The organism is Geomonas limicola, assembly GCF_014193675.1.
GTDB lineage: Bacteria > Desulfobacterota > Desulfuromonadia > Geobacterales > Geobacteraceae > Geomonas > Geomonas limicola.
Genome location: NZ_BLXZ01000013.1, coordinates 1 through 46,553 on the forward strand (window position 1 = coordinate 1; position 46,553 = coordinate 46,553).

General features: G+C 62.2%; 42 protein-coding genes, 1 tRNA gene and 1 pseudogene. 18 read left to right on the forward strand and 26 right to left on the reverse strand.

The window, feature by feature from the left end:
• Positions 1-171 precede the first annotated feature (171 nt).
• Complete coding sequence (locus H7688_RS22045) at positions 172-3,315, reverse strand: ATP-binding protein (RefSeq protein ID WP_183363421.1); 3,144 nt, start codon at positions 3,313-3,315, stop codon at positions 172-174.
• Positions 3,316-3,789: 474 nt separating this feature from the next.
• Here H7688_RS22045 and H7688_RS22050 point away from each other — a divergent pair, with 474 nt between their 5' ends.
• Positions 3,790-4,806 carry a metalloregulator ArsR/SmtB family transcription factor gene (locus H7688_RS22050; protein ID WP_183363422.1) on the forward strand — a complete coding sequence of 339 codons (1,017 nt, stop codon included), beginning with the start codon at positions 3,790-3,792 and terminating at the stop codon, positions 4,804-4,806.
• A gap of 71 nt (positions 4,807-4,877) precedes the next feature.
• On the opposite strand, the gene H7688_RS22055 is transcribed toward H7688_RS22050, so the two are convergent.
• Together H7688_RS22055 and H7688_RS22060 are read right to left on the reverse strand one after the other, a co-directional pair.
• Positions 4,878-5,306 carry a cytochrome c gene (locus tag H7688_RS22055; RefSeq protein ID WP_246329924.1) on the reverse strand — a complete coding sequence of 143 codons (429 nt, stop codon included), beginning with the start codon at positions 5,304-5,306 and terminating at the stop codon, positions 4,878-4,880.
• Positions 5,307-5,458: 152 nt separating this feature from the next.
• Positions 5,459-6,838 (reverse strand): sigma-54-dependent transcriptional regulator, encoded by a 1,380-nt coding sequence (locus H7688_RS22060; RefSeq protein ID WP_183363423.1) that lies wholly within the window; start codon positions 6,836-6,838, stop codon positions 5,459-5,461.
• Positions 6,839-7,393: 555 nt separating this feature from the next.
• Here H7688_RS22060 and H7688_RS22065 point away from each other — a divergent pair.
• Positions 7,394-7,705, forward strand: coding sequence for a hypothetical protein (locus tag H7688_RS22065; RefSeq protein ID WP_183363424.1), 312 nt, complete (start codon positions 7,394-7,396; stop codon positions 7,703-7,705).
• Between the two features lie 123 nt (positions 7,706-7,828).
• Here H7688_RS22065 and H7688_RS22070 read toward each other — a convergent pair whose 3' ends face one another.
• The 3 genes from H7688_RS22070 to H7688_RS22080 all read right to left on the reverse strand — a co-directional run bounded on the left by H7688_RS22070 (position 7,829) and on the right by H7688_RS22080 (position 10,853).
• Positions 7,829-8,092, reverse strand: a complete 264-nt coding sequence (locus tag H7688_RS22070; RefSeq protein WP_183363425.1) for a hypothetical protein — start codon at positions 8,090-8,092, stop codon at positions 7,829-7,831.
• 362 nt (positions 8,093-8,454) lie between these two features.
• The gene (locus H7688_RS22075; RefSeq protein ID WP_183363426.1) at positions 8,455-9,117 is read right to left on the reverse strand and encodes a response regulator; all 663 of its coding nucleotides are present in this window, start codon (positions 9,115-9,117) and stop codon (positions 8,455-8,457) included.
• Positions 9,114-10,853: an ATP-binding protein gene (locus tag H7688_RS22080; RefSeq protein ID WP_183363427.1), complete on the reverse strand. Its 1,740-nt coding sequence runs from the start codon at positions 10,851-10,853 to the stop codon at positions 9,114-9,116. The genes H7688_RS22075 and H7688_RS22080 overlap by 4 nt, the downstream gene beginning before the upstream one ends.
• A 584-nt stretch (positions 10,854-11,437) precedes the next feature.
• Between H7688_RS22080 and H7688_RS22085 the strand changes: the two genes are divergently transcribed.
• The 8 genes from H7688_RS22085 (at position 11,438) to H7688_RS22120 (ending at position 18,028) form a co-directional block, all read left to right on the forward strand.
• Complete coding sequence (locus tag H7688_RS22085; RefSeq protein WP_183363428.1) at positions 11,438-12,100, forward strand: thiol:disulfide interchange protein DsbA/DsbL; 663 nt, start codon at positions 11,438-11,440, stop codon at positions 12,098-12,100.
• A gap of 11 nt (positions 12,101-12,111) precedes the next feature.
• Positions 12,112-12,819 carry a protein-disulfide oxidoreductase DsbI gene (gene dsbI, locus H7688_RS22090; protein ID WP_198424519.1) on the forward strand — a complete coding sequence of 236 codons (708 nt, stop codon included), beginning with the start codon at positions 12,112-12,114 and terminating at the stop codon, positions 12,817-12,819.
• 65 nt (positions 12,820-12,884) lie between these two features.
• A complete protein-coding gene (locus H7688_RS22095; protein ID WP_198424520.1) occupies positions 12,885-14,762 on the forward strand; it encodes an aryl-sulfate sulfotransferase in 1,878 nt (625 codons plus the stop codon).
• Between the two features lie 96 nt (positions 14,763-14,858).
• A complete protein-coding gene (locus tag H7688_RS22100) occupies positions 14,859-15,365 on the forward strand; it encodes a peroxiredoxin family protein (RefSeq protein ID WP_183363429.1) in 507 nt (168 codons plus the stop codon).
• An 11-nt stretch (positions 15,366-15,376) separates the two neighbouring features.
• Positions 15,377-16,126: a cytochrome c biogenesis CcdA family protein gene (locus H7688_RS22105; protein WP_183363430.1), complete on the forward strand. Its 750-nt coding sequence runs from the start codon at positions 15,377-15,379 to the stop codon at positions 16,124-16,126.
• A 24-nt stretch (positions 16,127-16,150) separates the two neighbouring features.
• Complete coding sequence (locus H7688_RS22110; RefSeq protein WP_183363431.1) at positions 16,151-16,588, forward strand: rhodanese-like domain-containing protein; 438 nt, start codon at positions 16,151-16,153, stop codon at positions 16,586-16,588.
• Between the two features lie 29 nt (positions 16,589-16,617).
• Positions 16,618-17,532 (forward strand): transporter, encoded by a 915-nt coding sequence (locus tag H7688_RS22115; RefSeq protein WP_183363432.1) that lies wholly within the window; start codon positions 16,618-16,620, stop codon positions 17,530-17,532.
• Positions 17,533-17,596: 64 nt separating this feature from the next.
• Positions 17,597-18,028, forward strand: a complete 432-nt coding sequence (locus H7688_RS22120) for a hemerythrin domain-containing protein (RefSeq protein WP_183363433.1) — start codon at positions 17,597-17,599, stop codon at positions 18,026-18,028.
• A 172-nt stretch (positions 18,029-18,200) separates the two neighbouring features.
• On the opposite strand, the gene H7688_RS22125 is transcribed toward H7688_RS22120, so the two are convergent.
• From H7688_RS22125 to ppk1, 15 genes are all read right to left on the reverse strand, one after another.
• A tRNA-Gly gene (locus tag H7688_RS22125) sits at positions 18,201-18,275 on the reverse strand.
• A 90-nt stretch (positions 18,276-18,365) separates the two neighbouring features.
• Positions 18,366-18,743: a response regulator gene (locus H7688_RS22130; RefSeq protein ID WP_183363434.1), complete on the reverse strand. Its 378-nt coding sequence runs from the start codon at positions 18,741-18,743 to the stop codon at positions 18,366-18,368.
• A gap of 256 nt (positions 18,744-18,999) precedes the next feature.
• Positions 19,000-20,715 carry a DUF4382 domain-containing protein gene (locus H7688_RS22135; protein ID WP_183363435.1) on the reverse strand — a complete coding sequence of 572 codons (1,716 nt, stop codon included), beginning with the start codon at positions 20,713-20,715 and terminating at the stop codon, positions 19,000-19,002.
• A gap of 467 nt (positions 20,716-21,182) precedes the next feature.
• A complete protein-coding gene (locus H7688_RS22140; protein WP_183363436.1) occupies positions 21,183-21,563 on the reverse strand; it encodes a hypothetical protein in 381 nt (126 codons plus the stop codon).
• Entirely contained in the window at positions 21,560-22,117 is a 558-nt protein-coding gene (locus tag H7688_RS22145) for an RNA polymerase sigma factor (protein ID WP_308470318.1), read from the reverse strand. Before H7688_RS22145 ends, H7688_RS22140 begins: the two co-directional genes overlap by 4 nt.
• A gap of 35 nt (positions 22,118-22,152) precedes the next feature.
• Positions 22,153-22,977 carry a transporter gene (locus H7688_RS22150; RefSeq protein ID WP_183363437.1) on the reverse strand — a complete coding sequence of 275 codons (825 nt, stop codon included), beginning with the start codon at positions 22,975-22,977 and terminating at the stop codon, positions 22,153-22,155.
• Positions 22,978-23,053: 76 nt separating this feature from the next.
• Positions 23,054-23,545, reverse strand: a complete 492-nt coding sequence (locus H7688_RS22155) for a DUF3106 domain-containing protein (protein WP_183363438.1) — start codon at positions 23,543-23,545, stop codon at positions 23,054-23,056.
• A complete protein-coding gene (locus H7688_RS22160; protein WP_183363439.1) occupies positions 23,529-23,840 on the reverse strand; it encodes a hypothetical protein in 312 nt (103 codons plus the stop codon). The genes H7688_RS22155 and H7688_RS22160 overlap by 17 nt, the downstream gene beginning before the upstream one ends.
• Positions 23,841-24,064: 224 nt before the next feature.
• Complete coding sequence (locus H7688_RS22165; protein WP_183363440.1) at positions 24,065-24,625, reverse strand: hydrogenase maturation protease; 561 nt, start codon at positions 24,623-24,625, stop codon at positions 24,065-24,067.
• A gap of 83 nt (positions 24,626-24,708) precedes the next feature.
• On the reverse strand, positions 24,709-26,409 hold the full coding sequence (locus H7688_RS22170; protein WP_183363441.1) for a nickel-dependent hydrogenase large subunit: 1,701 nt from the start codon (positions 26,407-26,409) through the stop codon (positions 24,709-24,711).
• Between the two features lie 158 nt (positions 26,410-26,567).
• Positions 26,568-27,767, reverse strand: coding sequence for an NrfD/PsrC family molybdoenzyme membrane anchor subunit (gene nrfD / locus H7688_RS22175; RefSeq protein WP_183363442.1), 1,200 nt, complete (start codon positions 27,765-27,767; stop codon positions 26,568-26,570).
• Positions 27,764-28,786 carry a hydrogenase 2 operon protein HybA gene (hybA, locus tag H7688_RS22180; RefSeq protein WP_183363443.1) on the reverse strand — a complete coding sequence of 341 codons (1,023 nt, stop codon included), beginning with the start codon at positions 28,784-28,786 and terminating at the stop codon, positions 27,764-27,766. The genes nrfD and hybA overlap by 4 nt, the downstream gene beginning before the upstream one ends.
• Positions 28,787-28,788: 2 nt before the next feature.
• The gene (locus H7688_RS22185) at positions 28,789-29,937 is read right to left on the reverse strand and encodes a hydrogenase small subunit (protein WP_183363444.1); all 1,149 of its coding nucleotides are present in this window, start codon (positions 29,935-29,937) and stop codon (positions 28,789-28,791) included.
• 642 nt (positions 29,938-30,579) lie between these two features.
• Positions 30,580-31,656 (reverse strand): uroporphyrinogen decarboxylase family protein, encoded by a 1,077-nt coding sequence (locus H7688_RS22190; protein WP_183363445.1) that lies wholly within the window; start codon positions 31,654-31,656, stop codon positions 30,580-30,582.
• 3 nt (positions 31,657-31,659) lie between these two features.
• Positions 31,660-33,954, reverse strand: a complete 2,295-nt coding sequence (gene ppk1 / locus H7688_RS22195) for a polyphosphate kinase 1 (protein WP_183363446.1) — start codon at positions 33,952-33,954, stop codon at positions 31,660-31,662.
• Between the two features lie 204 nt (positions 33,955-34,158).
• Here ppk1 and H7688_RS22200 point away from each other — a divergent pair, with 204 nt between their 5' ends.
• Complete coding sequence (locus H7688_RS22200) at positions 34,159-35,841, forward strand: methyl-accepting chemotaxis protein (RefSeq protein ID WP_183363447.1); 1,683 nt, start codon at positions 34,159-34,161, stop codon at positions 35,839-35,841.
• A gap of 423 nt (positions 35,842-36,264) precedes the next feature.
• On the opposite strand, the gene H7688_RS22205 is transcribed toward H7688_RS22200, so the two are convergent.
• Both H7688_RS22205 and H7688_RS22210 read right to left on the reverse strand, forming a co-directional pair.
• Positions 36,265-37,929, reverse strand: a complete 1,665-nt coding sequence (locus H7688_RS22205) for a methyl-accepting chemotaxis protein (RefSeq protein ID WP_183363448.1) — start codon at positions 37,927-37,929, stop codon at positions 36,265-36,267.
• A gap of 441 nt (positions 37,930-38,370) precedes the next feature.
• The gene (locus H7688_RS22210) at positions 38,371-39,351 is read right to left on the reverse strand and encodes a carboxypeptidase-like regulatory domain-containing protein (protein WP_183363449.1); all 981 of its coding nucleotides are present in this window, start codon (positions 39,349-39,351) and stop codon (positions 38,371-38,373) included.
• 323 nt (positions 39,352-39,674) lie between these two features.
• Between H7688_RS22210 and H7688_RS22215 the strand changes: the two genes are divergently transcribed.
• The 3 genes from H7688_RS22215 (at position 39,675) to modA (ending at position 41,516) form a co-directional block, all read left to right on the forward strand.
• Complete coding sequence (locus H7688_RS22215) at positions 39,675-39,863, forward strand: twin-arginine translocase TatA/TatE family subunit (protein WP_183363450.1); 189 nt, start codon at positions 39,675-39,677, stop codon at positions 39,861-39,863.
• Positions 39,864-39,873: 10 nt separating this feature from the next.
• On the forward strand, positions 39,874-40,464 hold the full coding sequence (mobA, locus tag H7688_RS22220) for a molybdenum cofactor guanylyltransferase (protein ID WP_183363451.1): 591 nt from the start codon (positions 39,874-39,876) through the stop codon (positions 40,462-40,464).
• 308 nt (positions 40,465-40,772) lie between these two features.
• Entirely contained in the window at positions 40,773-41,516 is a 744-nt protein-coding gene (modA, locus tag H7688_RS22225) for a molybdate ABC transporter substrate-binding protein (protein WP_183363452.1), read from the forward strand.
• Between the two features lie 173 nt (positions 41,517-41,689).
• Here the strand turns inward: modA and H7688_RS22960 are convergent, their stop codons facing one another.
• Positions 41,690-41,860, reverse strand: coding sequence for an FmdB family zinc ribbon protein (locus tag H7688_RS22960; protein ID WP_183363453.1), 171 nt, complete (start codon positions 41,858-41,860; stop codon positions 41,690-41,692).
• 260 nt (positions 41,861-42,120) lie between these two features.
• Here H7688_RS22960 and H7688_RS22235 point away from each other — a divergent pair, with 260 nt between their 5' ends.
• The 4 genes from H7688_RS22235 to H7688_RS22250 all read left to right on the forward strand — a co-directional run bounded on the left by H7688_RS22235 (position 42,121) and on the right by H7688_RS22250 (position 45,145).
• A complete protein-coding gene (locus H7688_RS22235; RefSeq protein WP_246329926.1) occupies positions 42,121-42,384 on the forward strand; it encodes a GSU3529 family protein in 264 nt (87 codons plus the stop codon).
• Positions 42,385-42,453: 69 nt separating this feature from the next.
• A complete protein-coding gene (locus tag H7688_RS22240; RefSeq protein ID WP_183363454.1) occupies positions 42,454-42,696 on the forward strand; it encodes a hypothetical protein in 243 nt (80 codons plus the stop codon).
• The gene (locus H7688_RS22245) at positions 42,693-43,385 is read left to right on the forward strand and encodes a class I SAM-dependent methyltransferase (RefSeq protein WP_183363455.1); all 693 of its coding nucleotides are present in this window, start codon (positions 42,693-42,695) and stop codon (positions 43,383-43,385) included. The genes H7688_RS22240 and H7688_RS22245 overlap by 4 nt, the downstream gene beginning before the upstream one ends.
• Before the next feature lie 74 nt (positions 43,386-43,459).
• On the forward strand, positions 43,460-45,145 hold the full coding sequence (locus H7688_RS22250) for an FAD-dependent oxidoreductase (protein ID WP_183363456.1): 1,686 nt from the start codon (positions 43,460-43,462) through the stop codon (positions 45,143-45,145).
• A 421-nt stretch (positions 45,146-45,566) separates the two neighbouring features.
• Here the strand turns inward: H7688_RS22250 and H7688_RS22255 are convergent, their stop codons facing one another.
• Positions 45,567-45,848 carry a hypothetical protein gene (locus H7688_RS22255; protein WP_183363457.1) on the reverse strand — a complete coding sequence of 94 codons (282 nt, stop codon included), beginning with the start codon at positions 45,846-45,848 and terminating at the stop codon, positions 45,567-45,569.
• Positions 45,849-45,930: 82 nt separating this feature from the next.
• Positions 45,931-46,553, reverse strand: a pseudogene (locus tag H7688_RS22260) (cytochrome C); the annotation flags it as partial.

Below are 46,553 nucleotides of genomic sequence, written 5' to 3' on the forward strand. Positions count from 1 at the left end.
TCAAAATCCTTGGGAAGATATTTTCCGAAGAAAAACAAAAACTCCCACCTTCCTTAACATCAGGAATAGTGGGAGTTTTTGTTTCTTTACAGGGTCACCGTTTCAACACTTTAAGCAAGGGCGTTGCCCCAAACCGGCGCCCCTTTTTACGTTGCACTCTTCTCTGACATCCTACGAGCTGCGCGGGTTCTCGCCGATCACCCTGCGGATCAGCCCGAGGGTCTCTTTGAAGTCAATCGGCTTGGAGACGTAGTTGTCCATCCCGGCAGTCCGGCACTTCTCCTGGTCTTCCTTGGAGGCGTGTGCGGTCATGGCAACCACCGGCGTATGACCACCCGCCCGGCGCTCCTGCTCCCGGATCTGTTCCACGGCCTGGAAGCCGTTCAGGCGCGGCATCTGGACGTCCATGAGCACCAGGTCGTAGCGCTCCGCCCCCCACATGTCCACCGCCTGCTGCCCGTCCTCGGCAAAGTCCACCTCGAAGTTGGCGCGCTCCAGCATCACCTTGAGGCACTGCCGGATCACCTTGTCGTCCTCGGCGACCAAAAGCCGCCCCCCCGGCTGCCCCGTGGGAAATGCCTTCGGGGCCGCTGCCGCTGCAACGTCGATCTGGCAGGCCGCGCGCTGTTCCACACTCACCTCCTTGAGCGGCAGCATCACGGTGAACCGGCTCCCCTGCCCCGGCTCGCTCTCCACCTCGATGCTTCCCCCCAGCCGTTCCACGATGTCCTTACTTATGGCCAGCCCCAGGCCGGTCCCGCCGAATCTGCGCGAGTGCGAGACGTCGAGCTGGGTGAAGGGCTGGAAGAGCTGCCACCGGCTCTCGGCGGGGATACCGATCCCGGTGTCGCTCACCAGGAAACGCAGCTCCCGCCCGGCCGCGCCGCACCCCGCCGTTACCTCGAGCGCCACCTGCCCCTTTTCGGTGAACTTCACCGCGTTGCTGGTCAGGTTGGTGAGCACCTGCACCAGGCGCACCTGGTCGCCCAGCACCAGGTCGGGAAGTTCCGGGTGGAACGAGCAGGTAAGGGCGATGCGTTTGGCGTGCGCGGTCGGCCGCAGGGTGTTCACCATATTCTCCAGGCAGCCGCGCAGCTCGAAGGGCTCCTCGAGGACGCTGAACTTGCCGGCCTGGATCTTGGTGAGGTCGAGGATGTCGTTCAGAATGCGCAACAGCGAGCGGGCCGAGGTGCAGGCGGTCTGCAGGTAGCCGCGCTGCTCCGGTTCGAGCGGCCCGTCCAGGATCAGGTCGAACATGCCGAGAAGCCCGGTCATCGGGGTGCGCAGCTCGTGGCTCATGTTGGCGAGGAACTGGCTCTTCGCTTCGTTGGCCGCCTCCGCGGCCTCCTTGGCCTGGAGCACCCGGTCCTCGGAGGCCTTGCGCTCCAGCGCGATGGCCACCTGGTCCGCCACCGCCTTCATGAGCAGCAGCTCGTCCTCGGTAAAGCTGGTGCGGCTGCGGGTGCCGAAGGAGAGCGTCCCCAGGGTGCGCCCCTGGGAGATCAGCGGGTGGCAGGCGTAGGCCTGGATCCCGTAGGAGCGCACCAGCTCCACCCGCGCGTCCGACGACACGGCGATCTCCTCCACCACGACGCGCCGGGCGTCGCGCGCCACGCAGCCGCAGACGGCGATGCCGTAGTCGAGCCACTCGATCCGGTGCGCCTCCGCGGGGTCGATTCCGGCGCAGGCGTTGAGGTGCAGGCGCCCGGCCTGCTCGTCGACCAGGTAGTTGAAGAAGGCGTCGCACTCCAAAAAGTACATCACCCGGCGGCAGAGCTCCTCAATGATCGCCTGCGGAGAGTCGCTGGCCAAAAGCCGGCTCGCGGTGTCGGCAAGCAGGTCGAGACGCTGGGAGAGCTTGCGCAGGTTCTGCCCGGCGTCAACCGCCAGGCGCCGGGCGACCTCGGCGTCCTCCATCATGTCGAGGGCGGCACGTTGCGACTCCACGAGCGAGTCGTTGGCGTTTTGCAGCTCCAGGGTCCGCTCGGCCACCCGCCGCTCCAGGCTCTCGTTCAAAACCTGAAGCACCTGCTGCGCCTCGGTCAGCTCCCGGGTGCGCTCTTCGACCCGCTGTTCCAGCTCGTGGCGGTGCGCCCTGAGCTCCTCCTGGTTGTGCCGGCGCTCGGTCACGTCGGTCTGCACCCCGTCCCATACGGTCCGGCCGTCGGCCAGCCGGCGCGGCCGCGAGTGGAACTGCATCCAGCGCAGCTCCCCGTCCGGCCTCTGCATCGGGACCTCCATGTCGAAGTCGCTCAACTCCTCTTCCGAGATCCGCTCCGCCTCCAGAAGCTGGGCGTAGTACTCGGGGAGGATCTGGCCGTGCAGGACCTGCGGGTCGGCCAGCAGCGCCGCGGCCGTCACGCCGTTCAAGCGTTCGATCCCGGCACTGATGTAGAGAAAGCGGATCGTGCCGTCCGGGTTGTGGGTGTACTGGTAGACGGCGGAGTCGGGGAGGTTGTCCCCCAAAAGGCGCAGGCGCTCCTCGCTTTCCCTCAGGGCGTCTTCCTTGCGCTTCATCTCGGTTATGTCGTTGAAGAGGATCCCCACCCGGCGGCTCTCGGGGTCACCGACCCGGTAGGCGCTCACGTCGAAGTAGCGGTCCAGGGCGCGGGCATAGTTCACGATGTGCACCGCCGCACCGGTTAACGCGATGCCGCCGTACAGTTCGTACCAGTACTCCTCGTTGTCCGGCGCCAACTCCCGCATCAGTCGGCCGCGGACCCCGGAAAGCCCGGTGAGCCGCTCGAAGGCCGGGTTGGTCTCCAGGAACCGGTAATCGACGGGACACTGGTTCTCGTCGAAGACCACCTCGATGATGCAGAACCCTTCGGTGAGCGATTCGAAGAGCATCCGGTAGCGCTCCTCGCTGTGGCGCAGCGACTCCCGGGCCGCCAGGTGGTCCGCCACCTCCTTTTTGAGCTGCACCACCGCCTGGTTCAACTGTTCGGTACGCTCGTCGACCAGTTCGCGCAGGTGCTCACGGCTGTGGCGGTATCGCCCGGCAACCAGGCTCATGAAGACACCCATGCCGAGGAACAGCGCAATGCTCAAAATGTCACGCAGGAAGCCGACACCCAAAGAAAGGTTCGTGGGGAGATAGAAAAGGCTGACGATGACGGACGAGACCAGGGTGGCAAAGACGCCGGGACCCGGCCCGCCGACCAGGGCCGCGATCATGACGGCAGGATAGAAGGTGAAAAAGGGGGGGAGTTCGCTGCCCACCAGGGGCATCAGGGCATGGCGCAGCAGGACTGCCAGGGTCACCAGTGCCACGGCTCCGGCATACCGGAAGAGTTTGTACTGGCTAGGGCTCATGGTTCTCCTCAGGCCACAGCATCGAGACGAGTCGAGGATCTGAGAGAAGGGGAACTGTGCGGCCGCACGGCTGGAGGGCTTAACAAATACGCCTGCCGTCAAGCCGTCACCCCTTCGGGAAAGCCGTGATATCTATAGCACAATGGGGGGACAACTGATACAGGAAAGTGAGAGTCAGACAAGGTGGCGAGCTTAAAGAAACCGCTCACACATTTGGTGAATTTCTTTACACCGCGTCCCTATTGCTTCCACATTTGGGGCGTACAAACGTTCTCACGTTCCACCTCTTGACCTTTGGGCACCGTAATAACGGTGCCCCTTTTTTTGTTTTCCCCCAAGATTCCGCAGAGGCAGCAGCACCCCCGCAGGCCCCTCCCCTCTCGAAAAAACCATTTCGACAAACACAAAAACAGATTGACACTACGGCGGCTTCGGTGCTATCAATTCGATACACATCGAATTGGAGGTTGTACCGTGAAAAGCGAAGAGAGCATCGCCATCATGAAGGCACTGGCGGACCGTTCCCGCCTGGCCATCGTCAACTCGTTGCTGGAGCGCCCCCAGTACGTCGAGGAGATCGCCAAGCGCCACGACCTGGCACCTTCCACCGTCTCGTTCCACCTGCGCAAGTTGGAACAGGCAGGGCTGGTCAGCACGCGCCGCGAGCAGTACTACCTGGTCATCGAGCCGAACCTGGCGATCTTCGACACCACCCTGCGCGAAATCGTCTCGGCAACACCGGCGGGAAAGGAGCTGCAGGACGAGCGCATGGACCAGTACCGGTGCAAGGTACTCGACGCCTTCTTCGTGAACGGCGTGCTGGAGAAACTCCCGGCACAGCATAAAAAGAGGCTCATCGTCCTGGAGCAGTTCGCCCTGCGCTTCGAACTACAACGGCGCTACTCCGAGACGGAGGTATCCGCCCTCATCGCACCGCTGCACGACGACTACTGCACCATCCGGCGGCTTTTGGTGGACGAGGGGCTCATCAAACGCGAGGCTACGGAGTATTGGCGGGAACAGGAACTGAGCGCACCGGCACGGCTCTCCGGAGGCGCACCAACGAGGTCCCAAACGATGATAAACGATACCAGACGGGCGGATGCGAAGCGGGTCTACAAGCAGACGAGCGGCCAGCCCGGCGTCTACCAGATCCGCAACAAGGCGAACGGCAAGGTCTTCGTCGACAGCAGCACGAACCTGGAGGGGGCGCGCAACAGCCGCCTTTTCCAGCTCAAGATGGGGAGCATCGTGTTCAACGAGGAGCTCAAACGGGAGCTCACGCAGTACGGAGCGGAGAATTTCGAATTCGAGGTCCTGGAGCAATTGCCGCCGGTAGAGCCGGGGCAGCAGGAGAAGCGACTTTTGGCAGATCTGGAGCTTGGCTGGCTGGAGAAGCTGAAACCATTCGGGGAGCGCGGCTACAACAGCGCGAAGGCCTTCGAGCGGGAAAAGGAAAAACGGGGGCGCCGCACCGCGTCAAGGGACTGATCGAGCACCTCCAGGGGTGAACAAGAAAAACCCGGCGACCTCATCTGGTGCCGGGTTTTTCTGTTCAGGCGCTACCGGTACTTCTCGTGACACTCCCCGCAGGTGGCCTCGAGCTTCTGGAAAGCGGCGCGGGCCGCGGGGAACTCCCCTTTTCGCGCCAGGTCCCGCACCTGCGTCGTCTGTTCCCCAAGCTGCCCGGCCAGCTTCACGAACCCCTTTTTCAGCTTCACATTGCGGTGCGGCCGCGATTTCTTCAGATCCGGAATGGCGGCGAGTATCCGGCCGGCCTCATGGTCGGCTGCGGCTTGATCCCCCTTCGCCAGGGCCGTCTCCAACTGCGCCGAACTCTCCGAGAACATCGGCATCATGGCGTGCAGCTTCTGCATCTGGGGATCGTGGCTCATCCCGCCGTGCTCCCCGGTTCCGTGCGCCGCCGCTATACCGCCAAGTGCAACGACACCCAGCGCCGCACACGTCATGATCCGACCGATTTTCTTCATGGTTCCCCCTCGCGTGAATGAACTGAACCTACCACTGTCATTATCTACCGTGCTCACACTCTAAAGGCAAGCAGCCATCTGTAATAATCATGCCCCGCCGACCATACCCGGTGGAGTTCTTCCCGCCCGTCAAGTTCCGCTCTGCGCTCTTCCTAAGAAGCGGCTGTGCCGCGCCTGGCTCCAGCCGGAAGCTCGATCTGGTACTTCTCCATGCGGTACATGAGGGTGTGCCGCGGGATGCGCAGAAACCGGGCGGCAGCCGCCTGGTTCCAGGAATTGCGCTCCAGGGATTCGACCACGGCCTCACGCTCCAGCTGTTCAAGTGAGTAGCCACCCTCGGGGAGCCTCAGCACCGAGGCCGCCGACACGCGCTGTTCCCGGAATTTCCCCGGAAGCTCGTCGAGCCGGATCTGGTCGGTTTCCCGCATGATGAGCAGGCGCTCCACGGTGTTTTCCAGCTCCCGCACGTTGCCCGGCCAGGGGTAGTTGACCAAGGCTTGCAGGGCTCCCTTTTCGATGGTCACCTTGTCGCCGCCGTGCTTGCTGCAGAAGTAGCGGATCAGCAGCGGGATGTCGCCCGGGCGCTCACGCAGCGCCGGCAACCGGATGGGGATCACCGACAACCGGTAGTAGATGTCCTCCCGGAAGGTTCCCTGCTCGATGGCCTTTTCGATATCTATGTTGGTGGCCGAAACGATGCGTACGTCGATCTTCTGGGTGCGGGTCCCCCCCACCGGCTCGATCTCCCTCTCCTGCAGGGCCCGCAGCAGCTTGGGCTGCAACTCCACCGGGAGCTCGCCCACCTCGTCCAGAAAGAGCGTCCCGCCGTCGGCGAGCTGGAACTTCCCGATCTTGTCGCGAATTGCACCGGTAAAGGCCCCCTTCAGGTGCCCGAAAAGCTCGCTCTCCAACAGGTCGCGGGGAATCGCGGCACAGTTGATGGCCACGAAGGGACCTTCGCGACGGGCGGAATTGGCGTGCAGCGAGCGTGCGACGAGCTCCTTGCCGGTACCCGATTCCCCGGTTATCAGTACCGCGGCCTCGGTATCGGCGACCTTGCGTACCACCTCGAAAACCCGCTCCATCTGCTGCGAGGAACCGACGATGGTGCGCAGTTCCGAGCGGTCCGAGAGCTCTCCCTTGAGCCGGCGGTTCTCCTCGGCAAGCCCCTTGAACTCCAGCGCCTTTTTCACCGTCAGGCGCAGTTCGTCCCGGTTGAAGGGTTTGGTGAGGTAGTCGTGCGCCCCCGCCTTCATCGCCTCGACGGCGAGATCGACCGTGCCGAAGGCGGTCAGGATGATGACCAGCGTCTCGGGAGAGCGCTCCTTAACCGCGGTGAGCACCGCAAGCCCGGTCATCCCGGTCATCTTCATGTCCGTTATCACCAGGCTCGGCTTGTTCTGCTGAAATAGCTGCAGCCCCTCCTCGCCGCTCGACGCGGTCTGCACCAGGTAACCGTCGCTCTCCAGGTTGTACTCGAGGACCCGGCGCAAGGAAACGTCGTCGTCGATGACCAGAATGTGGTGTTTCATGGGGACTCCCAGTTAGTGCTGTCGGCTCCTCCCTGCTGGCACGCGCTACGCGGTGCAGAAATAGGGGCGCACCCTGAACGAGGGCTGTAAGGGTGCGCCCGATAGCAAAGAGGTTAACCGGTTTAACGGTCGAAACGTCTTCCCGGGGAGTATCAAGGTCCATGCCAAGGAGGGAGCGGAAGCTACCCCTTTGATATCCATGAGGAATTCGCTCCCCCGGGTAACGGGAAGCTCTCCTCGATGCAGAATATTCCCAGGGGTTTGGGGAATATTCTACGGGTAGCGGGCCCGGGCGGGGGTGACGGGGGCGGATGGTGATGCGGCAGGCTCCCACCGAAACGACACCGGCTCGGAACCGAATGCGGAAAATTCTCAGCTGCCCGGGAAAACCTGCAGCATATTCCCACATCCCCGTAGCGCCGCCCCCATCCAGCCAGGACATCTTCCCCTGTAGTTACGGCGTGTTGCGCTTAATTCCACGATTCTGGCACGCTGCTGGCTATGAAGATCGGCGAAGGCCACGGCGCCTTACATCCCAGCTAAAGGAGCACACCCATGAAAAAATCGTTGATCGTTGCACTTGCCCTCACCCTCGGCGTAGCCAGCTTCGGAGTTGCTCAGGCCTCCGGCGGTTCCTGCTGCCAGAACGGCCCCTGCCCGCAGCAGGCGGCACAGCATACCGGCGCGGCAGTCGACCAACTGGCCCAGGCGGTCAAGGCGAAAGATCTGGAGCTGCGTCGCCTCTACAGTGACGACACCATCGACCCGCACCAGGTCGACAAGGTGGAGGGAGAGCTTAAGGAGTTGCAGGGGCAATTGCGGGCGGCTGCCCATAAGCAGGGGGCACCTTCCTGCTGCCTGAGCTGACGTGGGGTTAACGTGGTGGGGGCTGACACCCCTGCGGGCAGACTTACGGCAGCCGGTGCGCCAAAGGAGAAGGAGAAGGGGCGCTGCGGCTGCCGTCAGTCCGTCAGCTAGCGGAGGGTAGCACTACTTGCCCGGCTTCATCATTTCGTCGAGCATCGCGTTGGCCTCTTTGAGCTTGTCGTTGAGTTTTCTAAGCTCGTCGGCGCTGTACACCTTGGTACCCTTTTTAATCTCGCCATTCAGCTTTTTCATCTTCTGCTGAAGGCTGTCCACTTCTGCCTTGCAGTTTTTGGATGCGAGCAGGCACTCATCTTTGTCACTTGCAAATACGGGTACGCTGCTCGACACAACCAAGGCTGCAATCACAAACAATGCTGAGCTCTTCATTGTTCTACCTCCTGAGAGTGTGACTACCTATTAAGGATTAGCACTGAAACATCCGAAGTCAAGAGTGCACAGTCAGTAAAGAAACCCGACATTGCAGCAACTTAACACCTTTAGTATACCTCTAAGTCACAGGGAAGGTCACCGAAGAATTCTCCTGTCAGAGGAACACCGAAGTGAGCATCTTGGGCCTCACCGAAGACCATGAAAGCGACGCACAACAGAAACGGCCATGTCGGGTGACATGGCCGTTTCTGTAATTGTAGCGCTGGAAGAGAGGTACGTACAAACGGGCAGCACAAAGAGACAGGACAGCGTGTTTCTATCCACCGTTAACCGCACGTCCTGACCCGGCCGGGGTCGGCTCAGTCGGTGGGCTCCTCCAGGTTCAGGCGGTAGGTCCCATACTTGAGCCGGGTCAGCACCTTCTTTTCCAGCATGATCTGGAAGGTCGCCACCACCGTGGGCTTGCTGGCACTCAGCGCCTCCGCAACCTCATCGTAGGTGCCGCGGAACAGGTTATCCTCATCCAGATGGTTGATGACGTACTCCATGATCTCGGCGCGTCTTCCTCCGAGGGTCCCCAGAATTTTGAGGACGAACTCCTTCTTCTCCGGACCGCTGCCGAGGTCCCGGTCTGCGGCCACCTTCTTGGTGGCAAGGTCGGAGAGCAGTTCGAGCAAGTCATGGAAGTTGAACGGTTTCAAAAGATAGCCATCGGCCTTGTAGCGAAAGGCGTCCAAAAGGTATTCCGATTCCGAATGGGCCGACACCATGACGACGGCAACCGCCGGATCCTTCTGTTTTACGGTATTGAGGAGCTCGAGCCCCGAGGAGCCTGGCATGCGGATGTCGGTGAGTACAATTTCCGGATGGTGCTCCTGCAGCGCGACCAGGGCCTGGTCGGCACTTCCCACACAGATCGTTTTTTTGCAAAAACTGCTCAGGACCATCGTCATCTGCTCCCGAGCAGTCTCCTCGTCGTCCACAAAAAGCACCGTCATCTGTTGCAAGGCGGTGACGTTCATATCGATTTTCCTCCTTCGGTTGTTCTGGTGAACTGCAGACAGATGCAGGCGCCGTTCCGCGTTTCCCCATCCAGTTCAAAGCTCCTGTTTTCCGCCCAGACCTTTCCCCCGTCCAGATTCTCGACGATCTGTTGGCACAGGTAGAGCCCAAGTCCCGTGCCGTCGGCCTTGTCCTTGGTGGTGACATAGGGTTCGAAGATACGTTTGAGCAGGTGATCCGGAATACCACCGCCGTTGTCCTGGAAGGTGACGGTCACTCCCCCTGCCGCTTCCTCGCTGCAGGAGAGCAGGATGAACCGCTCACCCGATACCAGGGAAAGCTGGTCCCGCGCATTCAGCAGCACGTTTATGGTCAGTTGCACCAGGTCGTTCACGAACCCCATGGTGTGCACCGGCGTGGTGATCCGGTTCACGATGGTCACCCGGCTCTGCTCCATGACCGGTGCCACCATGGCGATGGCACGCTCGACGGAACCCTTGAGCTCGATCAGGGTCCGACTGCTCCCCGACATGAGCAGCGAACGCCAGTCGTCGATGATGTTCGACATGTATTCGATGTTCTGGTTCGCCTGGGTGATCTGCTTGCCGAGCAGGGCGTCGTCCAGTTTGCCGAACTGGTTCAGCACCCCGATATTTTGAACGATCAGGGACAGGTTGTAGAGAGGTTGCCGCCATTGGTGCCCGATATGCCCCAGCATTTCCCCAAGGGCGCACTGCTTCGAACGCTGGGCGAGCATCTTACCCTGATCGGTGATGATGTGCTCGTACTTTCTGAACCCGACCAGGTTGATGCAGAGCATGACGCAGGCGGTGATGGCGAAGAACAGCAGCCAGACGTAGAAATAGCCCCAGTGCCGGTTCCGCAACTCGGTCATATCGTAGGCGACGAGGTACTTGCCGACTTCCCGGCCATTGTTGTCTCGCAGTATCTGCGAGGTGCTGACAAGATAGTACTTGTCACCAAGCTGAATGTCGTTTTTGGTCCGCCTGAAATCGATCCTGTCTTTGAACTGGTTGAAGAACTCGGCGTCGTTACTCTTCAACCGCTTGTAGTAGTCATAGACGAATTCAGCAGAATCGGTCTTGTTTCCCCTGTCGATTTCCAGCAGTCTCCCGCCGGAAAAGATCGCGGTCCTGACGTCGTGCAAAAACCATTTAAGGTTGTAGTGGAAAAACGACAGGTCGACACCTATCTCGACCGTTCCGACCACCTTCGAAAGAGCGTCCCGCACCGGGAGAACGGTGCAGAAGTAGAGGGGAACGATGTTGGTTTCGTACCCGTAGGTGTATTTCTTGGTGGCGAAGGCATCAATACCCACATGGGGGCGCAGTTTTTGGGGCTCGTGCACGATGGACGGCGGGACCATATGGTATCTGAGCTTTCCCCTGCCGTCATAGATCAGGACCGAGATGATCGGGACGTAGCGTTTTCCAAAGTCATGAAAGATCGGTTGGGCCACCTTCTCCAGTTCTTTGGTATCGCCTGCCTTCAACAGTTCGGCGAAGTTCTTCTCCTTTGCAATGGTGCTTACGTAGTTGACCAGGCGCGAGCAGAGGTACTCGGATTCGCTGTCGTGGGCATTCTTGATGAACGTGTTGATCTTGTTGGCGAAAAAGGCGTAGTCGGACGTCCTTTTGTGCAGATCCATAAAAGAGAAGAAGCAGAACATGCAAAAGAGCAGCACATAGGTGACGATGACGATCCGCTTTTTACTCGCTTCGAGAAACTTCTTCATTGAGGCACCCTCGTCAAAACTGTTCGCTCCTGGTGGCGGGACGACGCTTCCGGCGTAGCTGAAAAGTTTCCCCGGGGCTGGCGGGGCGGCAGCGAAAATCGGATTTAGTTTACTTCAATATACCAAAAATTGTAAACCCAAAAGTCGCAGCCACCGTTCTGCCCCCCCTGCCCGTGCCCCCCAGACGTTCGGGAAGCCACCCTCCCCGGCTCGGCAAGCACCCCGGTTACCTTCCACAACCTCCGGCTATCACGATGCTTTTCCAACCAGGGCCTGCCATTTCCTCCCGAGCACACCCAGCAGTCACACGCCCCTCCACGCAGTCCCAACGTCGATAGTAAAAAAAATCGTAAAAAAATACTTGACACCTGCATTTTGGTTTTGTTAAATAAACCAAAAAGCAGATTATGCTACCAATTAAAACCGTTAACCGTTTCGAGCAACACAATTGTCGCAAAAGTTCAATTTACCAGCACAGGACGGCACCAGGAGGAAAGGAGGGAGCCACCACCATCACCCGTCAAGCGACGCCAAACGAGGCCAGGATCCGCAGTAACCATCAACCGTCACAAAGGAGAGACATCATGTTCACGTTCGCCAAAACCGTTCTGAAGAGTTTCGCTCTGGTTGCCCTGCTTGCCGGCACCAGCTTCGCCTTCACCGAAGGGACCGATTACGTCAAGCTGGCAAAACCGATCGCCAACGCCCAGGGAACCCTGATCAAGGTGTTCAGCTACGACTGCCCCTTCTGCTACAAGTACGACAAAAAGATCACCCCGAACCTGGTTCCCAAGCTTCCCAGAGACCTCAAGTTCCGCCCCTTCCATCTGAAGACCAAGGGTAAGTACGGCGTCCAGGGGAGCGAGCTCTTTGCCGTGCTGCTCCTCAAGGATCAGAAGGCCGGCCTCTCCGACCGCGATCTCTACACCGAAAAATCCCTCCTGAAGAAGGCAAAAATGGCCTACTACACCGCCTACCACGACAAGAAGGAGCGCTGGGATGCGGGCCCCGATGCCTACCTGAAGACCGGTCTCGACGCAGTCGGCATGACCAAGGCCGAGTTCGACAAGGCGAAGAACGATCCCCAGGTCAAGGCACTCCTGAAAGAGTGGGACCAGTCCTATGACGTCGCCAAGATCCAGGGTGTCCCCGGCTTCGTCGTCAACGGGAAGTACCTCATCATGACCAAGAACATCACCTCCATCGACGGGATGCTGCAGCTTATCAACGAGTTAAAGACCAAATAAGGAGGTGCGCCGTGAAACTCTCGGAAATGATCGGCAACGTCAGGTCGAACCCGATAGGAACCATCAGCCAGTGGCAGGACAAACGTTTTCTCTGGATCTTCATGGCAGTGCTCAGCCTGTTCATGGTCATCCTGGCTCACTCCGTGTTCCAGATCTGGCTCTACATGAGACCCTGCGAACAGTGCGTCTATATCAGGATCGCCTTCTTCGCCATGGCGTTCGGCGGCATCGTCGCGGCCCTCAAACCCTCGAACCCGGGGTTTAAGATCGTCGGCTACCTGTTCGCCATCTGGGGGAGCTTCAAGGGGGTCCTCTACAGCATAAAGCTCAACAAGATCCACCACGCCGCCCACAGCGACGACCTCTTCGGGGTGCAGGGGTGCTCGCCGGAGCCGACCTTCCCGTTCCATCTGCCGCTCGATAAGTGGTCTCCGGAATGGTTCAAGCCGACGGGCGACTGCGGTTACGACAACCCGATCATTCCCGACGGCGCCCAACTGAGCTCGCTACAGAAGGCCATCACCGACTTCTACTCCGAGGGGTGGTACCTCTGGCCTCCCGCCCACTTCATGAACATGGCGCAGTGCACCGTCATCACCTTCGGCGTGATCCTCCTCTTCCTGGTGGTGGCGGCAGCCTGCTGGATCGTGACACTGGTGCGCAAGCGCCAGACTGCAGCACAGACGGCGAGCGCCAGCTGCCATGGCAAGCTGGCCTAACGGCACACTTCCCCGGTGAGGGACGGCCAAGGCCGCCTCACACACATAACAAAAGGAGAACAGGCATGAACTGTCCAAAAGCTGCAGTGGTGAAAACAGGAAGAATGGCGCGCATCGTGTTGTGCTCTGCACTTATCGGGGTGGCGGCCCCGACCTTGGCCCTCGCGATCGGCGGGGCGAGCGGCGCGAAAGTCGACTACCAGGTGCAGGGGAAACTCGGCGAGGTCGTCATGAACCCCTACGACATCGCCCCCCTGACCGCAGTCATCAAGAACGGCGGCTACGTCCTCAAGGATGTCACGGTGCGCATCGTCCCGAAGAAGGACGGGCAGGAAATCAGCTACCGGGTCGCCCCCAAGCACCTCTTGACCCACGGCGGCATCCCGGTATTCGGCCTCTACGCCGATTACATAAACACGGTCGAGGTCCAGTACTCGAAGCTCTTCAACGGGAAGTGGGAGCAGGCCAAGGAAAGTTACACCCTCTACGCTCCCCCCGTGTATTCGGAACCCAACGCCACCAAGACCCTGAAAGCGGCGCTTTTCTCCAGCGCCGAGGTGAAGAAGGTCGACAAGAAGTTCAGTGACCGGCTCTATTTCGTGAACAACTTCCTGCACAAGGCGGGCAAAGGGACCAGAGCGGTTTGGAACAACCCCACGGGCGGTGCCCTCGAGTGGAACTACTATCCGCAGAACTTCATCGTCGACACCAAGGGTGACGTCCGCTGGTACATGAAAGCCGACACCATCTACGACCTGAAGTCGATCTACAACGCCGGGGTCATGATGGGCTTCAAGCAGAATAGCGACGGCGCCATGAGCTGGGGCTTCGGCCAGCGCTACGTGAAGTACGACATTCTGGGTAAAGCGATCTTCAACCGCGAGCTCCCCGCCGGTTACAACGACTTTTCCCACTCCATGGACAACTCCCCCAACGGCAACTATTTCCTCCGGGTGGCGAGCTCCAACCTGAAGCGCCCCGATGGCAGAAACGTCCGCACCGTGCGTGACGTCATCATCGAGGTCGAGCCGGCAACCGGCCTTGTGAAGGACGAGTGGCGCCTCTTCGACATCCTCGACCCGTACCGCGACATCAACATGAAGGTGCTCGACCAGGGGGCGGTCTGCCTGAACATCGACGCAAGCAAGGCCGGTCACACCATGACCGCCGAGGAGCTCGCCAAGCAGGACGCGAGCGACAAGTTCGGGGATATCGTCGGCGTCGGTCCGGGCCGCAACTGGGCCCACGTGAACAGCGTCGATCATGACGCCGAGGACGATTCCATCATCATCAGCTCCCGCCACCAGTCCGCGGTGGTGAAGATCGGCCGTGACAAAGAGGTCAAGTGGATCCTGGGGAGCCCGGAAGGGTGGAAGAAGGAATATCAGGGCAAATTCCTGACCCCGGTCGACTCCAAGGGGAACAAGATCGAGTGCCAAAGCGGCGGCTCCAAGTGCCCCGGTTACGAGAACGACGAGGGGGGGTTCGACTGGACCTGGACGCAGCACACCGCGTTCAAGATCGACAGCAAATCCAAGGGGGACATCCTCTTCCTGAGCGTCTTTGACAACGGCGACAGCCGCGGCATGGAGCAGCCGGCCCTGCCGAGCATGAAGTACTCCCGCGCCGTCATCTACAAGATCGACCAGAAGAAGATGACCATCGAGCAGGTCTGGGAATTCGGCAAGCAGCGCGGCAACGGCTGGTACAGCCCGGTGACCTCGCTGACCGAGTACCAGACCGACAAGGACTCCGTCTTTGTCTACTCGGCGACCGCCGGTGCCGACTTCGACATCACGACGGGCGCCTTCAAGAGCGACCCCAACCCCTACATCATGGAGTTCAACTACGGCTCCACCGAGCCGGCGGTCGAAATCCAGCTCAAGGATACGACCGGCTACCAGGCCATGCCGTTCAGCGTGGACAAGGCCTTCACCAAGTAACCCATCTGCCGCACACCTCAGGCTGAGGGAGCTCCTTCAGCCTGAGGTATTAAAACAAGTACCGCAGCGAAACCGCACCAACGAGAGGTTGTCACCATGAACCGATTGTTCCGCACCATCTGCGCCTGCCTTATCGCCCTCAGCATGCTCGCCGCGACCGCGCCGGGGGGAGCCCGGGGCGACGCCGGCCCGGTCCGGGTCGGCTCGGCCGCTCCGGATTTCCGGCTGACCACCCTGACCGGCGAGAGCAAAAGCCTGTCCCAGTACCGCGGCAAGATCGTCCTGGTGAACTTCTGGGCTTCCTGGTGCCCCTACTGCCGCGACGAGATGCCCTCCATGGACCGACTGATCAAGGCGTTCCCCAGAGGGGACCTGGTGATCCTCGCGGTGAACGTGGAAAAGCACATCCCCGAAGCGTTCCGCCGCACCCGGGTTTCCTTCGACCTGCTCAGCGATGCCGCCGGGCAGGTGCAGCAACGCTACGGAGCCAACCGCCTCCCGGACACCTTCATCGTGGACCGTAGCGGGATCATCCGGCAGCGGGTGACCGGCGGGATCGAGTGGGATGCGCCCAAGGTCGTCAGTTACTTAAAGACGTTGTAGGGGAGACCGACATGGACTTCGGCCCGCAACTCAGCTTCTGGATCGCGTTTTCCGCCGGGTTTCTCTCCTTCTTCTCCCCGTGTGTACTGCCGCTGATCCCCTCCTATATCACCTACATCACCGGGCTTTCCTTCGGGGAGGTGCAGCAGGCGCAACCGGGGGCAAAGGTACGGCTGACGGTGGCGCTGCACTCCCTGGTCTTCGTCCTCGGGTTCTCGGCGGTTTTCGTCGCCATGGGCGCCCTGGCCGGGGCCGCCTCCGCCACCTTCCAGACAGTCATGAAGGACGGACTGGCGTGGCTGCAGCGGGCGGGTGGGCTACTCATCTTCCTCTTCGGCATCCACATGACGGGAATCTTCCACTTCGGCCTTTTGCTCGGGGAGAAAAGGATCCAGATCCAGAACAAGCCGGGGGGGCTTGCGGGAACCTTCCTGGTCGGCATTGCCTTTGCCGCCGGCTGGACCCCCTGCATAGGTCCCATACTCGGCGCCATCCTCGCCATGGCGGCCGGCACATCGGGCTCGACCGTCACGAGCATGCTGCTGCTCGCCAGTTATGCGGCGGGGCTCGGGATCCCGTTCCTCGTCTCCGCAGTGCTGTTCCACGGTTTTCTCCAGTTTTTCAAGCGCTTCCGGTCCCACATCCGGAAGATGGAGTTCTGCACCGGCATGCTCTTGATGGCGGTTGGGATCTTACTCTTCTTCGGCCTCTTCAGTGACTTGACGACGTTGCTCTATAGGTGGCTCCCCATGGGGGGCTGAGTATCAATACCGGGGGTTCTCGCCATGAAAACAGTGATATTCGCCATCTTGCTTCTTTCCCTGTGCCAGTTGCCGGTGCTAGCTGCGGGTACGGTTCACTATGCCCCCTTGACCCCGGAACTCCTGGCGTCGGGGGTGAAGATCATCGACATCCGGACGGAAAAGGAGTGGCGGGAGACGGGGGTCGTGAAAGGTGCCCTGGGCCTGACCTTCTATCGTGAGGACATGAGCTACGATGCCAAAGCGTTTCTCGCCACGTTGCAGCAGCACGTCAAACCGAACGACAGAATCGCCCTCCTCTGCAGGACGGGCAACCGCTCGGACAAGGTCAGCAGGTACCTGGTACAGCAGGGTTTTACCTCGGTGACCAACATCGACGGCGGCGTAACCCGGGCCAGGGAAGCTGGCATCAAGCTGGTGCCGTATCAAAAGGACAACGCATTCATCGCCATCCGGCAGTAAGCGCTGCCGCACAGCAAAAGGAGCACGTCATGAAATTCAGCAAGCGCATCATCCCGCTTTCCCTTGCAGCACTTTGCAGCTGCGCCGGACTTTCCTGGGGCGCCGAGGCACCTGCCGTCCCCCTCCCCTTCGGCCCGACCATCTCCGCCTTCGGTCCGGCGGGCACCGGTTTCCCCGTGGGGAAGCTTGGTGTGCTGCTCAACTACCAGAACTGCGAGACCGACGGGACCCGCCAGGGCGACCGCGAGGTGAACGAGAATGTCAGGCTGTCCAAGAAGGTCGGGGTGGTGAAACTGCGCTACGGCATCACCGAGGGGCTCGACATCCGCACGGCAACCCCCCTTTACGACGTGCACAAAAAGAACCTGGCCACCGGCAAGGGGGAGCACCTGGGTTGGATCGGCGACACCGGCATCGCGCTGCACAAGGTGCTCATGAACCAAGCGAAGGGGGCTCCCTTTGACCTGGCGGTGGATCTCGGCCTCGTGGTACCGACGACGGATGTCAGCAATAAGAGCGTCGACTTCGTCGGCAACAACGCCTGGGGTGCCGGCGGTGCCATTGGCCTTACCTACTCGGCAGGCTCGCACCGCCTCGACCAAGAGCTCCACGTCTACACCTTCACCGAAGGGGCCCACGACTACCGTAAGCCGACCTACCTCCGGAGCACCACCGCCTGGGGAGTCGCCGTGAACAACTACTTCGACATCGGGGCGGAATCGCAGTTCGACTGGAACGCGAGCAGCGAAAAGAACGGCTTGAAGCAGAACGATTCCAAGAACGAGTGGTATGCGGGGCCCAAGGTGGCGTTCAAGTACAAGCCATGGGGATTCGCGGCGGGACTGGCGACCATGTTCCCCTTCGCCCGCTGGTATGAGGCGAATACCCCCTCCGAAGGATACCGGGTGGAGCTGAAACTCAGCAAGACGTTCGATCTTAAGTAGGACAGGGGGCCGGCGGCAGTCGGCGTGTTCAGCTGGAGAAAAGGCCTTGGAGAGGGAACGCTCAATGGAACAGCACGGGCAGCAGCGGGGTGATCACGGGTATGGGTATGACAGCAGATTTCTCAGGGTCATCGCCGTTATCGACGACGCCGTCCGGGACGCCGAGGGTGGTCGCCTGCACCTGGTGGAAAACCGGCTGAAACATCTCCTGGTCAATATCATCGAGCACGCCCGCGCCGAGTACGACGCCATGCGGGGCACCAACTACCCCGACACCGCTGAGCATGAAGAGGACCATGTCAGGATCTGCAAAGCCATCGCCGGCCTTTGCCGGCGATGGTCAGGCACCACCGATACGTTGCACGATCTCTATGACCTGCGCAGCATCGTGTTTCGCCACATCGGTACCCACGACCATGCCTTGGGAGAACACCTGATGGGGATGGTATCAAGCTCGGTGGTGCGCTGCACGCTGGTGCCGCAGACAGGCCCCTGAGGTAGTCAGACAGAAGATGGTTTACCAACGGCCGGGCAAGGTAGAGAGGCTGGAACAGAAACGGAACGATTTCAGGCGGAGAGCGTAGCTGTCACAGACAGACCAGGTGCGCTAGGTGCGGGACAGACCGGGTAACAAAAAAGGGATCCCGAAGGATCCCTTGAATTTGTTTTGGAGCGGGAAACGGGGTTCGAACCCGCGACTTCAACCTTGGCAAGGTTGCACTCTACCACTGAGTTATTCCCGCTCAACGAGTCCTGATTTATAGCAAAACCGCCGGTGGCAGTCAAGCAAAAGTTACAGGTCGGAGATTTTTTCTGCGGCCGCAGCCCCTCCCCTATTTCCCTCCCAAAACCTTCTTCACGGTCTCGTAGATCTCGCGCGGCACGAAGGGCTTTTTCAGGATCGCCTTGGCTCCCGCATCGAGGGCTGCCTGGGTGTCGCTGTCGTAGTCGGAGGCGCTGCAGATGAGCACGTTGGCGTTCTTGTTGAGCGCCAGCATCTCGCGGGTTGCCTCGATGCCGTTTTTCTCCGGCATGTAGATGTCCATGATGACGATGTGGGGACGCAGGGCGACGTACTGGCGTACCGCCTCATCGCCGTCGGCCCCCTCGCCGACTATGGTGAAGCCGATCTTGCCGATGATATCGCGCAACACCTTGCGGAAGAAGACCTCGTCGTCAACTATGAGTACCCTGACATCCTTAAGTGCCATGCATGCCCCCACGGACTTTTCCGTTCGCGCTAGTCTTGCCAGCCTTTCGGCAGGTTCGCCAAACACAACCCCCTCGCCGACACAGCGTACGCAGCATATGTCAGAGAAAAAACAGAGTCAACGGCAAAAATGAAATAGTACCAAGAATCTCGGAAGCCTTGAGCGACCCTTTCCTTACCTCGGCGCCTGGGCCGCCGGCAAAAAAACGCCCCGCGCCGGAGAGCGCGGGGCCGAGGTACCTGCCACCAACTCGTTGCTACTTCATGGTGAGCGTCGCTGTGGCGTTGCCGCCGCTCAGGTCGATGCCGCGCGCACTCCCCGCTACCAGTTTCCCACTCCCCCAGCCGAGGGCGTACATGCCGTAGACGGCGCCCGACACTCCTGAGGGGAGGTTCGCGAGTGCCACCGCGTGGCCTGCCCCGCCACCGGCCTGCATGGCGCTACTCACCGTGGTGTCGCCGGTTAACACGCCGAGGCTGTCGATGACCATGCCGCCGTGGGTCACGAAGAGCTGCCCTTGGGTCGGCGCACCCAGGTTGCGCATGCCGCCTCCCATGCCGTGCCCCGTCCCGGTCCCCATGAGGGTCATGTCGAAGATGCCGGTGATCTGCCCCGACTGGGCCGGCAGGGTCACCTGGGGCGATTCGGCGCTCACCATGGTGACGCTTACCGCCTGCCCGGAGCTGCCGGAGACGCCGTTGTGCATGCGTCCCCTGCCGTAGAGCCCGCCCGCATCGGCCACGACCGAGAAGGAACCCTGGCTGGTATTGTCGTCGGTGAATACCAGCGGTTGCCCCGCGCTGTAGCTCGCCACGTGCAGCGGACCGGTGGAGAGTTCCACGCTGGTGCTGAACTTTCCGGTGTAGGGGTTCAGGTGGCGGTAGCGCACCTCGAAGGGGACCGAGTCGCCGGCGATGGTCTGGTAGAAGTTGATCCAGGCGCCGCTGGGGTGCATGGCGCTACTGAGCTGCGCGGTGAATTCGGTTCCCGGGGTGAGGGTGATGGTCCCGAGGTTCACACCGGTGGCCGGCGTGCTCCCCTTGTGCACGGTGATCCCCTTGACGATGGAGGTCTCGGCGTAGCGCCCGCGAATCAGCACGTCGTAGACCGCGGTGGTGGCGCTGCCGAAGATGGGGAGCGGGTACAGCGTGAAGGCGCCGGTCGTCTTGTCGACTCCGGTCAGTCGGCGCACCACGCGGTAGGAACCGTTCGGCTTCACCTGCTCGGCCTTCACCACGATGCGCGAGGTGCTCAGGTTGCCAAAGCTCACCGTGCCGGTGATGGCCCCCACCGTGGCCATGTCGAAGTAGCCGAGCCTCGGCTTGAGCAGGAACTCGGTACTGCCGGTGCTGGACTGGGAGGCGGGAAGCTTCAAGACGTCGTTGTTGAGATTGAAATCGAGGGCCAGTGCGGTGTTGCCGCCCGCCGTCACCTCGACCGGTGCCTCGGGGATGACACGGATCCCCTCGTCGGCGGTCGGCACGCGCAGGGCATACTCGGTGCTGTCGTTTGCGAGCACCACCTCGTTATTGTAGGTAAGGCCCGGGATGGATCCCACGTAGGCATCCTCGGTCGAGGCGAGGAAGATGCGCAGCTGCTGGTAGCGTCCCACCGGTAGGGTGATGTTGTTGAACAGCGAGGAGTTGCCGTTGGTGTCGGCGTACATGGTGCCGTTGGCGAGTTGGGCCAGGTCCACGGTCTGGGGCTGGGCAAGTCGGACTACCTGCCAGCCGGCCATCCGGGCGCTGCTGTACCCGGTGAACCCGGCACTGCTGCTGGTGTGAAAGCCAAGCGCGGTCACCGTCACGTAGACGTGGGCGTAGTCGCTTGCGGGAGCGTCGGTGACGTCAAGTTTCACCACGCCTGTCGCCGAGGAACTTGCCGTCGAGCCACCACCACTACAGCCACCGAGATACAGGGTGAGGGAGAGCAGGGCCAGGCAGAGCCAGGCCAGTTTGCCAACGTTCTTCATAGCAGACTCCTTGCATGGTACCGGTGGCGCTGACCACCGGCCGAGAGATAACCGCGCGGGGCGGATCGGGACAGCGTGAACCCTGTGCACCTTCTGTGTTCAGCGTTACAGGTAGGGGTTTCTATCCCTGGCGCCCGCTTGAGTTGGCAGGCATCGAAGCGGCAAACCGGCTCCGTATACCCAGCTTAAACGCCCGGCTCTGCCGCACGTTGACACGCCTGGGCAATTTTTTTACGGTTCTTTGCAAAGCTCGCGGAATGATTATCGGCACGGGGAAGCAGCGGGGGGGGGGGGGGGGGGGGGGGCGGAAAAGAAATGCGGCCAGGCAAGGTGTACCTGGCGGGACAGTGCGGAGAAAGGGGGAAGGGAAACGGGACACGCGGATCAAACATGCTGCGGGGGTTACCAGGTAAAAGCTGCAGGGTTACCGGGAAGGAGTTGCGGCGCCTGCACGGTAGCGCAGGTGATCAGGGGTGCTGCGCCGGCCCCTTCCGTGTGGCATCCGTCAGGTCCAACCAACGGTAGAAGTCGAGGTCCTGGATGAGATCGACCTGCTCCGGCGCGGTGAGCACCTCCAGATCCTCGACAGCCACGGACTGGGGGGCGCGGGCCGGAACCACCAGGAAAAGGGCCAGGGCCGCCACGGTGACCGCCGAGAGGGAGAGCCGCGCCGGGGTAAGCCAAGAGGGAAGCCAACGAACCGGCCGGCGCTCCCGAGCCTCGGACAGTGCCGCGAGGCGGGCACGGCTCAAGGCATTGAGCGTGCCCTGGTCCAGTTGGTCCAGGGAGGCATCGAGCCTTGCCCGGATCTGGTTTTCCAGTTCCTGGTCGGAAAGCTCAGGTTTCATGGCCGGAATTCCTCCAACAATTGACGCAGGGCCTGCAGGGCCCTGAAGTAGTGGGTCTTGACGCTCCCCTCGGAGCACCCCATGGCGGTGGCGGTTTGCCGGGTATCGAGCCCTTCCCAGGCCCGCATCAAGAAGGCCTGTTGCTGGCGCAGCGGCAGTCGGCGCAGCGCCTGTTCCAGCGAAGCGGCCAGCTGCTCCCCGGCAATCCGGTGGTCGGCCGGGACCGCCTGGAGATCAGGCATCTGCTCGAGTGGGTCCTCGCGGTCCGGTTCGTCGCCCAGGCCGAAGAAGCTGCGCAGGCGGTTACGCACCTGAGAACGCCGATGATAGTCGGTGATCCGGCTCTGCAGTACCCGGTAGAAAAGCGGCGCCCACTCCGGCTCCGGATGTTCCGCGTACTTCCTGACGAAGGCGAGCATGGCGTCCTGGATGATGTCCAAGGCGTCGTCCTCGTTGCCGGTCCCCAGTGCCGCCATGCGGAAGGCCTTGCGCTCCACGCCGGCCAAAAAGTCGTTCAAGCGTCCCGGGTTGTGCAGGTGCCGCTCCGTGCCGATCGCTCAGGGTCCTGAGGACCGTGGGTGACGTCTGTCTAGAAGTTGAAGGCCAGTGATGCCCCACCCTGCCAGTCGGGCGCGGCGGTTGCGAGCCCCCGGTCCAGGTACGCCTTGAGATCGATCGAATCGCTCAGCGCCCAGACCAGTTTGCCACCCAACAGCATGGTGCCTCCCGTGCCGGTTTCCACCGCGGTGGCACCCCGCACCCCCAGCGAGGGGCGCAGTCCCGGTATCACCTCGTACCCTACCCCGGTCTCGCCATCGGCGAAGTCACGTGCCGTGAAGAGCGAGGTTTTCCCCTGAAAGGTGTAGTTGCCGCTCGCGTACAGGTACCACGCTCCGAAGGACTTGGTGGCCGCCAGCCCGACGATCTCGTCGAAGGCCCCGGTCCCCAGGCCGCTCTCGGCAGTGGGGAACTTCACGGCGGCCAGGCCGCGCAGTTGGGGCGCGTAGTCCCCCTCCTTGAAAAGGAGGTACCCCACGGTGCCGACCAGGTCCCCGAAACCGTGCACCGCCTGGCTATGCTGCGCAGGGCGCCGCAGTATCCCTCCCGGCCCGGCCTGGACCGAGGGATTTTGAACCGGCCTTCCCTCCACCACCAGGTCGTTGTTCTGCCACAGGTAGGGGATCATGAGCCCCAGGTCGAGCCGGGGGGTGGGAAGGTAGAGAACCGACACCGGGATCGACAGCGTCGTCGTGGAGACCGTGTTGCCGTACCTGCCGGTTGCCAGGTCGAAGCCGATCTCGGTCGAGAAGGTAGTGGCCTCGTCGGAGGAAAGGGTGTCGGCGGCGCGGGCGGTCGTCAGGTTACCAAGGACCAGGCAGCAGATAAGGGCCAAGGCCCTCAGGTACAGCGACATCGATTCTCCTGAATCCCCCGGTGGGAGAGCCAACGCGGGAGCGGCTGAAGGTTCGGGAAAAAGCCCGGCCCCATGGCTACCTGCGCAGCATGGGGCGACGGATGTTTACGTTCCTGCGCTCGTTGAGGAGCTGCCGGCGCGTTTCGGGGGGGAGTGACTGCCACTGCTGCCGCAAGCGGCGCCGATCCTCCTCGGGGAGCCGGGAGAACTCCTGAAAGCGCTGCCGGATCGCCTCCTGCTGTTCGGGCGGGAGGTTGCGCAGCTGGGCCAGGTTCTGCCTGACCTGCTCCTGTTTTTCCGGGCTCAGCCGGCGCCAGGCACTGAAGCGCTGTCGGGCCCGTTCCCGTTCCGGGGCTTTCAAGGAGAGCCAGCGGTCCGCGCCGCGCACCAGCTGTTCCCTGCGTACCGCAGGCAGACTGTCCCAATTCCCCTGCACCGACTGCAGGGCCTGCTGCTGGGCCGGCGAGAGGGTCTCCCAGGAGTACGGGGTTGGGGCGGCCTCGCCGGCACCAGCCAGGCAGCAAAGCGCCACGAGGCAACACAGGATCATGTTAGTGCTTCGGCGCATCGGCATGCTCGTTACCCTTCTCCTTCCCTTGGTCGTCCTTCTTTTGGCCCACCGCCTTTTTCAGCGCTGACTTCAAAAACTGCACAAACTCCTCGAGGCTTAAGTTGTCGATATCCTTGATGCCGCCCGACTCGACCGTCCCCAGGTACTCGAGAAACTCGGGCGACAGCGGTTCCTCCGCCCCCCGCGCACGCCCGGCACCCAGGACCAGGGATACCAGGAGAAGCGCCAGGACCGGACCACAGCTCAGGCGTTTTCCTATGCTATAACGTGTCAGCCGACGCGCGGTTGACACCTTTTTTTTAATGTGTTGCACAGCAGCTCCCACTGCGCGGGGTGGATGAGGTACGGCCGGTTCGGCAGGCGGTCCCCGTGGCGACCGGCGCAGTGAAATAATCTAGACCAAATGGAGGCGGGAGGCAAAAGAAAAGTCGTTTCCAGGAAGGTGGCGGCGAGGAGGGCCAGCACCGACCGGGGGCAAGCGGCCCGGTCGGTGCTGAACTGCGCGGAGCTTGGGAGTCAGGACAATACCACCTGGCAAGGGTTCAGCTGTACCAAGGGCCACTTCTTCCCGCTCAAGGTCAGTGCCGGGGGATGCGGCGCGTTTTTCAAAAGTAGTTCCACGCCCAGGGATTGCAGTTCGAGGGCGATCAGTAGGGTCAATTCCCCCAGGACTCCCGCGACCTTCGAGGAGAGTTCCAGTCCGGTCCCCAGTTCGGCCGGCTGCACCCCGAAGAGCACCAGTCGCTTGGGCAAGAGGTCGATGAGCCGCGCCGCGGCCAGCAGATCCGAGATGCCCAGCTGGTGCGGGGAGATCTTCCGACGGAAGACAGCAGGGACCTGGTCCCCTTCGAAACGGATCACGGTACCCGGAGCCTTGCCGCTTTGCACGGCATCGACGATGATCAGCGCGTCGCGGCAGCCCAGCTGGTTCAAGAGCTCGAGCCCCGCAGTACCGCCATCCAGAAGTTCCACCGCGGGAGGGATCCTGAAGCGCTTCTCCAGCTCCTCGATGGCCCGCCCCCCTACCCCTTCGTCCTGCATCAACAGGTTGCCCACGCCCAGTACCAGGATGTTCATGGTGTTACCTCCTGCAGGAACCACCGGGGCCGTCCGCCTGATCTGGGGGATCAGGCGGTCGGTCCGGTGCCTGCCAGCACACGTTACGTTGCGCGCACCTCGACAATCTCCTGGTGCTCGGTGTCGGTCAGGTGAATGGCACAGGCCAGGCACGGATCGAACGAGTGCACCGTGCGCAGCACCTCGAGCGGCCGCTGCGGGTCGGCGATCGGCGTTCCCAAAAGGGACGCCTCGTAGGGGCCCGGGAGGTCCTGACCGTTTCTCGGGCCGGAGTTCCAGGTACTGGGAACCACCGCCTGGTAGTTCTTCACCTTGGCATCCTTGATCACCACCCAGTGCGAGAGCACGCCGCGCGGCGCCTCGTGGTACCCCACCCCCTTCACCTCGCCCTTGGGGAACTCGGGGCGTATGAAGGTCTTGGCATCACCGGAGCCGATGTTCTCGATGAGGTTCTTCCACTGGTTCTGCAGGACCTCGTAGAGGACCGCGGCGCGCACGGCACGGGCGGCGTGGCGGCCGATGGTGGAATGCAGCGCCTCCAACGGGATTTTCTGTCCAAGCTGCTTACCCACGGTCTCGAGGGCAAGATTGGTGTACCTCCGGGTCGGCTCGTGTCCCGCCGCGTACATGACCAGCACGTTGGCCAAGGGACCCACCTGCGCCGGCTGCCCGTAGAAGGTGGGCGCCTTCACCCAGGAGTACTTGCCGTTGTCCTGGAAGTCGGTGTAGTGCGGCTTGGTTTCCTCGTCCCAGGGATGGCGGGTCCACTCCCCCTGGTACCAGGAGTGCTTGACGCTCTCCTGGACCCCTTTCTGGAAGTACTCGTCCTGCAGGGTGCGGATCGGGTGGAACTTGGCGAAGTCGCCGCCGGGGAGGTAGCCGCCGGGGAGCAGGCAGGCGATCCCCTTGCCGTCCTCGGGGAGGTCCGGCACGGCCAGGTAGTTTTTCACACCGGCGCCGATGGCGGTCCAGTCGGCATAGGCCGCGCCGATGGCACAGACGTCCTTGAAGTAGACCTCGTTGACGAACTTGCCCAGGTCGTCGATGAGGGTTTTCACGTAGTAGAGGCGCTCCATGGTAAGGGTGGCCGGGCTGTCGGTGTTGATGGCGTTGGCCACCCCACCCACGGCGAGGTTCTGGATGTGCGGCGTCTTGCCGCCCAGGATGGAGACGATCATGTTTGCCTTTCTCTGGACCTCGAGCGCCTGCAGGTAGTGGGTGGTGGCCATGAGGTTCACCTCGGGTGAGAGCCGCATGGCGGGGTGCCCCCAGTAGCCGTTGGTGAAGATCCCCATCTGGCCGGTGTCCGCAAAGGCTTTCAGGCGCTGCTGGGCGTCCGAAAAGACCTGGGTGCTGTGCATGGGCCAGCTAGAGAGGTTCTGGGCCAGGGTCGCCGTCTTTTTTGGGTCGGCCTTGAGCGCTGACGGGACGTCCACCCAATCGAGCGCGGAGAGGTGGTAGAAGTGCACCAGGTGGTCCTGGATAGCGTGGGCCGCCACCATGAGGTTCCTGATGTACTGGGCGTTCAGGGGGATCTCCATGCCGAGCGCGTTCTCCACCGAGCGCACCGAGGCGATGGCGTGCACCGTGGTGCAGACCCCGCAGATGCGCTGGGTGTAGAGCCAGACCTCGCGCGGGTCCTTCCCCTGCACGATGGATTCGATGCCGCGCCACATCTGTCCCGACGACCAGGCGTTGGTGACCTTGCCGCCGTTTATCTCGCAATCTATCCGAAGATGCCCCTCGATCCTGGTGACCGGGTCGATCGTTATTCTCGTTGACATACAAAAGCCCTCCTTTTTACTCGAAATCAGTTCTCTGTTCTAAGTTCTACGTATGCCTCTTGGGCTGCCCTTTAACGTCCCAGGTCCTGACTCTCAGATTTTCCCTGGCCCCCAGTCCCTAGTCCCTAGCCCCTGCCTTCATCCCCCAGCCCCTGCCGTTAATGCGGCTCGGGGAAGAGGTTCAGGTACTTCGCACAGAGCTTGAAGCCCAGGACGGCGAAGGCGATCATCCCCAGGGTCAGGATCCATTCCATGGCAGAAGGGAAGTAGTCACCCCCGAACGCGGTGTTGTAGCGGGCCACCCCGAAGATGCAGACGTTGAGCCTGTTGAACAGCACGCCGAAGATGACCAGGATGTCCACCGCAAAAAGCTTGTTCCGGTTGCGGCGCACGCTGGGAAGTGCCAGGAGTAACAGCGGAAGCACGACCCCCACGGTCATCTCCAGAAGCCACATCCCACCCTCCAGGCTTCCGTCGAAGGGGGCCATGAGACCCGGCCCCTGCACCAGTTCGAAGAGCTTGAAGACCAGGTAAAAACTGCCGACGATCATGATGCCCCGGGCCAACCCCTTGATCACGTCAAAGGGGACCGAGTGTTTGAAGACCTTGCCGGTGAGGATGGTCTCGAAGCTCACCATGGAGAACCCCATCATCAGCGCAGACGCCAGGAACTGGTAGGGGAGGTGTTTGTTGTACCAAAGCGGCGAGAGTTTCCCCGGAACGATCAGGTAGTTCGCCCCCAGGGAGGACTGGTGCAAGAGCGAGAGCGCCACCCCGAACATCACCGCCCCCACCATGATCCGGTGCACCCCGTCCAGGGCGCGCTGCCAGCCGAGCTTTTCCAGGACCATCGGGCTCGACTCGGTGGCGAGCGTACTCAGGTAGAGCACCAGGTGCAAGGCGACGATGAACATGATCGAGTTGATCTGCCACATCACCAGGGGGTGCCAGATGACCAGGGAACGTCCCACGTCGAGGGTGATGGAGATGGCCGCCAGGAGGTACCCGAAGAAGGCGTTCAGGATGGAGGCGCGGGCGATGCACTTGTACTTCTGCCAGTTGAGGATGTAGACCGCGCCGGCGATCATGAAGGCCCCGGCCGCCATGGCGACCCCGCCCAGGACATCGAAGCCGATCCAGAGCCCCCAGGGCCACTGGTCGTTCAAATTACTGGCCGCGCCGATACCGAACACCAGCCGGTAACCGGCAACCACCGCGGCGAGGGCGATCAGGGAGATCATGACGCGGGTCAAGGGGGTATCGAGCTTGATGCCGAGGTGCCTGCTGACCGAGTCGTCCAGGAGCCGGTTCAACAGCGTCCCGGCGGTCTGTCCTGCGTAGCGTGTCATGTCGATCATGATTGCCCCTCCTTATCCTTCTTCCGGTGGGTGATCTGGTAGGTGGCGGTGCCGGCGCTGAAGACCCAGAAGAAGACCCAGAGTACTTTGGAGATGTAGGCCCAGGTAAGGCGTGGCAGATCGTAGTTCGGGATGTTGTTCTTGAACCCCAAAAGTTCGAAGGAAATGCCGGAGAGCATGATGTTCTGGGTCCCGCCGGCCTCCTTCAAGCCGTAGACCTGGGCGACGTAGTGCGCCGCGCCGCGCACGGTCCAGTCCTTGGAGCCGACCACCTGGATCGGGTAGCGGTACTCCTCCCCCGGACGCAGGGCGAGCCGCCTCTTGGCCTCCTCGCGCAACTCGACCACCTTCCCGAAGATGGTGGCCCCGGTCGGGCAGGCCTCGGCACAGGCCGCCATTTTCCCTTTTTCCTGGCGGTGCCTGCAGAGCTGGCATTTTCTGACTTCAGGCCAGGCGGAGTTCCACTCGTAGCGCGGCACCCCGAAGGGGCAGGCAAGCTGGCAGTAGCGGCAGCCGATGCAGCGCTCGGCCAGGTAGTACACCGCGCCGTTTTCCGGGTCCTTGCGGAACGCCCCGGCCGGGCAGACCGAGACGCAGGCCGGCGAGATGCAGTGCAGGCACTGCTGCTTGAAAAACGCGTAACCGTTCACCGCGCGGTCTTTCACCTGGGCGTTGCCGTTTTTGTACAGCTTCACGATGTTGAGGGTGTCGCCGGAGAGCTCCCGCGGCGCATCCCAGATCCCGTTGTTCGCCTCGAGGTTCCCTTTTTCGTAGGGGGGCGTACTCCTCCCCTTCTTGTAGAGCGCGCCTCCGGGGACGTTGTTTTCGGCCTTGCACTTGGACATGCAGGCCTTGCAGCCGACGCAGAGAGTCGCGTCGTAGAGGATACCGGTCGCCTGCGGGGGGAGCTCCGTCGAGAGTTGAGCCTGGGCGAGGGGAGCCAGCGGGGTGCCCGAAGCGACCAGGGCCCCTCCGGTGCCGGCGACGATCTTCACGAACTTGCGTCTTGATATCGCCATGACTACACCTCCTTGCCGTCGCCCCGCCCCTTCTCGTCACCCTCGTCGTCAGCATCGCTGCGTTTGAGGGCGGCCAGGGCGGCGGTGCCACCCACGCCGATCGCCATTCCGGCAGTACCGGCGGCAAGCACCTTGATGCCCGGAGAGATCCCGGACTTGTCGGGGAAGGCCTCCGAGAAGAAGACCGGCGGGGAGAGTTCCTTGATGTTGGCAAGGGTGAAGAGCGGCGTCTTGAAACCGACCTTTTCCTCGGTGCAACCAAAGCAGGGATGTCCTATCCCCACCGGCCAGGTGCCGGCACCGGTCTCACCGAACAGTACGGTCGGGCAGTTTGCGTAGGTTTCGGGCCCTTTGCAGCCGAGCTTGTAGAGGCAGGCACCCCGCCGGTGCAGGTCGTCGCCGAACTGCTGGGCGAAACGGCCGGCATCGAAGTGCGGCCGGCGCTCGCAGTTTTCGTGGATGATCCGGCTGTAGGCGAACTTGGGACGCCCCTTCTCGTCCAACTCGGGGAGCTTTTTGAAGGTGATGTAGTAGAGGACGGTGGATAAGAGGTTGTAGGGGTTGGGCGGGCACCCCGGGATGGTGACCACCTTCTGCTTCGGGAGCAGATCGACGATACCGACGGCATCGGTGGGGTTACTTCCGGCGGCGGCCACACCGCCCCAGGAGGCACAAGACCCCATCGCGATGACGGCCCCGGCGTGGGGTGCTGTTTCCTTGAGGATCTCAAGGGCCGTCTTACCGGCGATCTTGCAGTAGATCCCGTTGTCCTTGGTCGGGACGGCCCCGTCCACCACCAGGACGAAACGCCCCTTATTGGCCTTGATGGAATCGGCCTTGGCCTCTTCCACCTGGTGACCCGCAGCGGCGCTGAGCGTCTCCGAATAGTCGAGCGAGATCAGGTCGAGCAGCAGGTGTTCGAGGGTCGGGTGGCTGGAGCGAAGCAGCGACTCGACGCAGCCGGTGCACTCCTGGAAGGAGAGCCAGATCACCGGCGGACGTTTGGCGGTCACCACCGCTTCGGCGATGCGGGCGCCGGCGGAAAGCGGCAACCCCATCCCCGCGGCGAGTACGGTACAGAACTTGATAAAATCCCTGCGGGAGATCCCTCCCAATTGGCGACGTACTGTTGCAAACGCATCTGTCTCCATAAATCCCTCCGATCAAAACAGTGATGATCTCTACCATCCTGGCCCAATGCGAAGCTACCTTGCTGGAATCGATGCGAATTCACCTCCTTGCGCTGCTCAAGGTCTGCCGTTGACGATGCGGACGCACTCCTGCAGCCGGAGCGCGTTCCGCCAGGGTGGTATTACAGCGGACGCCGAAGAGAGTTCCGGCACGTTCCGCGTTGGGTTTTCAAGATACTGGAGAAGTCTATAGGTAGTGGCGGTGGCAGGCAGATTCTGGGGACCGAGGAGCGCTGTCTGGCGCCAGCATTCTGAAATGAAACAGGTAGTGGCTGCAGTAAAACGAAAGCGATCGTGATGAACGAAGCCATAGGCTCACACTAATTAATTTTATCCCAATGTATACGATGTCAAGAGATGTAAGAAGTTTTTTTTCATTTTTTTTGCTCCCCTCAGGCAGGAAACCGTCACCAGGCTTTTAAGCAGTAACGACAGGAGGTTAGCGCGATACCAGTTGGGAGCCCCCGACCGGTGCATCACCAGCTTCATGAGAATGGCGGACGCCGAACCCGGTTGTTTCCCTCCTGTAGGGTATGAACGGACATCAAACATCCTGGTTCTATCTAGAACAACGACCGGGAGTGGAGCTGCAACGGGGGGAATTTATAGAACGTCGTGCGCGTCCTGGTCGAGCCGATCCTCCTGGAAACGGTCCACCGCGGCCCGCAGCGCCCTCAGGTTGTCCGGGGGGGTGGCAAGGGGAAGGTCTGCCCCCGCGGTACCCAGGAGGAAGGGACCGGCCGGGACCGCGCGGTCGAGCTTGGCGAGGCTCAACTGGCAGACCTGGTCCGGGGTGAGGCTCGGCAGCAGGTGGCAGTCCAGGTTCCCCACCAGAGGGAGCTGGGAGCCCACAAGGTCGCGGGCCCGGGCCAGGTCGTCCCGGGCGCCCGGGCAGACGGCGACCAGCCCGGGGAGGCCGGCCAGGAGGTCGAGGTTGTGGTTCAGGGAGCCGCCGGTGCCGCTTAAAAAGGTGGGGGCCTTCAGTTCGTGGAACATGTCGAGCAGGTGGGGGAGGAACTGGGGGACGAAGATGCTGCGCGGCGCCACCTCGGAGACCGCCATCCCTTCGCTGACCACGAGGTAGTCGGCACCCGCCTCGAGAAGTGCCCGGGCCCAGGCGAGGAAGCAGGGACCGGTGTGCGCCAAAAGCCGCCGGGCCTCCGCCTCGTCGAAGAGCAGGATCTCTATCCAGCGGTCCAGGCCGAAAAGCAGCGCCGGGAAGATGCAGGGGCCGGGAACCGCAGCCACGATCGGAACCCGCTGCCGGTAGATATCGGCCAGACGGCGGGTAGCCTCCAGGAAGACCGGCAGCCTGCCGCTGCTGCACGGGTCCGGTAGCGGGTGACTGAGCGCCTCTTCGGGGCGCCGAAACGGGGGACGCCTGGTGTTGGGGACCTGCTCCTCGTGCCAGGCCACCTCGCCTCCGCAGGCCTCGGCGAAGGCGCTGAAATCGAAGGGGGCGAGCACCAGGTCGAAACCGAACTCCGCCTGCAGCGCCTGCTGCCCGGCGACGTAGGCCTCCGCGGAGCTGAACAGGGTTTTCAGCGCAACCCGGGTCAGCCGGGCACCGTAGGCCCCCAAAAGGGGGATGACCGGGACACGGTCCACGGGGTCCAGGTTGAGGGCGTTCTGCAGGCGCTGGTAGGGGTTCATCCGGCTCTCCGGGACAGGCTTTACCACCTATCAGTGGTGGGGGAGTTTCTTCTTTTCCTTGAGCGAGTCTTTGAGCCTTTTGGCGGCCTGGGCGATCAACATCTGGTGGGTCCCCTCGGCCGGCTCCCCCTCGGCCGGATGGCGCTGCAGGTAGCTGTCGTCCGGGAGCATGTCCCAGGCGGAGCGGTGGTCCGCGTCGTAGGTATCGAAGATCTGCCTGATCTCGCGGGTCAATTCCGGCGCGGCTACCGGGCAGAGGATCTCCACCCGCGCCTCGAGGTTGCGCTTCATGGCATCGGCGGAAGAGATGAAGTACTCCTCGGTGCCGCCGTTTCTGAAGTAGTAGATCCGGGCGTGCTCCAAAAAGCGCCCGACGATGCTCACCACCCGGATCTGGTCCGAGAGGCCCGGGATCCCCGGCCTCAGGCGACAGGTGTCGCGGACGTAGAGGTCGATTTTTACGCCGGCCTGGGAGGCACGGTAGAGCGCTTTGACGATGTCACCGTCCTCCAGCGCGTTCATCTTGAACTGGATGAGCCCTCCGCCCTGCGCCCGGTGCAGCGCCACCTCGCGCTCGATCTTCTCCAGGAGGGCCTTCTTCAAGAGCTTGGGGGCCGGCACGATGGCCTGGTAGTTGCGCCGCGCCAAGAACCCGGTGGTCAGGTAGTTGAAGAGTTCGGTGACATCCTGGCCGATGGTTTCGTCGCAGGTCAAAAGCCCCAGGTCCGAGTAGATGCGGGCGGTCCCGGCGTGGTAGTTGCCGGTGCCGATGTGCACGTAGCGCCGGAGCCCCTGGTAGTCCTGGCGCACCACCAGGATCACCTTGCAGTGGGTCTTGAGCCCCACCACCCCGTAGGTCACGTGGATCCCCGCCTCCTCCATCTGCTCGGCGAGCCTGATGTTGGTCGCCTCGTCGAAGCGCGCCTTCAACTCCACCACCACCGCGACCTGCTTGCCGTTTTGCGCCGCCAACAAAAGCGAATCGATGATCCGGCTTTGGGTGGAGGTGCGGTAGAGGGTCATCTTGATGGCGCGCACCTTGGGGTCCTCGGCCGCCTCGCGCAGGAAGCGCTCCACCGAGGTGGCGAAGGACTCGTAGGGGTGCTGCAAGAGAAGCGACCCGGCGTCGCGGATGGTGTGGAAGATGTTGCGCTGGCTAAGCAGCAGCGGGTGATCGATCGGGTGGTGCGCCGGGTCGTGCAGGCGCGGGTAGTCGAGCCGTGTCAGCTCGAAGAGGTCGCGCAGGGCGAGCATTCCCGGGACCTCGAAGACGTCGTTCTCCTCGTCGAGTTCCAGCTCGGCCGCGAGCCTGCCGCGATGCAGGGGCTCCATGCCGGCGCCGATCTCCAGCCGCACGATCGGGGCGAAGCGCCGCTCCTTGAGCTCGCTCTCGATCATCGCCATCAGGTCGTCGGCCTCCTCCTCGTCCTTCTCGGTATTGGCGTTGCGGGTCACCCGGAAGATCTCGCACGAGACGATGTGCATCCCCGGAAAGAGCATGTCCAGGTTGTGCATCAGCACCTCTTCCAGCGGGATGAAGTGGTCCCCCTTCCCTACCCGGATGAAGCGCGGGCTCCCGAGCCCCACCGGCACCTTGACCCGGGCCAGGGAGAACTCACGCGCCTTGGGGTAGCGCAGGGTCACCAGGAGGTTCAAGGAGAGGTTCGAGATGAAGGGGAACGGGTGCGCGGGGTCGATGGACTGCGGGGTCAGAAGCGGATAGATGTTCGTGTAGTAGTGCTCACGCAGGTGCTTCTTTTCCTTGGGGGTGAGGGTCGCCCAGCTTTCGATGACGATCCCCTTCTGCTCCAGCAGAAGGCGCAGCTTGGCGAAGGCCTCGCGCTCGCGGACGTGCAGCTCGCGGATCGAGAGGTGACACTCGAGCACCTGCTGGCGCGGGGTGCGCCCGTCCAGGGTGGGTTCGTTGAGCCCGGCGCCGATCTGCTGCTTCAGGCCGCCGATCCGCTTCATGACGAACTCGTCGAGGTTGGAGGCGACGATGGCGACGAACTTAAGCCGCTCCAACAGCGGGGTGCGCTCGTCCAGCGCCTCGTTGAGCACGCGCCGGTTGAATTCGAGCCAGGTCAGCTCGCGGTTCAGGTACCACTGGCTTTCACCGAGGTCGAACGGGCTCTCCGGCTCGCTGAGCGCCGGGCGCGCCTTCCCCTTCTTGACGGTCTTCACCTTGCCTGCCTTGCTCTTGGCACCCTTGGCAGCGGGTTTGCCGGTGGCCGCCGGTTTGCCGGCAATCGGGGCACCAACCGGTTCCCCGGGGCTTTCTTGCCGGGGTGGCGACTGTACCAGTTTGAGCGGACGATCTTCCATTGCAGTCTCCCGGACCCTCAGGTCCTCATCATCAAGCTTTCAGCACCTGAATACTACCAGCTTGCGCTGGGGGGGCAAGTCAATGTCAGGGTTTTACTGACACGGATGAAATAACTATAACATTAATCACTCTACAGTTTCCAGTTGGTTCGTCCGATACCAGCAGCAGTACTGCCAGTAGGTGCACGGAGAAAGGAGAAACAAATGGGAAAAATGGGATTCGGAGCCAAGGTACTGAGCCTGGTTCTTTTAAGCAGTATCGGAACGGCACTGGTCGTGAGCCTCATCGCGCTGACCCAGTACAACGCTTCCTACCACAAGTTCATGGAATCGTACCGGCAATCCCTGTTCAGCGACTTCGACAACCAGGCCAAGAGCGAGGTCCAGTCTGCCCTTACCATGCTGCAAAAGGTCGCCGACATGGAGCAGCGCCAGGAGCTTAGCCCCGAGGCGGCCCGCAAGACGGGGGCGGATCTGCTGCGCGGCATGAAGTACGGGGAGAGCGGCTACTTCTGGGCCGACACCACCGAAGGGGTCAACGTGGTCCTCCTGGGCAAGCCGGTCGAGGGTACCAACCGGATGAACGCCAAGGATGCCAAGGGAAAGTACCTGATCCAGGAGATCATCAAGCAGGGTGTGGCCGGCGGCGGCTTCACCGACTACTGGTTCCCCAAGGCGGGCGAGACCGAGCCGCAACCCAAGCGCGGCTACTCCCAGCTCTTCAAGCCGTTTGGCTGGGTGGTGGGCACCGGCAACTACGTGGACGACCTGAACCGCAAGGTGCAACAGGCCGCCCGGCTGCATGAAGAGCAGCACAAACACCAGGTCTACCTGATGGTGGCGGCGGTTGTCGGGATGCTCCTGTTCACCTCTCTCGGGTCGGTGCTGGTGACCCGGCGGCTCTTGCGCCAGATCGGCACCGAGCCTACCGAACTCGCCCGGATCGCGGAGGAGGTGGCCCAGGGCAACCTCGGCCACCGCTTCGATCCTGAGCGCGGCGGGATCTACGGCGCCATGCGCCAGATGGTGGACCAGCTGCACCAGGTGATGCAGCGGGTCAACGAGAGCGCCCAGGCCATCACGGTCTCGGCGGTGCAGCTGAACGGCAACGCGCACCAGATGGCGAACTCTACCGAGACCATCGTGGGCCAGGCGAACACCGCGGCTACCGCCAGCGAGGAGATGGCAGCCACCAGTCTCGACATCGCCAGCAACTGCCACCTGGCCGCGCAGAACTCGGATCTCGCGAGCCAGACCGCCCTGGAAGGGGCGCGCATCGTCCAGAACACCGTGGAGGGGATGGAGCGGATCGCGGAAAGGGTGCAGCACTCGGCGGCGGTGGTGGAGCAGCTCGGTGTGCGCAGCGACCAGATCGGCAGCATCGTGGCGACCATCGAGGACATCGCCGACCAGACGAACCTTTTAGCCCTGAACGCCGCCATCGAGGCGGCCCGTGCCGGCGAGCAGGGACGCGGCTTCGCCGTGGTTGCCGACGAGGTCCGTGCCCTGGCCGACCGTACCACCAAGGCGACCCACGAGATCAGCCAGATGATCCGCAGCATCCAGGCGGAGACCCGGCAGGCCGTGCAGGCGATGGAGCAGGGGGTTCAGGAAGTGCATTCCGGCACCGTCGAGGCGGCCCGCTCAGGGCACGCGCTGGAGGAGATCCAGCGCCGCATCGTCGAGGTCACCCAGCAGATCAACCAGATCGCCACCGCGGCCGAGGAGCAGTCGGCCACCACCCGCGAGATCACCGACAGCCTGCAGCAAATCTCCGGGACCGTGAGCCTGGGAGCGCAGAACTCCCGGGAGATCGAGGGGGCCGCGGCAGCCCTCACCGGGCTCTCCGGGGAACTGGACCAACTGGTGCGCCACTTCCGGGGCTAGGTCTCCAAAACTTCCCGCAGCTGTTCACAACCAAAAGGGCGCCGCCATGGCGCCCTTTTCGCGTCCGGTACCAACTGCAGCGGTCCGATAACGTTAAGCCCCCACTCCTGCCTCTTGAAAAATTGTTCCCGCGTATGGCCTCCGCCCAGAGCGAGGCGCGCCAGACCCCGATCAACTCCTGAGCATCGTACTCCCCTTCCCCACCGGAAGACGCGCCCGACCAGGCGCTGATGGTTGTCCCTCGCATGGCGCATCTGGCAGGTCGACGCAAGCCTGATGATCCCCTTCGGAAAGGGGGTGGATGCCGGACAACGGGATGGGGAGAAAGGAAACGAGCAGGGCGAGGGGGGCTATCGGGGAGTGGGGGGAGGAAGCGGCGCGGGGGAGGCCTCAACTGGGCGCTCCCCCGATGCTTTTGGTGCGTTAGTACTTCTCGAAGGCCTCGTCGCTGCCGGTGTCGAGCCTGAGGCTCGCGCCTGCCGCACGGGAAAGCACAGCCTCGCGCACCGGCAGTTTCGCCTGGCTCAGCTTGGGCCGGGCGACGGCCTTCGTCGTGGGGGCCGACCGGGCTGTGTGCCGATCCTCCACCTTGAAGAAGGAGATGGTGCTCTGCAGCTGCTCGGACTGGGAGGCGAGTTCTTCTGCGGTCGAGGACATCTCCTCCGAGGCACCGGCGTTGGACTGGATTACCTGGTCGAGTTGCTGGATCGCCTTGTTGATCTGGATCGCCCCGCTGTCCTGCTCCTTGCTCGAGGCGCTGATCTCCTGGACCAGGTCGGCGGTACGCTGGATGTCCGGCACCATGCTGGCCAGAAGTTCCCCGGCCCGAACCGCGACCCCCACCGAGTGGGCCGAGAGCTCCGAGATCTCCGCCGCGGCCTTCTGGCTGCGTTCGGCAAGCTTCCTCACCTCGCTCGCCACCACCGCAAACCCCTTGCCGTGCTCGCCGGCGCGCGCCGCCTCGATCGCCGCGTTCAAGGCGAGCAGGTTCGTTTGGCGGGCGATCTCCTCGATGATGTTGATCTTCCCGGCGATCTCCTTCATGGCGACTACGGTCTCCTGCACCGCGGCACCCCCCTCACGGGCGTCGGCTGCCGACTTGGTCGCCATCTTCTCGGTCTGCGTTGCGTTGTCGGCGTTCTGCCGGATGTTGGATGCCATCTGCTCCATGCTCGAAGAGACCTCCTCGGCAGCGGCCGCCTGCTCGCTCGCCCCCTGGGACATCTCTTCCGAGCCCGAAGAGAGTTCCTGACTCCCTGCGGCGACGTTGTCGGTTGCGGCTTTCACCTCGGTAACGATCTCGCGCAGCTTCTCCACCATGAGGTTCAAGGCGGCAACCAGTTTGCCCACCTCGTCCTGCTGGTCCAGTTCGATCTTCTGGGTCAGGTCGCCACCAGCCACGGCCACCGCGAACTCCACCCCTTTTTTAAGCGGCACGCTGATCAAACGGGAGATCAGGATGCCCAAGCCAATGGCCAGGAGCACCCCGCCCAGGACCAGCATCACGGTAAGCCGGATTGCGGCCTTACCGGTGGCCACGTTGAGATCATTTTTCTGCTTGGCGTGCTCTACCTCGACATCGGAGAGGGCCTGGATGGCATCGTCGGCAACCTTCACCGCCTGGGCGCTTGCCGGGTCGCGCAGCGCTTTGAACGCCTCCTCGCTCTTCCCTGCCTGGGCGAGGGAGGCGATCTTCTGGGCCACACCATCGAACCCGGACAGGCTACCGCTCACGGCGGTAACGGCCTTCTTGAGCTCCGGGGTGCGGGCCTGGTCCTCCACCAATTTGAGCGAGTCACGGATCTGTTTGTCGAGTTCCTTAAGCGCAGCCAGGTGCTTGGCGCGCTCCTCGGGGGTCCGGTCCAGCACCAGGTCGCGCAGGTAGCTGCGTTGCTTCTGAAAATCGGTGGAGACGTCGAGCAGATCACCCAGCGGTTTGGTGTTGTGCAGGAAAAGCTCCTCCCCGGTCGCCTCGAGAGCATTCAGCTTCGAGATGCTGAGGTAGCCGATGCCGCCGGCAATGAGCGCCACCATTATGAATCCGGACAAGAGTTTTGCCGAAACCGGCAGGTTGTAAAACCACTTCATGGCTGTCTCCTTTCCTTCGGTTCAGAAAGCAGCTGCGGCATGTGCGAGCCTGTGGCTACCGACAGGTACTTTCGTTGTAAAACAGGCAGATCGTCGGGGGCGATTGGTAAGATTTGCTTTACCGAATCACTATCGGATTCCCTAGGGCTATCTTTAGTTTTTTTATCGACATTCGGTTCTACTCAATAAAACAAGAGGACGACGGCTCGCGGCATCGGGCACGGGAACCACTTCCCCGCCTCCCCTGGCCGGGAGGGGGCCGAAAGATGGATGACAGCGCCATCAGCACTAGCTGTGGCCCCTTTCCCCCTCACCCGGCCCCTCTCCCGCAGGGGGAGAGGGGATTCAGTTGACGCCCTTCCCGAAGTCACTTAAAGGGCAAAAAAGGCCGGATCTGGCGATCCGGCCCTGGAGCGTTTTACTACAGCGTGTACTTGCGAATCAGCGTGCCGCGGCTCCGTTTATGGAGGTGAGTCCGTTAGCTCCCAGGGTATCCCAGATGACGCGGCCTTTCCCGCTGGTCGTGTTGATGTCGAGCACCTTGGTGCCGCTGAATCCGTACAGGGTGACCTGGTCGTTGGAGGAGAGGCCGAAGACGTCCGGGTAGTCGATCGTGCCAACCAGTGTCGCCACGCCTGATGCCGGGTTGAGGCGTACCAGCGCGTTGCTGGAGGTGTTGTAGATGGAGGTGAGGAAGAGCTGGTTCCCCAAAAAAACCAGGTCGCCGCTCGACTTGTACTGGATGTCGCCCCCGCTCCCCAGCAAACTGGCGTGGCCGGTCGACGGGTTGATGCTGTAGAGGGCCGTATTGGCGGTGTACAGGGTGCCGTTGGCGCTAAATTCCAGCGAGGTGGCATCGCTGGTACCCAACGGCCCGACCGGAGTGACCTGGGCAGTTTGCAGGTCGATGCGGTAGAGCTGGTCTCCCGAAATCCCGTAGAGGTTTCCGTTCGGGTCGAAGGCAATATCGTTGAGGAAGGTCTGGGTGTCGCCAATGATGGTGACGCTCTGCGCGTTGAGGTCCAGCCGGGCCAGGTGGTTCGTGTCGTCGACCACGTAAAACACCGGCGGGTTCGGGGTGGCGGTGACGTTGGAGGCGACCAGGTCGGACCCGTTGACCGTGAGGCTCTCGCTGCGGGGGAGGCACGAGTAGTCTTTCTTGGTGCTGGAGACCGTGTAGCTGCCGTTACCCAGGCCGCCAAAGCGGTAGTTGCCGGTGGAATTGGTGAAGACGACCTGGTTCCCCGCACCACCCAGGGCGACCCGGACGCCGGAAACCCCGGTACCTCCGTTGCGCACGCTCCCGGAAATCTGGTGCGCCGAACCGCCCCCCGGAGAGGAACCACCGCCGCCTCCACACCCTCCCACCAGCGCAACGATAACTGCCAGCATGATTACCTTCACCTGTCCGCATCCGCTCATGGTCGTTCTCCTCGTGAGGTAGCCGGTGTCGCGACGCGGCCTCCGGCTCCTGGTAGTCTGCGGGTCGTCGTGCGCCCAGGTAAAAATAAAGCACAAAGAGCGGCAAAGTAAATGTTTTCTAATAATACTAACCCTGAAGGGTTCACATGGGGCAGTCCCCGATGTTCCTCTCACGGAGAGGCCCGGCAAACTTCGACGCTCTGGTGGACGGGCAGGCGTCAAAAGATCCTTTAAAATTTCCTAAACGTCTTGCACAGTCCCCCACCCCTTTGGTATAAACAAAGGGCCGTCGAGCAATCCACAGTCAGACGAGGAGGTGCCAGATGTTTGGATTCGGGATGCCGGAACTTATCGTACTTTTGGTCATCATGCTGGTGATTTTTGGTCCGGGAAAGATTCCTCAATTAGGTTCCTCCCTGGGTGGCGCTATCAGGAATTTCAAGAAGGCGAGCGAAGAGGACGGCAAGATCATCAATCCGAAAGAGGATGAAAAGCCGGAATCGAAGGGCTGAGAGTATCGCTATGCCAGAGATGTGGGAACGGGAAGTAACCGGGGTCATCCTGGTGGGTGGCAAGAGCCGCCGCATGGGCCAGGACAAGGCCTTCCTGCCCGTTTCCGGCCGGCCGCTCTTCGAAGGGGTGCTGGAACTCTTTCGGGCCCAGTTTTCCCGGATCCTTTTGGTGGGTGACCGGGAAGAGCGTTTTGCCGACTACGGCCTTCCCATCCTTGCCGACCAGTTTCCGGGCAGTTCCCTCGGGGGGCTCTACACCGGGCTCTCCCAGGCGCCGTCCCCTTACGTCTTCGTGGCCTCCTGCGATCTCGCCTACCCCAGCGCCCAAGTCCTCAAGAAAATATGCACCCTGCGCGAGGGGCACGACGCCGTGGTACCCCGCACCGCACACGGGTTCGAGCCGCTCTTCGCGCTCTACGCGAAAAGCTGCCTCAACCCCATCAAGGAACAACTCAAGCGAGGCGAGTTCTGCGCCTACGCCTATTACCCGCAGTTGAAGATCCGCTACCTGGCCGGCGAGGAACTCTCCCGCCTCGACCCCGCCGGGACCGCCTTTGTGAACCTGAACACCCCCGAAGAGTACGCCCGCATCGCGAAGTAACCACCGTGCCAGAGCGTGAAGTGACGCCGACAGCACTGGCAGCAGACCTGCCGGTTTTCTCGGCAAGGTGCCGGTCTCTTGATCAACCTCCGCAGGTCGGCACGGCTGTGCTCCCAAGTAAGTCCCTGCAATCACTGGGCGCGCTACCTCATGGATACCTTGGCACGCGTTATGTAATTAGAGATACAGCGCCGACGCCGCACCCTGCCGCACTCGCCGCAGTTCGGGTGGAGCCAGCCCACAGCCGATCCATCGCGACAGGAATCTCAACCACTATCAAAGAGCGCCGTACCAAAGGAGCATCCGTCATGAAATCACTGTTACAAGGCCTGCTGGTCCTGTGTTGTCTCACCCTTTGTGAAACCCCGGTCCTGGCTGGTGAGGTCCACCTCTCGGTAGCGGCAAGCCTGAAAGAGGTCATCAACGAACTCTCCGACAGCTACACCAGGTCGCACCCGGGTGCCAGGTTCCTGAAAAACTACGGTGCCTCCGGACAACTCGCCAAGCAGATCGAAAGCGGTGCACCGGCCGATATCTTCATCTCGGCCAACGTCGAGTGGGTTGACTACCTGAAGGGGAAAAAGCTGGTCGAGCCTTCCAGTGTCGCCACCTTCACCTTCAACACCCTGGTGTTTGCCGGCCAGCCCGGCAAGGCCTCTTCGCTTCGGGACCTCACCAGGCTGAACCGCATTGCCATCGGCAGCCCCAAGAGCGTCCCGGCCGGCGAGTACGCCGTGCAGGCCTTGAAGAAAGTGGGGCTGGAAAAGCAGCTCGAGAAGAAGCTCATCATGGCGCGCGACGTGCGGGAGTGCCTGATGTATGCCGAGCGCGGCGAGGTTGATGGCGGCTTCGTCTACCGCACCGATGCGCTGCAGGCCAGGCAGGCACGCATCCTCTTCACGGTCCCCCAGGACCTCTATCCCAAGATTATCTACCCGATGGCCCTCACCGGCCCCGGTGCGAAAAACCCCGACGCCGCCGGTTTTTTCGCCTTCCTGCACGGCAACGAGGCCAAGGCGGTCCTGGCAAAGTATGGCTTCGCTGCGCAATGACAGAGACGTCTCCTGCGGCTATCGCCAGAGCCAGCACCCCCTGAAACGCAAGAAAGGGTCACGCCGTACGACGTGACCCTTTCCTTTTTGGGGGAGCTGGTGCCCTGCCGGTTCACTCGACAGCTCCAGCAGCTACCGCGGTCTTTGGCGCCGGACCGGCGCCTTTAGGCCCTTCAACCAATCGGGGTACACTTGGAGTTTCCGGTCGCGGCAAAGGGCGACAGGACTTTTTCCACCTCGGATGCGCCGCAGATTGGGCAGTTGGGCAACTCGGTCGTATCCCCCTTCTGCAGTTTTTCAAAGCGGGTACCGCACGGCAGGCAACGGAACTCGAAGATAGGCATCGAAGCACCTCCATATGGTTATTCAGATTTTCATATCTTATAGCCTTTCTAATACTCACTGTCAAGCAGAGATCGCCGACTCAGGTTGGCCGAACTGCCGGCATCGGCAGCTGCAGGTTGCGCTTTTTTGTTGCACATTCAGCTTTTAATATATATATTTCAAACCATCCTGAACCTAGTTCCGTCCAACGTCCTGTGCGGCGCGAACAGGACGTCTCCCCCGCAACGCAGTAGCGAACCCGGTAGTACCCGGAGAGCACGTGTCGAGCAGGTTGGAACAACTGGAACTGTTGCGTAGCACCGCGAGGGAACTGCGCCAGGCAGACGAATTCCCGACCTGGCTACTGAGCGAGTTCGAGGCGATACTGGAGCACCCGGATCGCTATACCCGTGAAGCTGCGCTGCTTGAACGCCTGCTCGCCGAGATCCGCGATTACGATCCCTATGCTGGAATGGGATGTTTCGGAGGCGGCACCAGCACGGCAACGATTCAGGCTACCCTCCGCGAAATTCTCCAGAAGTGAATCGTCAAACCGGAGCTCTGCATCATGTCATGTGAACTATTGGAATGTTGTCGTTTTTTTGATGATTGTATGGAGGGTCTGCCGGAAGCCGCAGAGATCATCAAGCATCGGCTCTGTCGCGGCGACTTTGCAAGCTGTACCCGCTACCAAATATTCAAGTCGCTGGGCAACGACAGCTCCCCGCACTTTTTGAACGCAACCGAACTGGAGATGGTGCACAAGGCACGTCGGTGCCTGGCGGAGAAGCAGGCGCGACAGGCCACGCCCCGCAGCGCAGGCGAGAGCGCTCCCCCCGAGGAACCCATGCCGTGATCCAGGACCCGAAGAACCAGTTCATCGCTGCCATCCTGTCCCACACCGAGATCCATGGCAAGGAGATCCTCGAGATCGGCTGCGGCAAGGGCAGGATCACCGGGGACCTGGCCCGCCACGCCCGCCGGGTGGTCGCCATCGATCCGGATGCTGCCGCACTGGAACAGGCCCGCCAGGCCAACGCAGCCGCCAACATAGAGTACCTGCCGATGTCCGGGAGCGTTCCGGCGTTTCCTGCGGCGAGCTTCAACCTGGTCTTCTACACCCTTTCCCTGCATCATGTCCCCCCCCAGGAGATGCAGGCGAGCCTGTTGGGCGCGGCGCACCTGCTGCGGGATGGCGGTAACATCGTCGTCATCGAGCCGGGGTACCAGGGGTCGTTCATCGAGGCGAAGCTCCGGTTTGCTGCGGGCAGTGGCGACGAGCGCCCCGCCCAGGATGCAGCCATTCGTGCCATGCATGCACTTCCCGGGTGGTTCCCCGAGGAGACCGTGCTGTTTCGGACCGAGGTCCTGTTCCGGGACCTCGAGGACTTCCTGATCAACATGCTTCCCAAGGCGCACCAGGCACCCGGCTTCGATCGGAAAGCGGTCCGGGCCTTCCTGGAGGAGCACCGCACCACCGAGGGGATCCTCCTCGATGCGGAACGCCGGTTGAACCTGTTGCGTCCTCTCCCTTCCCTGTTTTAGGCCCGCCACCACACCCGAAACCTGTGGCATCAGCTGTCGGCGCCTCTTCAGACCCGTCGACAAAGGAGTATTGCATGAACCAGCGCATCGTGGTCATCGGCGCCAACGCCGCCGGCGCCAAGGCCGCCTCGAAGGCAAAAAGGAGCAACCCCGAGGCTGAGGTGGTGCTGATCGACCGTGGCACCTTCATCTCCTACGGGGCCTGCGGTATCCCCTACTACGTGTCCGACGCGGTACCCAGGATCAAGGAACTCATGAGCACCATGGCGGGGGTGGTCCGCGACAGCGACTTCTTCCGCAAGGTAAAAGGGGTTACCGTCCGAACCAACACCGAGGTGACGTCCATCGACCGAGCAGCGAAGTCCCTTGAGCTGCAGGACCGCGTCAGCGGGGAGCGTTCCCGGCTCAGCTACCACCGCCTGGTGCTGGCGACCGGCAGTGCGCCGGTAGTTCCCAAACTGCCGGGGGTCACCCTGAAGGGGATCGCCACGGTGAAGACACTGGAGGACGCCGAACTGCTGCGCAGTCATGCGCTCCCGGGCGCGGCCGCGTGCATCCTGGGGGCCGGCCTCATAGGCCTGGAAACCGCCGAGGCGCTGTGCCAGAAAGGGATGCGCGTTACCCTGCTCGAGCTTAAGGAGCAGGTGCTGCCCGGGGTGCTGGATCCGGAATTGGCGGTCAAGGTGGAGCGCCAGTTGACCCGCGCGGGGGTCGAGGTACGCACCGGCTGCCGGGTAACCGGGTTTACCGGACAGGAGCAGGTCGAGAAGGTAATGGTCGACGGGGCGGAACTGCCGGCCGACCTGGTGATCCTGGCAACGGGGGTGGTCCCCAACGTGGAGCTTGCCCGTGCCGCAGGGCTCGAGATCGGGAGCACGGGTGCCTTGGCAGTCGATGCCGGGATGTACACCAGCGATCCTGACATCCTCGCCTGCGGTGACTGCTGCCAGACAACCCACCGGGTCACCGGCAAAGGCGTGTTCCTCCCCATGGGAAGCACCGCCAACAAACAGGGGCGGGTTGCCGGGATCAACGCGGTCGGAGGCGAGGCCCGCTTCGGCGGCGTGAACGGCACCAGCATCGTCAGGGTTTTCGAGCTCACCGCCGGCAAGACCGGGCTCACCGAAGCGGAGGCCCTGGCGCACGGCTTTTCGGTCGAGACGGTGCTCTCACCGGCTCCCGACAAGGCCCATTTTTTCCCGGGTGCAAAACCGATCCTGCTCAAGCTGGTGGCCGAGCAAGGGACCGGAAAACTCCTCGGGCTGCAGGCGGTCGGCGAAGGGGAGGTAGCCAAGCGCCTCGACGCCGCAGCGCTCGCCATCGGGTTGGGCGCGACCGTCGAGCAGTTGGCCCAGGCAGATCTCGCCTACGCGCCGCCCTACTCCGCCGCCATGGACAACCTGATTGTCGCGGCGGACATCATGAAGAACAAACTGGTCGGCATCGCCAGAGGTTTCGCCCCACAGGAGGTCAAACGCAAGCTGGACCAGGGCGAGCAGTTTATCCTCCTCGATGTGCGTTCCCCGGCAGAATTTCAGGAAGTGGGCATCGAGGGAGCGACACTGGTCCCGCTGGGTGCCTTGCGCGACCGTCTCTCTGAACTCCCCCGGGATCAAGAGATCATCGCCTTTTGCAAGATCAGCCTGAGAGGGTATGAGGCGCAGCAGATCCTGAACGGGGCCGGTTTTACCAAGGCCGGATTCCTGGACGGTGGGATACTGGCTTGGCCCTACGAACTGAGAGGTCCCCTCGGCTCGTGAGTTGCGTCCTGGTCCAGGTAAGTAGCCGCAACGAGGGGCCTCGCAAAAGCCCCTGAGCGAACGCGGTCCGGCGGGTGTGCGGCTGGCACAAGGAGGAAGGTTATGGAAGTCGTGATTAGCGCGGTCGGGATGGCATGGCTGGCAGTGCTTTTGGTGGTGGTCCTGTGCAGGCTCGGAGCGCTGCACGGCTGTGGGAAGGGCTGATCGGTTACGACCCAGCTGGTGGCACACAACTGGACCAGCGCTACGACAAAGAACGGCTAGACAATAAGGCCAGATCCTGGAAAGGATCTGGCCTTATCTTTGGGACATCAAGGGAAACGAGACGGAATCGGGCGTCACCTGCCGAACTGCCGTCCGAATGGGGAGTTTCCCTGCGTAAACTTAACGACGCGCCTGCGCCGCCGTTACCTACCCTCCCCTACTGCGGCGGCTGCTCGACCGCGGCAGTATGCGGCACCCAGTTACTGCCGTCGAAGATGTACTCGATGTTGCTGGTACTATCCACCCAGATCATGCCCACTACCGCCTTGGGCGGGGCCGTATCGCTCACCACCTTGCCGCTGGGCGGCAGCGACGGGAGGTCACTTTCCGTGGCCAGCGTCGTCCCCCCGGGTACCGGTTCCGCAGCGCACACCGTGGCCCACAACAGCAGCGTTCCCATAAAGCCGGACGCGATCAAGATCGTCACAAATCGTTTCATGCGGATATCCTCCTCACATAGTTCCCGCTGGTATCTTCAGCACGGCTCGGACCGGGTTCAGCGGTCCGAGCCCTCCCTAGTCCTAGTGGCACCCGAAGCAGGTCGACTTGAAGGTTGCCTGCACGTTGAGCGTGCCGTTTCGGTGCTGCGCCAGGTTGGTGATCGTCGTCCCCTGGCCGTTCACGCTGCTCACGTCGGGGTGGCACAACTGGCACTGATTCAGGCTCGAGGTCAGCCCCTGGTTGCCGTGGTGACCACTGTGCCAGACTCTGCCGTCCGCAGGCGGATTGCCGTGGCAAGCCGCGCACTGCTGGCCGGTCACGTTCCAGGCCGGGGTACGCTGCGCACCACCGTAGTTCACCGTGATCAAGTCGTACTCATCGGTTGCCGCGTTGTACGAGTAGTAGCTGAAGCTGCCGGTCTTCACCGCGTGGCAGGATACGTTCGAGCAGCTCTTCCCGGAATCGTACAGCGGCGCAGTGCCCGCGGAGAAGCGGTACTGGAGATCGACGGCAACAGTCACGTTCGCCTGGTGGTCCTTGATGGGGAGCGTCATGAGGTGGCTGGCAGCCCCACCGCTGTGGCACGGCGTGCAGTTGTTCCACCCCTCCGAAGCCTTGGCCGTCTTCGCCACGTGCGACAGGTGCGCCCCGCCGCCGCCCGAGTAGGACTCGAAGCGTGCCCCGGACCAGTTGTTCATGGTGC

Bases quoted from the DNA above. Each gene is read 5' to 3' on its own strand.
- H7688_RS22210 (WP_183363449.1), bottom strand. From the start codon at position 39,351: ATGAGCGGATGCGGACAGGTGAAGGTAATCATGCTGGCAGTTATCGTT.
- H7688_RS22170 (WP_183363441.1), bottom strand. From the start codon at position 26,409: ATGTCAACGAGAATAACGATCGACCCGGTCACCAGGATCGAGGGGCAT.
- H7688_RS22115 (WP_183363432.1), top strand. From the start codon at position 16,618: ATGAAATTCAGCAAGCGCATCATCCCGCTTTCCCTTGCAGCACTTTGC.
- H7688_RS22075 (WP_183363426.1), bottom strand. From the start codon at position 9,117: ATGAACGTCACCGCCTTGCAACAGATGACGGTGCTTTTTGTGGACGAC.
- H7688_RS22105 (WP_183363430.1), top strand. From the start codon at position 15,377: ATGGACTTCGGCCCGCAACTCAGCTTCTGGATCGCGTTTTCCGCCGGG.
- H7688_RS22085 (WP_183363428.1), top strand. From the start codon at position 11,438: ATGTTCACGTTCGCCAAAACCGTTCTGAAGAGTTTCGCTCTGGTTGCC.
- H7688_RS22255 (WP_183363457.1), bottom strand. From the start codon at position 45,848: ATGAAACGATTTGTGACGATCTTGATCGCGTCCGGCTTTATGGGAACG.
- H7688_RS22080 (WP_183363427.1), bottom strand. From the start codon at position 10,853: ATGAAGAAGTTTCTCGAAGCGAGTAAAAAGCGGATCGTCATCGTCACC.
- H7688_RS22240 (WP_183363454.1), top strand. From the start codon at position 42,454: ATGGAGGGTCTGCCGGAAGCCGCAGAGATCATCAAGCATCGGCTCTGT.
- H7688_RS22120 (WP_183363433.1), top strand. From the start codon at position 17,597: ATGGAACAGCACGGGCAGCAGCGGGGTGATCACGGGTATGGGTATGAC.
- H7688_RS22095 (WP_198424520.1), top strand. From the start codon at position 12,885: ATGAACTGTCCAAAAGCTGCAGTGGTGAAAACAGGAAGAATGGCGCGC.
- nrfD (WP_183363442.1), bottom strand. From the start codon at position 27,767: ATGATCGACATGACACGCTACGCAGGACAGACCGCCGGGACGCTGTTG.
- H7688_RS22140 (WP_183363436.1), bottom strand. From the start codon at position 21,563: ATGAAACCTGAGCTTTCCGACCAGGAACTGGAAAACCAGATCCGGGCA.
- mobA (WP_183363451.1), top strand. From the start codon at position 39,874: ATGCCAGAGATGTGGGAACGGGAAGTAACCGGGGTCATCCTGGTGGGT.
- H7688_RS22150 (WP_183363437.1), bottom strand. From the start codon at position 22,977: ATGTCGCTGTACCTGAGGGCCTTGGCCCTTATCTGCTGCCTGGTCCTT.
- H7688_RS22100 (WP_183363429.1), top strand. From the start codon at position 14,859: ATGAACCGATTGTTCCGCACCATCTGCGCCTGCCTTATCGCCCTCAGC.
- H7688_RS22155 (WP_183363438.1), bottom strand. From the start codon at position 23,545: ATGCGCCGAAGCACTAACATGATCCTGTGTTGCCTCGTGGCGCTTTGC.
- H7688_RS22130 (WP_183363434.1), bottom strand. From the start codon at position 18,743: ATGGCACTTAAGGATGTCAGGGTACTCATAGTTGACGACGAGGTCTTC.
- H7688_RS22215 (WP_183363450.1), top strand. From the start codon at position 39,675: ATGTTTGGATTCGGGATGCCGGAACTTATCGTACTTTTGGTCATCATG.
- H7688_RS22165 (WP_183363440.1), bottom strand. From the start codon at position 24,625: ATGAACATCCTGGTACTGGGCGTGGGCAACCTGTTGATGCAGGACGAA.
- H7688_RS22205 (WP_183363448.1), bottom strand. From the start codon at position 37,929: ATGAAGTGGTTTTACAACCTGCCGGTTTCGGCAAAACTCTTGTCCGGA.
- H7688_RS22045 (WP_183363421.1), bottom strand. From the start codon at position 3,315: ATGAGCCCTAGCCAGTACAAACTCTTCCGGTATGCCGGAGCCGTGGCA.
- H7688_RS22200 (WP_183363447.1), top strand. From the start codon at position 34,159: ATGGGAAAAATGGGATTCGGAGCCAAGGTACTGAGCCTGGTTCTTTTA.
- H7688_RS22185 (WP_183363444.1), bottom strand. From the start codon at position 29,937: ATGGAGACAGATGCGTTTGCAACAGTACGTCGCCAATTGGGAGGGATC.
- H7688_RS22960 (WP_183363453.1), bottom strand. From the start codon at position 41,860: ATGCCTATCTTCGAGTTCCGTTGCCTGCCGTGCGGTACCCGCTTTGAA.
- H7688_RS22070 (WP_183363425.1), bottom strand. From the start codon at position 8,092: ATGAAGAGCTCAGCATTGTTTGTGATTGCAGCCTTGGTTGTGTCGAGC.
- H7688_RS22110 (WP_183363431.1), top strand. From the start codon at position 16,151: ATGAAAACAGTGATATTCGCCATCTTGCTTCTTTCCCTGTGCCAGTTG.
- modA (WP_183363452.1), top strand. From the start codon at position 40,773: ATGAAATCACTGTTACAAGGCCTGCTGGTCCTGTGTTGTCTCACCCTT.
- hybA (WP_183363443.1), bottom strand. From the start codon at position 28,786: ATGGCGATATCAAGACGCAAGTTCGTGAAGATCGTCGCCGGCACCGGA.
- H7688_RS22055 (WP_246329924.1), bottom strand. From the start codon at position 5,306: ATGAAGAAAATCGGTCGGATCATGACGTGTGCGGCGCTGGGTGTCGTT.
- H7688_RS22250 (WP_183363456.1), top strand. From the start codon at position 43,460: ATGAACCAGCGCATCGTGGTCATCGGCGCCAACGCCGCCGGCGCCAAG.
- ppk1 (WP_183363446.1), bottom strand. From the start codon at position 33,954: ATGGAAGATCGTCCGCTCAAACTGGTACAGTCGCCACCCCGGCAAGAA.
- H7688_RS22065 (WP_183363424.1), top strand. From the start codon at position 7,394: ATGAAAAAATCGTTGATCGTTGCACTTGCCCTCACCCTCGGCGTAGCC.
- H7688_RS22135 (WP_183363435.1), bottom strand. From the start codon at position 20,715: ATGAAGAACGTTGGCAAACTGGCCTGGCTCTGCCTGGCCCTGCTCTCC.
- H7688_RS22060 (WP_183363423.1), bottom strand. From the start codon at position 6,838: ATGAAACACCACATTCTGGTCATCGACGACGACGTTTCCTTGCGCCGG.